Source organism: Rhodococcus sp. IEGM 27 (assembly GCF_033142305.1).
Classification (GTDB): Bacteria; Actinomycetota; Actinomycetes; order Mycobacteriales; family Mycobacteriaceae; genus Rhodococcus_F; species Rhodococcus_F oxybenzonivorans.
In genome coordinates, this window is sequence record NZ_JAWLSG010000002.1 from 603583 (window position 1) to 660929 (window position 57347).

The window sequence follows — 57347 nt, forward strand, 5'->3', positions numbered from 1 at the left end:
ATCGGCACCGAATACGCGAAGAACCGGGTGGTGTTCGATCGCCCGATCGGCCAGAACCAGGCCGTCGCCCATCCGCTCGCGGACTCGTGGATTCGTCTCGAGGCGGCCGAGCGGATGGCGATGCACGCCGCGAAACTCTTCGACGACAAACAGGAGTGCGGGCACGAGGCCGCGGCAGCGAAGTACCTCGGCGCCGAGGCCGGCTTCGAAGCGTGCGACCGGGTGTTCTCGACGTTGGGCGGTTACGCGTACGCGAAGGAGTACCACATCGAGCGGCTGTGGCGGGAGGTGCGTCTCCTGCGCAACGCGCCGTTCTCGCAGGAGATGGTGCGCAACTACGTCTCGCAGCAGGTGCTAGGCCTGCCGCGGTCGTACTGAGCCCCACCGACGAAGGAGTGTGACGATGACCGGTCCGCTGGCTGGAGTCCGGGCGCTGGTGCTCGCGGGAATGGGCCCGGTGCCGTACGTCTCGATGCTGCTCGCCGATATGGGAGCCGACGTGGTGCGGGTGGTGCGGCCACCGAACCGGTCGGCCCGCGTGCTCAGCCAGACGGACGGTCTGACCGAGGAAGTCGACGTGGTCAACCGGGGCGTCGACGCGGTGGCCGTCGACCTGAAGGATCCGGCCGGACGCGAGCGTGTGCTGCGACTGGCCGAGGCTGCAGACATTTTCATCGAGGGATACCGGCCCGGCGTGACCGAACGGCTCGGGCTCGGACCGGACGAGGTGATGGCACGGAACGAGCGCCTCGTCTACGTGCGGCTGACCGGATACGGACAGACGGGGCCGCGTTCGCGGGATGCCGGACACGACATCAACTACGTGGCGCAGTCCGGCGTACTGCACGCCATGGCGAGGTCCGACAGTGCGCCGCGCCCGCCGATCAACCTGCTCGGTGACTACGCGGCCGGCGGCGCCATGGGGGCGTACGGCATCGCGTGCGCCCTGGTCTCCGCCGCGCGCACGGGGCGGGGGCAGGTGATCGACGCGGCGATGGTCGACGGTGTCGCGGCCCTGACCGCCAAGTTGCAGGGCCTGCGCGCCGCGGGCCTCTACTCGGACGATCCGGGGACGAACTTCCTCGACTCCGGAGCACCGTTCTACGACACCTACCGGTGCGCCGACGGCGGGTACATCGCCGTTGGTGCGCTCGAACCCGACTTCTATCGGGAGTTCGTGTCGCGCCTCGGCCCCGAGACCGCCGACTGGCCCGACCAGAACGATCGCGCGTCGTGGCCGCACCTGCGCAAGCTCATCGGCGACGCGGTCGAGCGCCGCACCCGTGACGAATGGGAGAAGGTGTTCGCCGGTACCGATGCCTGCGTCACCCCGGTGCTCACGTTCGACGAGGCTGCGGTCGATCCCCACAACACCCAGCGCGGCGTCTACCGGACCGTCGGCGGTGTCCTGCATCCGATGCCCGCGCCGCGTTTCAGCGGCACACCCGCTCGTGAACCCGAGATCCCGCGGGTGGGCACGGTCGCGACCGAGGACGTCGCGTCGCGGTGGGGCGTCGGCGCCTGATAGAACCGCCGCCGCACCGATCGACCCGAGAATTTCCCAGGAAGGAAGACAAGTGACCAGCTACGAGGACTTCACGTCCGTGAAGGTAGACCGCCCGGAAGAAGGCATTCTCCGCATCATGCTGGACGGGCCGAACCTCAATGCGGTGGGCCCGGACGCGCACCGCGAGCTGGCCGACATCTGGCCCGTGATCGGGCTGGACCAGTCGGTGCGCGCGGTGATCATTCGCGGCGCCGGAGAGCGGGCGTTCTCGGCGGGAGGCAGCTTCGATCTCGTCGAGGCCATGATCGGCGACTACTCGTCGCGGACCCGGGTGATGCGTGAGGCACGCGACCTGGTGCGCAACATCATCGAAGTTCCGCAGCCGATCATCTCCGCGATCAACGGACCGGCTGCCGGTGCCGGTCTGGTGGCCGCGCTGCTCGCGGACATCTCCGTCGCGGGCCGCCGCACCAAGATCGTCGACGGACATGTCCGGTTGGGTGTCGCGGCCGGGGATCACGCGGCCATCTGCTGGCCGCTGCTGACGAGCATGGCGAAGGCCAAGTACTACCTGCTCACCAACGAGGTGCTCACCGGCGAGGAGGCGGAGCGGATCGGCATGGTGTCGCTGTGCGTCGACGACGACCAGGTGCAGGACCGGGCGATGGAGATCGCGCGGAGGCTGGCCGCCGGCTCCCGGGCCGGTATCCAAGGCACCAAGATGGCCCTCAACGGCTGGTACCGGCAGGCCATGCCGATCTTCGACGCGTCGCTGGGACTGGAGTTCTACGGATTCGGCGGTCCCGACGTGGTCGAGGGCGTGTCCTCGCATCGTGAGAAGCGGGAGCCGAAGTTCTCGTGACCGGAACCGAACAGGAAACGCAGGGACCCCTCGCCGGCATCACCGTGGTCGGACTGGAGCAGGCCATCTCGGCGCCGCTCTGCACGCGCCATCTCGCGGACCTCGGGGCCCGCGTGATCAAGGTGGAGGCCCCCGGCTACGGCGACTCGACGCGCGCGTACGACTCCGTGGTCGGGGGGATGTCCGCACACTTCACCTGGTTGAACCACGGCAAGGAGTCGGCGGCGCTGGACCTCAAGTCCGCAGCCGACATGGGGATCTTCCGGAACATTCTCGCCACCGCCGACGTCGTGGTCAGCAACCTCGCGCCCGGCGCGCTCGACCGGCTGGGGATCGGCACCCGGGACCTCTCGCGAAACTTCCCGCGCCTGATCGTCGTGGACATCTCCGGCTACGGAAAGGGTGGTCCCCTCGACCACAAGCGGGCGTACGACCTGCTCATCCAGGCGGAGGGCGGGTCCTGCAGCATCACCGGTGCACCGGGACACCCGGCCAAGCCGGGCATCCCGGTGGCCGACGTCGGCACGGCGCTGTACGCGTACTCCGCGGTGCTGGCCGCCCTCTATGACCGGGAACGGACCGGGCGGGGAGCGGTCATCCCGATCGCCATGCTGGACACCGTCGCGGAGATGATGGGGTTCGCCCTCAACCAGGTCATCCACGCCGGCACCGAGCCGGTGCCGGTCGGTATGGGCTCACCGATGATCGCGCCCTACGGCGCGTACCCCACTTCTGACGGCCAGACCGCGGTGCTCGGGACCACCAACGACCGCGAGTGGCGGCGCCTCGCCGAGATGATCGGCCGACCGGAACTCGCCGACGAATCCCGATACGCGCACAACGACAATCGCGTCGAGGCGCGTGACGAACTGGACGCGGTCGTGGGGGCGTGGTGCGCCGAGCACACGCTGGCGGAGATCCAGAAGACCGCGGACGCCGCCGGGATTGGCAACGCCCGCCTCAACAGCGTGCGCGACCTGGCCGAGCACCCGCAGCTGGTCGAGCGCGGACGGTGGCGCGAGGTGGGTACCCCGTCCGGCCCGGTTCCGGCGCTGTTGCCGCCCGCGGTGGCCGACGGGTGGCCGGTGCGTAGCGGCGCGGTGCCCGCACTCGGTGCGCACACCGACGCCATCCGGGTCGAATTCGAGTAAAGGAAAGGGATCGCACCATGGCTGTTCCCCATTCGGCGCGGCATTGGAGCGCGGTCGAGTCGATCGCGCCCGGCGACGCTGCGGATCTGCAGAATCGTCGGCTGCGCGAGCAACTCGAGTATCTGGCCGCCCACAGCGACTTCTACAAGGCGAAGTTCGCCGAGCATTCTGTCGACGTCACGCGTGTGCGGACGGTGGAGGACCTCGCGGGCCTGCCGTTCACAGAAAAGCAGGAACTGCGGGACAGCCTGGCGGCCACGCCGCCGCTGGGCAGCCACGTTGCGGCCGAGGCCGCCGACATTGTGCAGATCCAGGCGTCCTCGGGTACTACCGGTAGCCCGTCCTACGTCGGCTTGACGCGGCGTGACATCGACGTCTGGTGCGAGCTCGGAGCGCGAGCCCTGTACGCCAACGGTTTTCGCCCCGGCGACCGGTTGCTGCACGGGTTCGGTATGAGCAAGGGCTTCGTCGGCGGGATCCCCGTCGTGCAGATGGCGCAGTACATGGGCATCGTCGACATCCCGATCGGCGCGGAGGCGGGCGCGGAGCGACTCTTGCGTGTGCAGGCAGACCAGCGTCCCGACGCGCTGATAGGCACGCCGAACTTCCTGGCATATCTGGCCGAGCAGGCGCCGGTGATTCTCGGCATGCAGGCCAGGGATTTGGGTGTGCGCGCGATCAGCGTGGGCGGCGAGCCCGGCGGCGGCCTGCCCGCCGTTCGCGGCAAGCTCGAGTCGTTGTGGGGCGCCACGTCGCGGGAGATGTTGGGTGGCACTGATATCGCCTGCATCTACTGGGGCGAGTGCGACGCGGGCGACGGAATGCACTTCCTCTCCCCGGATCTGATGGTGGCCGAGCTGATCGACCCGGAGACGGACGAGATCGTCGCGCCCGTGGCCGGCGCGCAGGGGGAGTTGGTGTACACGGCGCTCCGCAGGCAGGCGTCGCCGCTGTTGCGGTTCCGCACCCGCGATCACGTGGTGGTAACCGGCACCGACTGCGCGTGTGGCCGCACCGGGTACAAGGTGCGGTGCGTCGGCCGGACCGACGACATGCTGATTGTGCGCGGCATCAACCTCTTTCCTTCCGCGGTCAAGCAATTGGTGTCGGAGCTGGCGCCGGCCACCACCGGCGAGATGCGTATCCGCGTCGACTTCGAGGGGCATTCGACCCAGAAGCCGCTCATGCTGGTCGTGGAGTATTCCGACGGACTCGGTGCCGAGCAGCAGGACAACCTGCGCTCGTCGATCGAGCAGCGGGTCCGGTCGGCGCTGGGCGTCAAGGCGGTGGTCGAACTCGTGCCCGACCGCACCCTCGCGCGACCGGACCACGTCAAGGTAAATCTCATCGAACGGGTTTCCTGACGAAGGTGACTCTGCGTCAGAGTCTTTCGCGCAGTGTCCAGATATCTGGACACTCGATCGGCTCACGCGCGGGCAGCATGGGTGATGCAGATCACCTGCAGTGAACCCGACGGAAAGGTCCGATCACAGATGAGCAGCACCCCAGACCAGGCGACCATCGAACTCTCGGAGAACTGGGTCAAGGCCCTGGCGAACATAGACCTGTTCCTCGAAATCTGCGTCGAGGACTGCCCCGTATGGCACAGTGCCGACGACAAGTGGGTCTCGGTGTCCGAGGCCGTCGCCGCGGTCTACGAACGCGCCGGAGACGGTCCGATTCCGGACTTCCGCCCCGAGGGCATCACATTCACCGAGAAGGGTTTCTTCAACGAGGCGTCCGTCGAACTGGAGATGGGCGGCCAGCCGGTCAAGTTGCACCTCGTCCAGATCGTCGAAGCGCGTGACGGTAAGGCAGTTCGCGTGCGGGAGTACATCGGCCCGGAGATGGGCATTCAGCCCTGATATCGCCGTCCCCCAGGGCTGCACCGTCAGTGCTATGTGACCGTGCCCCAGTCGGGGCCGGGGCACGGTCACACTCGACCGGTGACAGTCGCGACTGCTATCCGGCCAGGTTCTTGGTGAAGAACTCGGTGAGCTTGTCCGCTGCCTGAGAGACGTACTGGTCGACGTCGTACAGGTCGACGTGGGTGGCGCCTTCGATCTCGAACAGCTCGGCGGTCTCGCCGCCGGCCGCAACCGCGCCCTCACTGAATCCCTTGGTCTCGGCCTCGGTTCCCGCGATCATCAGCAGCGGCCTGGGCGCAATCTTCGCGACCCCGGCGTAGGCGTCGAACTGGTCGAGCTGGTCGACGCTGCGCAGCGCGAACTTCCCGATCGACCGCGGGTGCTGTGCGCGCGGAGTCTTGTAGTAGTCGAAGAACTCTGCGACGGCCTTCGGCGTCGACGCGTCCACCGAGTCCGGCAGCACCGGAACCATGGGGACCTCCTCGCCCTTCGCCTCCGCAGTCCGCGCCGCCCCTGCCTGATCGACCAGCTTCGCGAAGGCCTCAGGATCCGGCACCCGGAAGAAGCAGGTGGCGTCCGCGCCGCTGACGGTGGCGACGGCCTTCATGCGGTGGTCGGTCTGCGCGGCGAACGGCACGTATCCGCCCGAGGCGCAAATGCCGAGGACGCCGATCCGCTCCGGATCCACGTCGTCGCGGGCACTCAGGTAGGTCACCGCGTTACGGAAGTCCTCCGCGCGCTGGAACGGATCCTCCAGTCCGCGCGGCTCGCCCTCGCTCTCACCCTGGTACGCGGCGTCGAATGCCAGGGTGATGAATCCCTGATCGGCGAGGCGCTGTGCGTACAGTGCCGCGGTCTGCTCCTTGACACCGGTCATGGGATGTCCGACGACGATCGCGGGCAGCCGCCCGTCGACCTCGGTCGGGTTGTAGAGGTGGCCGGCGAGCTGAAAGCCGCTGCTGGTGAACCGAACATCGAATTTGGTGGTCATGGTGCCTCCGTGGTGTTTCGAGAATTCCGATCCGCATTTCCGGATCGCTCGACACCTAGTCTCGGAGTTCCCGGGAAACTGGGGAAGGGAGGCATTTATCCTGGGAACAATCCTTCCCAGGATAAATCCGCGCCCCGGACCTACCCTGGTTTCATGCCCAGTCCGGTACACCAGGCACCACATCTACGTGAGCTCGGCGCGTTCCTCAAAACCCGCCGCAGCGAGCTGTCGCCGTCCGACGTCGGCCTACCCGACCTCGACCAGCGCCGCCGGGTGAGCGGGCTGCGGCGCGAGGAGGTGGCGCAGCTCGCCGCGATCAGCACCGACTACTACACCCGGATCGAGCAGGGGCGGCTCGCCCCGTCCGAGCAGGTGCTCGCCGCCTTGGTGCGAGCGCTGCAACTCGACTCGGATCAATCCGAGTACCTCGACAGCCTGGCCGATCACGCCACCCACCGGTCCACGCCCCGTCCGGCGGCGCAGTCGCGCACCGGCGGCAGCCGGGTACGCCCGCAGGTGCGACGGCTACTGGACCAGCTCACCGACACCCCCGCCATCGTCCTGGGGCCACGGACCGACATTCTGGCGTGGAATCCGCTGGCCACCAAGGTATATGCCGACTTCGATGCGATGGCGCCGCACGAGCTGAACTATGTGCGGCTCATCTTCACCGACCCTCGGATGCGGGAGCTGTTTGCCGACTGGACGGCGGTCGCACGGTCCTGTGTGGCGATCCTGCGCCGCGAGGCGGCCATCAATCCGGCCGATCCGGCCCTGTCCGCGCTCGTCGGCGAACTCACGATTGCCGATCGTCAGTTCGGACAATGGTGGGCGGCGAGAAATGTTGCGCGCCAGGACTTCGGCGTCAAGGTGCTCAATCACCCGGTCGTCGGTGAACTGACCCTCGACTGGGAGATCTTCCGCTACTCGGGCGCGCCCGAGCAGCAGTTGGTGCTCAACTCCGCCGAGGACGGTTCGCCGACCCAGGAGCGACTGGCGCGACTGGGCCGGATGTAGGACAGGAGCGGTCAGGCGATCTTGAGAACCCGGAGCCGGTTGTAGAGAGTCGACCGGCTCACCCCGAGTGACTGAGCGGCCTTGAGCTTGTTGCCGCCTGCCGCTTCGATCGCCGCGACGATCACTTCCCGTTCGGCATGTCGAATGGGTGACAGGGGTGTGCCGACTTCCCGGTACGGTGCGGGAAGGTCGGTCGGAATGATGTCTCCGGCCGAGCGGGTCCGGGCCAGGGCGTGAATCACCCGCCGGAGTTCCGCGAGGTTGCCCGGCCATGGATGTGCTGCCAGGACCTGCAGTGTCGCCGAGGTGAGGCGCAGGTCGGACGTCACGGCTTCCTTCGCCAGCATCCGCCGCGCCAGCCCGGGGATCTCGTGGCGGCGCCGACGGAGCGGAGCGAGTTCACGTCGTGCGGCGCAGAGCCCAACCAGGGAGGGGTGGATCCCCGCGTCGTTATTCGCACTCGTCGAGGTCAGGACGACGTGTCGCCGCGTGCCCCGGATGAGGCGGGCAACCAGTGTGGCCATCGAGTCGGTGAGGAAGTGGACGTTCTCGATGATCACGACGGCACCATCGTGCTCGAGCTGTCGACCGAGTCCGACGGCCCAGGCCTGCTCACCCGTATGCACGACGTCCGCGGCGTCGACGATCGCCCCGCCCGGTCCGGCCGCACGCACCGCTTCGGTTGTCCGGCCGGTGCCGGTTTCTCCGACGAGGAGGAGCGGCCATTCCTCGACCGAGGGTCGTGGTTGCGGCTTCGGGCCCGTCCTCGCCGTTGCGAAATCGACCAGGACGCCGTTCCCGCCGTCGACCGGAGTGCAGGTGAACTCCACTTCGCGCCCGGATTCGAGCGTGAGGCGATTGGTGACGGCCGTTGTGCGAGCGGTGTCGGCGCTGGCTCGGACGGCCGCATGGTCGGCGGGATCGAGGAGGTCGAGGGCCGCCGGGGTCGCGAGGACCATCCCCTCCCCGAGCACCATCACCGGCCGTTCCTTCCGCCGTGCCGCAGAATGAAAGGCCGCCAGCAGATTTCGTTGAGTGACAGGGGTGCTCAGCGCCAGCCGGTCCTCGATCTCCCTGACCAACCGCTGGGCGATCGGCGCGAAGTACCGGTGATCCTCGCCGGCGCCGCCCCCGACGTCGAGAACGCCTTCGAGTCGTCGCGTGATCGGATGAATGATCGGCTGGCCGAAGCAGCTGAACTCGTGGAACGCGGACATGAAGTGTTCGGGGCCGTGGACGAGTAGCGGTTGCCGGGCTTCCAGGACGGTGCCCACCGCGTTGGTTCCCACCTCTTCCTCGGCCAGCCGGATGCCGGGCTCGATGCCGATCCAGTCGACCGCGTCGCGGACGCCCGGACTGGCGTGCCTGATATCCAGGATCCGGGCGTCGTGGTCGGCGAGAACGAACACCAGTGGCGCACCGTCGAACTCGCGGCAGACACGCTCCAGAACAGGCGTCGCGGCGCGTCGGAGACACCCGTCCGGGGCGACGTCGATCCTGTCCAGCTTCAACGTCGTAGCGCAGTCGAGACCCGACAATTGCGAACGCATCCACGACGACGCGATCTCCGGACGAGCGTCGACCGTGGAATGCGCTGAGCTACTGAGCACTCCGACACCACCTTCTGACCAGGTGCAATGAGAACGGACTTACACCACATTGAGCGAGAACACAATATAATATATTCGAACTTTGGGCAAGCGTCGGCCGGGGACGCATAGACACCGGTCCCGACCGCGTGCAGCGGTCGGGGCCGGTGTCGGTCAGGCCGTCACAGATCGTCGGGCGACTGGGCCGGTGAACGGTAGCGATCGGCTTCCGGGCCCTCGGTCTGCGGTGCGAAGTTCACGCCGGGCAGCAGGAGGTGCCCCGCGTCGACCGGCAGGGCGACACCGGTGATGTGCTCGGCGTAGTCGGACAGCAGCCAGCATGCGGCATTGCTGGTGGCGTTCGGCGGAAGCGCGGGCCGGCCGGCCAGTGGCGCATATCCGTACGTGGCGGCTATTGCGACATCACGGTTGGCAGTCTCGCCGGGGGCGACGAACAGTTGGTGGCCCATCGGGTTGTCCCAGATCTTCGCGTCCACCGCGCCGGGGCAGACAGCGTTGCACCGCACGTTGTACTCCGCGATCTCCAGAGCGGTGTTCTTCATCAGGCCGAGGACGCCGTGCTTGGCTGTGATGTAGTGGGTGTATCCGGCCGTGGCCTCCAGCCCACCTACCGACGCAATACAGACGATCGCACCGCCACGCTGCTCGACAAGATGCGGCGCGGTGGCCTTGATCGTCCGGAAGGTGCCGCCGAGCACCACGTCGGTGACCGTCGTCCACATCTGCTCGGTGATCTCCCAGGACTTGGGCCCCAGATCCCACAGTCCGGCATTGGCGATGACCGCGTCGAGGCGGCCGAATGCGTCGAGCCCGAGAGCGACTGCCGCGTCGAGCGCACCCTGATCACGGACGTCGGCGAGGGCACTGACCGCCCGTCGGCCTTGTTTCTCGACGAGGGCCTGTGTCTTGTCCAGATCTTCCTTGCTGGCCAGCGCGTATCGAATCCCGTCGACGGGTGAGCAGATGTCGGTGATGATGACATCGGCTCCTTCCTTCGCTGCAGTCACCGCGTGCGCTCGCCCCTGCCCTCGTGCGGCGCCGGTGATGAAGACGACCTTGCCGTCCAGTAGTCCCATGTCGATGTCCTTTCCAGAATTCATTCAGTAGTGCGGGGTAGATGGGTCGTTCACGCAGGGCCGACGGATGCGAACACTCCGGTTGCGCCGTCGGAGAACGTCACACCCGTATCGACGGGCGGTTCTCCCGTGGCCTCGAGTGCCCCGTCCGGCTTCACCCGGTAGGTGAACACCTTCTCGGTGCCGGTCGTGGTCAGCGTGTCGATGACGTAGAGCCGCTGGGCATCCGGACTCAGCACGACGCGGCCGGGGAAGTGTCCCGGTGCGCTGGGTGCGTCGGCGCCGGGCACGGGAACCAGGGCGCCGTCGTCTCGAATCTCGAATCCGTTCACAGCCTGACCGCCGGTCTGGGGAAGGTAGAGATACCTGCCGTCCGGTGTGATGGCCATACCGTGCGGAATCGCCTTCGTCGGGAAGCGCCCGATCGGGGCCAGTACACCGTCGGGCGCGATGCGGTAGCCGGAGACGTCATTGGTTCCCTCGTTGGTGATGTACAGGAACTTGCCGTTGGGCGTCACCGACGGCAGCGCCGGACGATCACCGGTCGGCACCTGCGAGCCGGTCCGCGTCAACCTGCCGTCGAATCCGATCGCGTAGGAGTCCATCGTCGCTCCGATGAAGCTCGGCGCGAACAGGAATCGGCCGTCCGGTGACACCACCGGAATGGACAGGCCGCTCGTCGCACCGGGGATCGTTACCGAATCGACCTGTGTCAGAACGCCGGACGGCGCGATGGCATACGTCTGCACGTCGTTGGTCACCGAACCGACGGTGGCGAAGAGCCACTTCCCGTCCGGGCTCACGACCGCACCCACGATCGGCCGGCCGGGGGCAAGGCGGGCGCCCTCGAGGCGCTCGAGTGTGCCGTCGTCGCCAACGCGAAATCCCTGCAGATTTCCCGAGACGGTATGCGCGACATAGGCGAATCGGCCATTCGGCGTGACCGCGATCGACAGCGTGCCGGTATCGGTGGGCACGGGCTGCCCGACGGGAGTCAGTCGACCGCTCGATTCGCGCAACACTCCTATGTTCGACGAGCCTGTGCCACCGATCAGAAGGTAGCTCGGTCCCGTCGCATCATCCGTCGGGGCCGCGCCTGCTGGGGGAGTGGCAACAGTGCCGATGGACATGGTCGCAGCAAGGCTGATTGCCATCAAGGTTGTACGTAATCGCACTCGCAGCATCTTTCGGGTCGACCACTTTCGTTCAGCCGCCGATGGATTCCGAGTCATCAATGCAACCTCCGTGGTTCCTCGATTCGGCGAGTTCGCCACGCTGAACGTAAACCCGGGAGCCGGGGTGGCAGTGTCCAACTATCTGGACACTCCGGCGCAGGCGAGCCCGAGGCCGGGCGACCTGCTCCGCGTCGAATACGTTTCGGCACAGTATAATTACTTGAATTCCCATTGACTTCGAACTGATGTTCGAAGTAGTCTTCATGCATGGGTGACGGGGAGGGAACTCAGGGGGCGGTGCCGGACGATGATCCGGCGGTGGGGGAGACGTGGCGGTTGTCCGAGGATCAGTTGCTCGAGACGGTGCTGACGGTGTCCTCGGAAATCGCTCGCCTCGAGGCGGTACGGGTGAAGCTGATGGACGCGGTGGATGCGCGCTGCCGGGTCGACATCCTGGGCCATCCCAACGCGAAGGCGTGGCTCGTGGCGCACACGATGCTCGAACCGGGGGCAGCTGGCCGGATCGTGAACCTGGCGCGTGGGCTGCGGTCGCAGCCAGCGATTGCCGCGAAGTTCTACGGCTGCGAGATCTCGGCGGATCACGCAGGGCTGATTCTGCGGTTCTGTGAACGACCCCCGAAGGGAATGCCGCTGGGCGCAATGGGTCCGGTGCTGGACGCGTTGCTCGCCGCAGCGGACGGACCACAAGCCCGCACCGACCTCATCCGGGAAGGCATCGCCAAGGCGGAGCGGATCTTCGAAACCGACGAGCACCCCGCAAGCGAGGACGTCGACCGCAACGAACTGCACGCGTCGAAGATGTTAAACGGACGGGTCTCGGTCAAAGGTGATCTGGATGCGGTAACCGGAGAGATGCTGTTGACCGCGTTGTCGAAGCTGGCCGCACCACGACCGGCCGCGGACGGGACCCGGGACGCCCGCACCCCCGGACGGCGGCGTGCCGACGCGTTCACCGAATTATTGCGCCGGTACCTCGCGGCCGGACTGAACGGCACCGAGGCCGGTGAACGACCGCACATCAGCGTGCAGGTGCGTGCACGGGACCTGATCGACACCCGCGGCGTCGACCGCACAGGCGCCGCAGGCGGCACCGACATGCACGCTTCGGGCGCCGGCCCCGCCGACCCAACTAGTGTCGACCGGCCCGCTTCTCCGGAGGATTGGGCGGCGGTGCTGGCGGAAACGGGGGTCGCCTGGGCGGCGTGGATGGGGCCGCTGACGATCACCGCAGCCCGGCATCTGTCGGAGTCCAGATCGGCCCCGACCGGCACCCCTGGTTCATTCCACCGCCGAGTGTCGACCCCTTCCGCGGGCCGCTGCCCTCGCACAACCGGCGGGCCGGTCCGGCCGCGGCCTGACCGGGCTAGCGCCGCAACATAACTCCATCCCCCATAGACGCCCCGCATCCGAGCCCCCCACTCGGATGCGGGGCACCCGAAGTGCAAAACACCGGCGGCAGGGTTCAGCGCGGTGGAAGAGCCCGTTCGAGGAAGCCTTCGAGGTGCAGGGCGAACGCCTCGTTGTCGTCGCCGGCGATCATGTGCCCCGCGTCCACCTCGACGGCCTCGGAGTTCGGCACCAGGGCGAGCATCTCGTCGACCGCCTCCCGCGAGACGATCTCCGACCTGGTTCCGTGAATTATCAAGGTGGGGACCGTGATCCGGGCGGCCAGATCGGCGAGTCGCCGCTCGTCGGAATTGACGCGATTGTCCGCATAGCCGACGAACGCCGGATCCCAGTGCCAGTACCAGCGTCCGTCCCCGCGCAGACGCAGGTTCTTTCGTAACCCGTCGCTGCGGCGACGGCGGGGCGCTGTGCCGCGGAAGGCGTCGATGGCCGCCGATGCGTCGTCGAGCGAGGCGAACCCGTTGGGCGCCGCGCCCAGGAAGTCGCGGACCCTCCGCTGGCCGGTGCGGTCGATCCGATGCGTAATGTCGACCAGCACCAATCCGGCGAGGGAACCGGGGCGTCCGCCCGCGACGACGATGCCCGTCCGGCCGCCCAGCGAGGCGCCTACGACGACGATACGGCCGCCGAGGTCCGCGAGAACAGCCTCGAGGTCGGCCGCGAAAAGCTCGGCCGAATACTCGGGTGCCCATTCGCTGTCACCGTGCCCCCGAGCGTCGAGAGTGACCGCGCGCCAGCCGTGCTCGGCCATTCGCGCCGCCGTGCGATCCCACGAGTGCCTGGTCTGGCCGCCGCCGTGGAGGAGAAGAACGGTCCCCCCTGTCGAATCGGTCAGCCGATCGTCGGTCTCCCACCGATCACCGACAAGGCGGACCCCACCGGATCCTGTGAACTCGACAGGGATCGGCCGGGCTGTGGTCTGGGCGCCCATCAGCTCTCCTTCTCGTCATCGGCCGCCGGCCCGGGGGGGTCGGGGCGGGAGGAAATCAGACCTTCAGCAGGGCTGCGAAGTCGGAGGCAGGCTGGTCGGGGTCGCCGCTCTGGATGGCGCGGAGCAGGGTGTCGCCGCGTTCGGTGCCGAGTGAGCCCGAGATGACGTCGCGGAACTTCACGTCGAGGCCGTCTTGGGACATCGGGTTTTCGGCGGTGCCGGTGGGGTTGTCGATGAACAGGTGTTCGGTGGTGCCGTCGGTGTAGGTGACGGTGATGTCGCCGACCCACCGGCCCGGGTAGGCATTGTCCAGTTCGGGCGTGACCTCGATCTTGACCTTCTGCGCGAGGGCGGCGACATCGCTGCCGGGTCCGATGTCGAGCTGGCCGTCCAGGTAGGCGTGGTGGGTGGCGAAGCCGTTGCCCTTGCCGAGTGTGGAGAGGGCGAATTGGAACGGCAGGCTGTATTGCAGGTGTTCGATGATCTTGGGTGCGTAGGCGTTGGCGTTCTTGTTGCCGATGATCACGTCGCCGCCGGTCTGGATGCCCAGGAGTACCGAGTCGATGTCGGCGGCGCGGGCGGCGAGTTGACGGGCGCCGTCGATGTAAGCGTGGTTGATGCCGCAGCAGCAGTACGGCTTGATCCAGATGCGGGTGATCTCGAAGGTGTTGTCGAGGCCGAAGGTGGCGGCGGCGTCGTCGGCGACGGGGCGGCCGACGAAGGTGCGGTAGAAGCCCTTGCCGCCAGTGAGGAAGGTCGTCGGACCGGTGATGCCCGCGGCGGCCATCTCCGCCGCGCGGATGCCGTTGCGGGTGCCGATGCCGGAGTGGACGCGTTTGATCGAGCCGCCGGAGGAGGTGTATTCGGTGGTGCCGGAGGCGTGGCTGAGCGCGATTGCCAGGGCGTGGACCGTGGTCTCTGCGTCGAAGCCGCGCATCTTGGCGACGACGGCGGCCGCGCCGAAGTTCGACAGCAGCCCGTGGGGGTGGAAGCCGCGTTCGAGGAGTTCGGGAGCGGCGAGGTTGCCGATGCGGGTGTACACCTCGTAGCCGGCGACGATGCCGGTGATGACCTCGCGCATGGTGGCGCCGAGTTCCTCGCCGACGGCGAGTGCGGCGGACACGACGGCGCTGCCCGGGTGCGACGAGCTGGCCCGGTGGGCGTCGTCGTATTCGAACCCGTGGCCGTAGGTGGCGTTGACGAAGGCGGCGTCGGCGGCGCTCATCTGGTCGCCGCTGGCGGCGACATGGGCCTTGCCGGGGACGTGCGCAGCGCGCGTCAACTCCAGCACCGCCCGGCTCCAGGGCAGAGAGGCGCTGGCGACCTGAAGGGCGAGTTGGTCCTGCATGAGGCGGCGTGCGCCGGCGAGTGCGTCGGCGGGGATCGTGTCGAAGGTCAGGTCCGTGACGAGCCGGGCGACGGCTTCTTCGACGGGAGGGAGGGTGCCCATGTGTGTGTCCTTTGCAGAGTTGGGGTCAGGAAAGCGAACCGAGCAGCCCGGCCGAGATGCCGTATGACTTGAGTTCGACGTAGGCGTCGAAGCCCTCGAGGCCGGCCTCGCGGCCGATGCCGCTGTTCTTGAAACCACCGATCGGGGCGGTGAAGCCCACCGGGCTGCCGTTGACTTCGACTGTGCCGGTGCGGATGTGGCGGGCCACCGTCAGTGCGTGCTCGGGATCGGCGGCGAACACTGATCCGCTGAGGCCGTACTCCGAGTTGTTGGCAATCTCGATGGCCTCGGCCTCGGTGTCGAACGTGTGCACGGTAAGAACCGGGCCGAAAACCTCCTCTTGCGCGATCTTCACGAAGGGATCGACATCGGCAAAGATCGTGGGCTCGACGTACCAGCCATGGTCGAGGCCGTCGGGGCGTCCGCCGCCCACCAGCAGGGAGGCTCCGGACGTCTTCGCGTCGGCGATATAGCCCTCGACCCGGCTTCGGTGACGGTCGCTGACCATCGGTCCGATTTCGGTCGCCGGGTCGAACGGGTCACCGACTGGCATCTTCCCGATCAGGTCCAGCAGACGGTCGTGGAGCTCGTCACGTCGCGAGCGCGCCACGACGATGCGGGTCTTGTTGCTGCACACCTGGCCGCTGTTGCGGAGGGACACGGCGCGGATCGCGGCGACGGCGGCGTCGAGGTCGGCGTCGTCGAGCAGGATGGCGGCGGACTTGCCGCCCAGCTCGAGGGTCACGCGGCGCAGGTCCTGGCCGCAGAGCGAGGCGATGCGACGGCCCGCAGCCGTGGACCCGGTGAACGACACCTTGTCGATGCCGGGGTGGCGCACCAGGTACTCGCTGACCTCGCGCTGGGCAGGGACGATGTTCACGACACCCTCGGGCAGACCGATCTTGTCGAGCATGTCACCGAGTAGATACGCGTCGAGGGGTGTCTCGGGGGAGGGCTTGACGACCATGGTGCAGCCGGCGAGCAGCGCCGGGGCGAGCTTGATCATGGTGATGAGCAGGGGAGCGTTCCACGGTACGACGGCGGCGACGACGCCGACCGGCTCGCGGGTCACCAGCGCGTTGCCGGATGCGGACGTGCGGGTGTCGCTCCACGGGTAGGTGGGCGCGATGTCCAGGAAGGCGTCCAGAAGCATGCGGGGGCCGATGGACTGCATCTTCGTGGACAGGGTGATCGGGCACCCCATCTCTGCGCTGACGAGCGCGGCTGCCTCGCCCTCACGCGCGGCGAGTTCCGCGCTGAGCTTCCGCAGGACCGTGATGCGCTCGTCGAGCGACATCCGAGGCCAGGGCCCCTTGTCGAACGCCTGACGCGCCGCGGTGACGGCCGCGTCGATGTCGGCCTCGACGCCCTCCGGTACCCGCGCGACGAGCTGTTCGGTGGCCGGGGAAATCACCTCGAAGGTGCGTTCGGATGCCGGCTGCACCCACTGTCCGCCGATGAACAGTGTGTCGTACTGCCCTTGCCACAGTTCAGTCTGCGCACTCATTGTGCCGCTCCTTCGCATTCGCTTCGTCATAGACGTGCCCGGGTCTCGGGTGGGAGTCATCTGTCCAGCCTGGACGACGGCCTTCGGCTCGATATGTGAGCTGCACCATGTAAAGTATATTATGTTCCGGCAAGGGATGAAACCCCGATGCCGTCTCGCGTGGCGTAGGTCCGCAACAGCCCGGCGCCGGGCCGGACAAAGGCTTGACCTCCGGTGTGACTATATATAATATTTGAGCTGACACGAAGGTGAGGCAACATGCAGCACAAGCCACTCGAGGGTATTCGGATACTCGAGATCGGGGGATACATCGCGCTCCCGTTCGGGACGTCGATGCTGTGCGCGCTCGGCGCCGAGGTGGTCAAGGTCGAGCGCCCGGTGGTGGGCGAGGACTTCCGGCGGCACCAGAATGACGGTAGCCCGTACTTTCGGCAATACAACACCGGAAAGCGCAGTCTGTCGGTCGACCTGAAGTCGGAAGAGGGCGTCGCGTTGGTCAAGGCGCTGATACCGCACTTCGACGTGGTACTCGAGAACTTGCGCCCGGGCAAGGTGGCGGCCATGGGGCTGGGTCCCGAGGACTGCCGCGCGCTCCGTCCCGACATCATCTACGGCTCGGTCACCGGGTTCGGTGCCGGCGGCCCGCTGGCCAACCGTCCCGCCTACGACACGATCGGCCACGCGTTCGGCGGTCTGTACTCGCTGTTCAGCGACGGTGACCACCCGCAACTGGCCGGTGGCTTGAGCGCGGACCTCGTCACGGGCCTGAGCACCGCCACCGGCGTCCTCGCGGCCCTGGTCGGGCGGCTGAAGACCGGGAAGCCGCAGCGGATGGAGACGTCGATCATGGAGGCGGTCAGCGCGCTCACCGTCGACGGCATCACCCAGTCTTTCGAACTCGGCAACAACCCTGCCCGCACGAGCCGGCACCCCCAGGCGCAGAACTTCTGCGTCCCCACGTCGACCGGCGAGTACCTGGCCGTGCACCTGTCGTCATCGCAGAAGTTCTGGCACGCGCTGTGCCGCGCCATGGACCGGATGGACCTGACCGAGGACCCGCGGTTCGCCGAGTACCGCCCGCGGGAATCGAACTACTTCGAGCTTGTGCCGATCGTCGAGGCGGAGTTCGCCAAGCAGTCGAAGGACTACTGGGAGAAGGTCCTCACCGAGGCCGACGTGCCGTTCGCGCCCGTCCTGTCGATGACCGGCTACTTGGAGCACGAGCAGGTCGAGCACCTGAAGCTGGTCGAGTGGCAGCCAGACGGTTTGCCACTGATCCGCCCGCCATGGACCTTCGACGGTGAGCGGCCGGACCGCGGGGCCCGCGCCCCCAGGGTCGGCTCCGACACCCGAGCCGTGGCGAGCGAGGTGCTTCCCGCCGAGAAGATCGACGCACTAATCGAGTCCGGCGTCTTGTTCGCCGACGAGTCCTGATTCGCTGAATTCGCATATCCCTGAGGAGTGTTCATGAAACCGTACCGTTCCATGCTGTTTGTGCCCGGACACAAACCGAGCTGGGCCGACAAGGGTCTCGCCTCTGGTGCCGACGCCCTGATCCTGGACCTGGAGGACTCGGTGCCCGCCGCAGACAAGGACGAGGCGCGTCTGGTTGTCGCCGACACCATCGGCCGTCTGCATGCCGACGGTGTTCGCGCCGACCTGTGGGTGCGGCCCAACGCGTCCGTGTCCGGAATACAGGGCAAGGACCTCGAGGCTGTGATCCGGCCGGGTCTGGCCGGCCTGTTCCTGCCCAAGGTTTTCGACGCCGAGGAACTGGTGCGTATCGATGCGGTGGTGTCACACATCGAAGCACGGGAAGGCCTCGAAGCCGGCAGCGTGGGGCTGATCGTGAGCTACGAGACGGCGGGCTCGATGGCGCACTGCGAGGAGATGGCCGCCGCCACCCCGCGCATCAGCAGCCTGCTGGGCGCCACGGGACCCAGCGCGGACGTAGGCCGCGAGCTGGGCTTCGAATTCACCCCGGCCGGCCTGGAGACGCTGTACCTCCGGAGCCGAATCGTTCTCGCAGCCCGCGCGGCCGGCCTGCACCACCCCGTTGCCGGCGTGTGGCAGGACATCAAGGACCTCGACGGTGCCCGGCAGTTCTGCCTGGACAACAAGCAGCTCGGATATCGCGGCATGGTGTGCATTCACCCCTCACACATCGCCATTGCCAACGAGGTGTTCACGCCGTCCGCCGAGCAGGTGGACTTCTACCGCCGCATGATCGAGGCGTTCAAGGTGGCCGAGGCGGCAGGCAGTGCGGCCGTCGACTTCGAAGGGCAGCACATCGATATCGCACACGTGAAGACCGCCGAGGGCATCATCGAGCAGGCGGAAGCCATCGCGGCATACGCCTGACGGGGCCCGGCGGCAGCCGACTGGTGAAGCCCCGCATCCTTTCGGATGCGGGGCTTCGACGCACGTCCCTCCGAATCACGAATCAGTCAGGGGAGCAGAGGTTTCGATATGGGCTCATGGTTCGTGTCTTTGTTCAAGTGAATGGCCAGCACGAGCAGGATGACGACCAGCATGATGACGACGATATAAGCCGGTAGCACATACGCTGCGATCGCCGCCATACCGAGAAGAGCGGCACCCACTGCGCGCGCGACCCACCCGGTTCCGGTGGTGATGCGGAAGTAGATTGCGTGTGAGAGTAGGTAGATCGCCGGACCCGCGAGCATCAGCACACCGCCCACACCGGCTTGGGCGTCACCAATGTGGGCGAGCACCAACTCGCTACCTGCCGCGAACATGACGAGGCCGGTGACGACGCCGTAGATGACGTTGATCCCGATGTGCACGGATCGAATCGGATTCTCGGTGACGGCGATGTGGTTTTCCACCAACCGTTCGGCACGACCGAAGTATGCCGCCCACAGGCAGACGAGGGCGACGAAGCAACCCGCGGCAAGTACGAGTGTGAGTGCATCGGAGTGATGAGCTGCGATCACACGTCCCAGAGTCAGTACGGTCTCGCCGAGCAGGATGATGAGGAACAGTCGCATGCGCTCGAGCATGTGCTCGGCGTCGAATGGAAGTTGCTGCGTTCGCGTCGTGCCGCTCGGCACGGGGTGTGCAAACCAGGTGCCGGTGAGATCGATGAGCGCGGCCACCGCCCAGCACCAGAGACGCCATTTCGGGTCGAGTGCGGCACCGGCCACCCAGAACGGCGCCGAGACGGCGAACCAGATCAGCACATGCACGAAGTGCCTGCGCAAGCGGGACGTCGGGGCGGTGGCAGCCGCGTAGGCGGCGGGGCCGACCAGGGCCAGCAGCATGGGCATCACGAAGAGCCACGGACTGTCGTCGAATGCGTGTCCGATGCCGGCGTTCATGAACAAGCCGAGGCCCATCACCGTGATCGTGACGGCCCTCGTGGCGGTGTGCTCGATGTCGAGCAGGGTGACCTCGAAGGTGGTAAATGCCCAGACGCCGCACACCGCGACAAGCGCCACCAGAGTCTCGGCTGCGCCACGCCACGTCAGATGCTCGACGAGATGGTGCGTGAGCTGACCGATCGCCAGTACGAAGACCAGATCGAAAAAGAGCTCGAGCGGGGAGACGTCACGGTGTGTCCTGCGCGCTTCGCCGACCATGATGATCTCCTCCTCGGCGCCAAATCGTATCCGGTGGAGTCGAGCCGGACGGTTGTTTCGGCGGCGCCGGAGTTGCACGCGGTGGGGTTCTTCCATCACGGCCGGTTCGCTCAGCAAGATCGAGCGATTCGGATCCCTATCCTCCGAAACGGTGCAGCGCTCACGGCGCTGAGAGGAACGGGCGCGACAGGCCTCGAATCAGCCTACGTTCGCCGCGTCGTCGGCATCCCACAGCCCGCGCTGCTCCAGTTCGTCGATCAGGTGATCTGCGCCGTCCAGGATGTGCGATTCCATGAGAGTCTTCGCTCTCTTGGCCGCGTGCTTGCGCAGCGCCTCGAGGAGGACGGGGTGCTCCTCCTGCGTGGTGGTGATGTGGCCTTCGATGGTGGCGTAGAAGCGGTTGGGAAGATTCGTGACGACGGAGCCCAGGAGGCGCGCAAGGCGCGGAGAGTCCGCGGTCAGGTTGATCTTGCGGTGGAACGCGTGGCCGAGGGAGGCGATACGTTCCGTGTCGCCCTGGGCAATGGCCTCCTGGTGCTGCTGAAGGATGCCTTCGAGCTCGACGATCTGCTGGGGTGTGATGTTCTTCGCGGCCCGGGCGGCCAGTTCGCCGGCCAGTTGCGCCTGTGCCCAGAAGAGGTCGCGCACGTCTTGCTTCGTGAACGGGGCTACGACGAAGCCGCGCCGGGGAACCATCTCGACGAATCCTTCGCTCCGGAGCGCAAGGAGTCCCTCTCGCACGGGCGTCGTGCTGACTCCCACGGCTTCGGCGATCCGCTCGATGCGGAGGAAATCGCCTGCACGCACCTCGCCGGAAATGATCATCTCGCGTACGTATGTGGCAACTTCCTCTGGAAGTTGCTGTCGCCTTGATCTGTCATTCAGGGCCATCGTCGGTCGCACCTTCCCGGATCCAGAGACTCGACATAATGTACCATTCGCGCCCGCCCGGTGACCGCGGCGCCCGGCAAGGCCGATCTGCGGGCCGCTGTCGTGCGGGGCCGCCCGGCTGAACCTTCCCGCGAGCCGGCGATCCGGGGAGCTCGGATACGTGCGCTCCCGACGACCACGTCACGGCATTCTTCCGTCAGGAGGACCTCGACGCGGCCGATCGGATCGACTGGATGGAGGTGCCCGCCGGTTACGACCACGACGTGTTCGGGGACGGCAGTGTCATAGTGCTGTCGATGCCCGGACACACCCCGGATTCACTCGGGCTACAGCTCCGCCTGCCGGTCGGAACACGCTGATACTGTCCGGCGCCGTCGCGCGCACCCAGGACAACATCAGCTGTTGCGTCGGCATGCCGGCTGAGTCCGAAACCACCGACGCGACCGGATCACTGAAAATGATGAAGTTGCTGCGCTTCCAACCGAGTACGACAGTGTGTGTCAATCACGATATCGACGACTGGAGCCGGATCCGCGTGAACGGGCGGCAGATCGACTAGGTCGCGACACTCCACGACCGGCCGTGGCCTCGGCGAACTGGGGGCCTCGGCGAACTGCGTGGCCGCTAGACTCGACTGGTGGATATCCGGGACGCCGAGTACGTCGTCGCCGTGGCCGATCACGGCAGTATCACCGAGGCCGCGCGGGCGCTGTTCATCGCGCAGCCTTCACTGTCGCAGGCGATCCGCACTCTCGAACGCGATCTGGGTGTCGAGTTGTTCGATCGTGGAGGACGGAAGCTGCGGATCACTCCGGCGGGTAGGGCGTTCGCGGATGCGGCGCGGCAGGTCCTTGCCGATGTCGAGCGGGCGCGGGCGGTCGTGCAGGACGTGGCCGACGTGCAGTCTGGCACGCTGACTATTGCTGTTCTCAATTCCCTTGCCGCCGATCCACTCCCACGTCTCGTCGGTCGGTTTCATCGACTGTTCCCACGGATTCTCCTGTCGACGGTGTCGGCGGACATTCCCGACGGCGTGGGCCGCGCGGTCCGGTCGGGTGAGTGCGATCTCGGGCTCACCGAACTGCTCGTCGATGACCAGGGGCTCGGGTTCCGAGTGGTGGGGGAGCAGGAGATCGTGCTCGCGCTCCACGCGGATCTGGCGATCGAACTACCCGATCCGGTGCCGGTCGACCTGCTTGCCGATATTCCGATGATCGTGGAGATCGGGTCGCGTCCACGACTGCCGGTGCACAACGTCGCAGTCGAGTGTGCGCATCGTCAGTCGATGTGGGAGTTGGTTGTCCAGGGTGCGGGGGCGACCCTGATGCCGCGACGCGTCGCCGAGCAGGAACTGCCGGGTGTAGTGGTTCGCTCGCTCGCACCGCCGGAGGTGCGCACCATCGGTCTCGTCCATCGACCGGATCCGCTTCCTCCCGCTGCGGCGGCGTTCATCGCCGCCCTCGACGAGGTTCAGGGCGCGAGCGTGTCTAGAAAAGCGCGTCCTGCAGGAGACAGCCGGGCCTCGTCATAGATCACCCCGTAGGGCGCGGTGATCGGCGGGTCGAGGGGGCAGATCCGGGCGCCGCCGACTGCGGCCCGTTCCGCATTGGTACGTTCGATGAACGACATTCCTATTCTTTGGACGACGAATGCGCCGACGGCTTCTCGCTGCTCGACCACGGCCGACATGATCGTCCGGCTCCCCGCGGCCTGTAGCGCCTTCTCGATGACGGTGCGCGAAGACGATTCCTTGGGCAGCCCCACCACGGGGAGATTGGGGAGATCGTCGAGGGGGAATGGTTCGCGCCAGTGAATTTCGGCGTTCGGGGGGACCACCAACCAGTATTCGTGGAATCCGAGTGCCCGTGTTGTCAACCCTGCTGCGGCAAAAGGAAGATGACTGAACGCTATTTCGCAATGTCCGTCCCGGATCAGCGACCCGATGACCTCGGAAGGCCTGAGGTCGGCGAGCCGGACGACCACGCCGGGATACTGCTTGCGGAAGGACCCGATCAGTTCCGTGACAGGGCCTTCGGCAACGTGTGCCGACGCGCAGATGTCGAGCCGCCCGCGCGGCAGTCCCGAGACGTCGACGAACGAGCTCTCGGCGGCCACCAGGTCTCGCACAATCTGCCGGGCCGGACCGACGAACGCCTTTCCCGCCGCGCTGAGCACGAGACCGCGGCCCACGCGGTGGAACAATTCGGCACCGAGGTCACGTTCGAGATTGCGCAACCCCTTCGACAACGACGGTTTGGTGACGCCCAGGGCCTCGGCCGCGAGTGCAAAGCCGTCGTTGTCGACGGTGGCGAGGAAGTATTCGACGTGTCGCGACTCCACCCGTGCAGAGTACTGCCTACGCCGCGACCGATCCGCTGCTTGTCAGATGTGGCGCCCGCCGGTGACTTCGAGAACGGTGCCGGTCATGTAGCTGGACAGATCGGAGGCCAGGAACAATGCGACGTTGGCGATCTCTTCAGGTTCGGCGCCGCGTCCCATCGGAACCTCCCTGAGCTTCGCTTCGAGGATGTCGGCGCGCAAGGCGCGGATCATGTCGGTATTCACCACTCCGGGCTGAATCGCGTTGACCCGGACTCCGAGGTGGGCGAGTTCCTTCGCGGCTGCCTTGGTCAGACCCACCATGCCGGCCTTCGCGGCGCTGTAGTTGGTCTGTCCGACCAGGCCGACCTTGCCCGAGATCGACGAGATGTTCACGATCGACCCCTTGCCGGCCTCCCGCATTGCGATCGACGCGATCTGGGTGCCCAGCCACGCGCCCTGCAGGTGCACGTCGATGACGGAGCGGAAATCGGCGAGCGTCATCTTGCGCAGCGTCGCGTCGCGGGTGATGCCGGCATTGTTGACCCACACGTCCATTCCGCCGAACGCGTCGAGCGCCGTCTTTCCCAGGTTCTGCATCTGATCCGGCTCCGTCACGTCACAGGCGACGGCGACGGCCTGGAAGCCGTCGGCCTCCAGCTTTCCGGCGGCGGCCTTGACGTTCTCGGCGTGCATGTCGCCGAGAACAACCGAGGCGCCCTCGCTCGCGAACTTGCGGGCCATCTCGAAACCGATGCCCTGAGCCGCGCCGGTGACGACCGCGACCCGCCCCTCGAGGAGTGTCATGTGTTTCCCTAAGTTTGTAGGTGTACGGGGTTGGTGCCCTCACCGATGAGAAGGAACGGTGCCTCTCGCATGAGGCGACCCAACTCGGAGTAGCCGCCACCGCCGTGGATCCGGAAGCTGTCCGGGAATGTCGAGTCTCGTCTCACTAGATAAAAATTGTCGTTCGCGAATCGTCTGAGACGAGTAATTCGCCCGGAGGCTGCTACATATTCAAGCGCTTTTATCCGCTGTGGTCAAAGACGGTCCGGGAAACCGAGAGTTAACCCCTTCCTATGGATCGAAGGGCCTCTGTGCAGCACGTTTTCGCGCGCGGCCCGTACTTGACACCAGGGTCGGGATTGCTGGATATTCACCTTCATGGCTGAACGCGAAGTGAGTGATGAAGACTTCAAGGACATTCTCGCGCAGACGAGAACATTCATTCAGAAGGAAGTAATTCCGAGAGAAAGTGAAATCGCGGACAAAGATGTGATCCCGGATGACGTTCGCCGTAAAGCGGCGGAGATGGGTCTGTTCGGGTACGCCATTCCGCAGCAGTGGGGCGGGCTCGGACTCGACCTCACACAGGACGTGGAACTGGCCATGGAGTTCGGGTACACGAGCCTGGCATTGCGGTCGATGTTCGGCACCAACAACGGGATCGCCGGTCAGGTGCTGGTGAACTTCGGTACGGACGAGCAGAAGTCGGAATGGCTCGAGCGGATCGCGTCGGGTGACGTGGTCGCGTCGTTCGCACTGACCGAAGCGGAGGCAGGGTCGAACCCGGCGGGCCTGACCACCCGCGCCGTCCTGAAAGACGGCAAGTGGGTGATCAACGGCACCAAGCGGTTCATCACCAATGCACCGTTGGCCGATCTGTTCGTCGTGTTTGCCCGCACCCGTCCCGCCGATGAGACCGGCACCGGGATCGCGGTGTTCCTCGTTCCGGCCGACACCGCCGGTGTCGTGGTCGGTCCGAAGGACAAGAAGATGGGCCAGGAGGGTGCCTGGACCGCAGAGGTGGCGTTCGACGACGTCACAGTCCCTGAATCCGCCCTGGTCGGCGGCAGTGAAGAGGCTGGCTACCGGGCCGCTATGACCTCCCTTGCCCGGGGCCGGGTGCACATCGCGGCCCTCGCCGTCGGCAGTGCACAGCGCGCGCTCGACGAGTCCGTGTCGTTCGCGGCGGTCACGAAGCAGGGAGGCACTCCGATCGGCGACTTCCAGCTGGTGCAGGCCATGCTCGCCGACCAGCAGGTGGGTGTGTCCGCGGGCCGCGCGCTGGTGCGGGAGGCGGCGCAGAAGTACGTCAGCGGTGAGGACCGTCGTATCGCCCCGTCCGTGGCGAAGTTGTACTGCACGGAAATGGCCGGCAAAGTCGCCGACCTCGCGGTGCAGGTCCATGGTGGTAGCGGATACATGAGAGGTGTTGCGGTCGAACGCATCTATCGGGACATCCGCTTGCTTCGCCTCTACGAGGGCACCAGCGAGATCCAGCGTCTGATCATCGGCGGCGGCCTCGTCCGCGAAGCCAAGAAAGCACTCTGAACCCGTACACAAGTGATCTGTGGGGCCCTGGTTCCCCGAGACAAGGAAAAGTCACATGCGAAGAGCAGCACTGGTCGCCCCGGTCCGCACCGCGGTCGGCCGTTTCGGCGGCGCACTGCGCGACGTCCCGGCAGAGACGTTGGCCGCCACCGTGATCAAGGAGACCGTGGCGCGGTCCGGGATCGACCCGATCCTCATCGAAGACGTGGTGATGGGCCAGTCGTACGCCAACTCCGAGGCCCCGTGCATCGGCCGGTGGGCCGCCCTCGAAGCAGGACTGCCGATTTCCGTCGCCGGACTGCAGACCGACCGCCGGTGCGGCACGGGCCTGCAGGCCCTCGTGACCGCGTCGATGATGGTGCAGACCGGCGCAGCCGACGTCGTGCTAGCGGGCGGTGTCGAGTCGATGAGCAATATCGAGCACTACACCACCGGGGCCCGCTGGGGGACCCGCGCCGGATCGCTGAACCTGTACGACCGCCTCGACCGCGGGCGGGAACGCTCCCAGCCGGAATGGCGGTTCGGGAAGATCAGCGGCATGATCGAGACCGCCGAGAACGTCGCAACACAGTGTGGAATCGGCCGTGAGGAGTCGGACGCGTTCGCCGCCGAAAGCCACGCCAAGGCCCACGCCGCCTGGGAGGCAGGCAAGTTCGACGATGAGGTGATCGAGGTCAAGATCACCGACCGCAAGGGCAATGTCTCTGTCGTGGCCCGCGACGAGGGTATCCGCCCGGAAACTACGCCCGAGACGCTGGCACGGCTGCGCAGCGCGCTCCCGGACGGTGTCGTCACCGCGGGCAACGCGAGCCAGCAGAACGACGCGGCGTCGTCGATGCTCGTCGTGGCCGAGGATCAACTCGACGAACTCGGGCTCGAGCCGATGGGTTTCCTCACCGGGTGGGCCGCCGCCGGGTGCGAACCTGCGCTGATGGGCCTCGGACCGGTCGCGGCCACGTCCAAGCTGTTTCGCAGGACCGGCGCGAGCTTCGACGACTTCACGCTGATCGAGCTGAACGAGGCATTCGCGTGCCAGGTGCTCGGCGTGCTGAAGGAATGGGGATTCGAGGACCGGGACCGACTGAACGTCAACGGGTCCGGGATCTCGCTCGGACACCCGATCGGCGCGACGGGAGCGCGAATGACGACCACCGCGCTGCATGAACTGCGGCGGCGCGGCGGCGGCAAGGCGCTCGTCACGATGTGCATCGGTGGCGGGCAGGGAATGGCTGCCATCGTCGAAGGGGTCTAAAGGCGACTGGAATGGCGCTCCGCCGGCTCCGATGTCGGAGTCGGCGGACGCGACATCACGTGATTGACGAGGAGTGCGGCGAAGACGACCGCGCACCCGATCGCACCTACGGCAAGGGCGAGTTTGATCCCGCCTTCGGTGGGAAGTAGGTCCGGTGCCAGGTTCGCGGCGAGCACCGCGCCCGCGAGGGCGCTGCCGAACGAGCCGCCGACGGTGCGCAGCACCTGGTTGAAGCTCACGGCGCTGCCGAGTTCGGTGTCGGCCACGCTGCGGGCGATCAGGGCCGGCATCGCCCCGTAGGTCATGCCCATCCCCAGTCCGAACCCGAACATACCGATCAGGATTTCCCACAACGCGTCGTGGGCGACCCAGAGAAGCGCGCTCGAGGCCGTCACGAGCCCGGCGCCGACGAGCAGGAGAGTCCTCATGCGTATCCGGTGCGAGAGGGCGCGCACGAGCCGGTTCGCGCCGAAACTTGCGACCGACAGGGGAAGCATCACGAATCCGGCCCAGAACAGGGGCAGCGCAATGCCGTATCCGGTGGAGGCGGGCGCCTGGGCGATGAGGCTGCCGATCGAGAGTCCGATGTACATCGCGGCGCCGAGGCCGATCGCGGTGCTGTTCGCGACCAGAACGTCACCGTTGCGGAGGACTCGGAGGTTGATCAGCGGGTGCGGGGTGCGCAGTTCGACGAGGGACCACGCTGTCAGCAGTGTGGCCGCACCGGCGAAGAATCCGATGGTCCATGGTGAGCCCCAGCCCCACCGGGAGCCTTCGCTGACGGCGACGAGTAGGGACGCGAGTCCGGTGCCGACCAGCAGAGCGCCCGGGACGTCGAGTGTGTTGCGTGGTGCCCGCTCGTCGGGGCCTGCTGGAACGACACGCCAGACGACGAGGATGGTGGTGATCAGGAATAGCGCCGCGAACCAGAAGGCGAAACGGAACCCGAGAAGGTCGGCGAGGATGCCGGTCAGGGGGTACCCGAGTCCCAGGCCAGTTGTGACCGTTACCGACAGGCTGGAGATGCCGAGCCGGGCCTGATTTTCGGGAAGATAGCGGCGGGCCAGAGCGATCGTCACCGGAACGATCCCGTAGGTGAGTCCCTGCAAGGCGCGCCCGACCAGGAAGACAGTGAAGTTGGGAGCCGCGGCCGCGACGATCGAACCGACGAGGATCGTGGTCAGGGAGAACAGGAGCAGGCGCTTCTTGTGGGGGCCGTCGCTCAGCCGTCCCATGATCGGTGTTGCGACCGCCCCGACCAGGAGGTTGACGGTGAGCATCCATTGGCCGGTGCTCACCTCGACGTGCATGTCGTGGGAGATGGTGGGCACCAGCAGCATGCCGAGTGAACTGACGACCGCGGTCGTCAGGGCGGCATACGCCAGGGCCGGCAGTAACCGGGCACGCGTTGTGGACTCAGTCGACGGGGGCATCGTCCACCAACTTGCGCAGAATCGGAACCATGGCGTCGAGGGTCTTTCTCTCCTCGACGGTCAGCCTTTCCGCGATGGCGTGTTCGAGCCACTCCAGGCCTTGTGACCGCTCTTGCGCCAGCCTCTCGTGACCGGCATCGGTGAGCTCGATCCAGATTCGGCGTCGATCCTGCTCGTCGGGGGTGCGCACGATCAGGCCGAGATTTTCGAGTTCGCGCACTGTCGTTGCGATTGCTTGGGGGCTGATCTTTTCGGCCGTGGCGAGTGTCGAGGCGGACGTTCGTCCGTACTTCGACAGATAGCTGAGCACACCTATCTTGCCGACGGAGATCGTTCTGCCGGTTGCGAGCTGCCGCCAAATTGGGCGCAGCGCTTCCCGCAGGACTTGCGCCGTGGCCTGTTCGGTGATCATGAGCAAAGCGTACAACCACATTGATCAATCTAGTTGACTAAATGGGGAGTCTCACATAGTTGGCTGCTCGCATCCAACTTCTCACGACTCAGCGGTGTATCGACGCCAAGCATTCGGACGAATTCGTGATGGATCTGTTCCACCTCGACGGGGTGCTGGTCCATCAGGCGGTAGCGCGACCGCCGCCGCCCCGGCGCAATCCACTCGGCACCCCGGCTGATGTCTGCGACTGTCTCGTGGCGGTGGGACTCCCCATTTCCGCGGCCGCGCTCGGCCGTTGAGCGGGCGAACGACCAGGCTAGCGGTGACGTGGGCGATCTGGTTCCGGCCCTCGAGGATTCGGGGTTGCGGTGCGGGTCCGTGTTCAGCGATGTCGCTGGTGAACGCGACCTCGATGTCGATCTCCTCGACCCGACGAAAGGGCCGATGTCACGCGAAACTACTGGTCCGCGGGCTGGCCGGGGAGGTGCGGTGGAACGGCTCCGAGCTATCGGAGATCCCGGGCTCGTCGACGAAGATGTCGATGGTCAGCGGAGCGTTTCCGCCATACTTCGTGAAGTCGGTGACACCGGCTTCGGTGAGCACTTCGACGTCGAGGACTGTGCGACCGTTGTCGGTGCCCGCGGGACGGCCGAGTAGTTCGATTGCAGCGTCGGCCATGATTTCGGGGGAGCGTGAGTGTCGCAGGCTGTCGGATCCGCCGAGTAGGTTCCCGACCGCTGCTGTCGCGATCATTGTCTGCGGCCACAGGCAGTTGCTGGAGAAGGACATATCCGCGTGTTCAGCCGCGATACCCAACGCGGCCAGCGTCATCCCATACTTGGCCAGCATGTAGCCCGGGTGGGCGCCCAGCCAGTATTTCGACATGTTGAGCGGCGGTGAGAGCGTCAGTACGTGTGGGTTCGAAGATTTCCGCAGGTACGGAAGACACGCCTGGGTCAGCGCGAAAGTGCCGCGCACGTTGACTTGTTGCATCAAATCGAACCGCTTCAGGGGCAGCGCCTCGGTCTTCGAGATGTCCAGCACGCTCGCATTGTTGACGACGATGTCGATGCCGCCGAAGTTGTCGCGGGCAGAATCGACGACTCGGGCGATATCGTCGGCGTTGCGGACGTCGCCCACCACCGGGACAGCGTGTCCACCCAACTCGGCCAGTTCCGCGACGGCGGTGTGAACCGTTCCGGGTAGTCGGGGGTCAGGGGTATCGGTCTTGGCGAGCAGGACGATGTTTCCGCCGCGGCTCGCGATCGCCCTTGCGATAGCAAGTCCGATGCCGCGACTTCCTCCGGACATGACGGCGGTTCTCCCGCGGAAGCGCTTGTCGTTCATCGTGATCCCTTCATGGTTGGGGCTGCGGCCGAGCGCCCTTCACGGTAGGGAAGTCCTGTGATGATGACCACGTCCGCGAAGAATCAAGAATGTGGCGCGGTTTGTTCTCATCGGACAAACTCGTGTCGAACGGGTGAGGGCCGTGACTCCCGGCTGGATAGAAAGGTGCAGGTGGGGACGTTGGTAATGGCTTTCGCGGCGAATCGTCATGCGTGGGAGGCAACTGCTCTATTGTCTTCGCATGGCTTCACACGACGAGCGCACCGCGCTGTTGGTCGCAAGAATAGCAAGCTCGCTCAACCGGCGGTTGGTGTCGCTGACGGCAGACATCACCGACGTGTTGTACACCGAAATTCCCGACTTGCGTGCCGATCGACAGTTGCTCGAACTGCTCGGGGCGAGTGTCGAAGGAAACCTCGACACCATCTTTCACACGCTGCAGCACAACATCGCGCCGGAAAATCTGGAGGCGCCGGCCGCGGCGATGGAGTACGCGAGACGTCTCGCTCAACAGGGGGTTCCGGTCAACGCGCTCGTACGCGCATATCGACTCGGACAGACCAATCTCCTCAAGCTGGTCTTCGACGAGTTGGGTGGGGAAACGGTTGAGCCGGAACTGGGCGTTCCGGTGCTCGAGCGCATCATCACCGTGATGTCCGTGTACATCGACAGGGTGTCGCAGCAGGTGGTCGCAGTCTACGAGCGTGAACGGGAACGGTGGTTGGCCCACCAGAGTAGCGTGCGTGCCGTCCGAGTTCAGGAAATATTGGCGGGCAACGAACAACCGGATGCAGGGGCCAGCGCTGCCCTCAACTACGTCCTGATTCAAAATCACCTGGCGGCGATCATTTGGGCCCCCGATGCCGGTGCAGGAGACATGCTGGCCAAGATCGAATCGGCTGCACACGACTTCTCCGGGTTCATGGGGGCAGTGACCGATCCACTGTTCGTGGCGGCGGACCGCGTCACTGGATGGGTATGGGTCCCCCTCGGTACCCGATCGGCTCCCCGGCGAGATTACATTGAGCTGCGCGAATTCCTTCACGACCGTCATTCGGAGCTAGTTGTGGCCGTCGGTGGAATAACCTCCGGACCAGAAGGATTCAGGCAGTCCCACGCGCGCGCCCAACGCGCACGAGCGCTTGCCATCGCTGCGGGAAAAAATGCCCCCGTCGCGATCGCATACGACGAACCAGGAGTGTCGACCGTCGCGATGCTCACCGAGGACCCCGCGGCTACCCGGACGTGGGTACAGAGCGTCTTGCGCGGCCTGGCGGCGGACAACGAGAACGCGGCCCGCCTGCGCGAGACCGTGCAGGTCTACCTCGCGAACAATCTCAGCAATGTTGCGGCCGCGAAAGTTCTCGACTTGCACTACAACTCAGTGAAGTATCGGGTGAAGCGCGCCGCGGAGGAGCGGGGGGAGGATTTCACTCGGGACCGCCTATCCGTCGAACTCGCCTTGCTCGTGTGCCAATGGTTGGGACCTGCTGTCCTGACACCGGATCAGGCGAAGGGTGGCCACGTGGGTGGGCTGTGATGCCAGGGGCAGGTGGTCCCGCTTCACTTCGAGGGCGTATCGACCTCCGGTTGCGTCCCGGTCGGCGGGTCTGTGCCTGTCCGCGGTGGGCGGTCGGAACTGCGCACGGCCTCGTCGAGAGTGATGTAGCCGTCGCAGGACAGTCCGGCTGCCGTGAGGAGCGCTGCGTAGAGACGTTTCAGCATGGTGTGTCGGTTCCTCTTCGTGAGTATCGTGGGCCGTGCGCATCGGCACCGCACGATCGCTGCAACCCGGGATCATCCTTGCCGGATCGGCGACGCAGAACTGCGGCGCCGATCCCGTCCGGGGTCTGACGTGTCGTTGCCAGTGCACGCGCCAATCGCATGGCCTCCGGCAATACTTCGTGTGGATGGACGATCCGGTCGATAATTCCGCAGCGCAGGGCGGTCTCCGGGTGGAGCGTGTCTCTGAAGGAAACCGACTCGAACCGAAGTCTGCCGCCAAGTGCACCGGAGCGGAAATTGCAGTCCTCGTATCTCCGCACTGCTCGGGGCCCGAGGGTGGCGTGGGAACTGACGATGGCGGCGTTACACGCCAGTACGAGATCGAGGCCTCCGCCCGAGGCCGAACCGTTCACGGCTGCAATCAGAGGTTTGTCGATCTCGTGGTGGACGAAGCCGGCAAAGCCCCATTCCGGGTGTCCGGGTGCGTCGATACTGTGCCCGGCGGTCAGTGCCACAACATCCGCGCCAGCACAGAAGGTGCCTCCCGCGCCTGTGATGATGCCGACTAGAAGGTCGGGAGAACGAGCCAGGGTTTCCATCGCCGCGCCGACCCCGGCGGAGACCTCCGCGTCGACGACGTTACGCAACTCGGGTCGATTGAGAGTGATGATTGCGACCGGACCACGTCGCTCCAGGAACGCCGCACCAGGGTGATCACTTCTCCCGAACTGCTCCAACCGTCTTATCCTTCCTGTTCAAGCGGCGTACCTGCGGCTACAGCACATCGTCACCGTGTCTGCGCAGATAACGCAGTGCGGATTGGGCGGCGTTGTATCCGCTCATTCCGTGGGCGCCGGCGCCCGGCGGCGTCGACGCGGAGCACAGATAGGTGCCCGGCACTCCGGTGCTGTAGGGGTCGAGGGCGATCCGTGGTCGCAGTACCACCTGAGTCTCGGTGTTGGCGCCGCCGATGATGTCGCCGCCGACGTAGTTCGGGTTCGACGCGGCCAACCGCACCGGCCCGCTGCTCACGGTGGCCACGACACGGTCGCGGAACCCGGGGGCGAACCGTTCGATCTGCGCGACCACTGCCTCGGTGGCGTCGCCCGAATAGCCGTGCGGAACATGCGCGTACGCGTACAGGGGATGCAGGTCGCCCTTCGACCGGCCGGGATCGGCGAGGTACTGCTGGCCGACGAGGACGAACGGGCGCGTCGGCATCCGGCCCGTCGCGACGTCACGTTCGGCGTCGGCGATCTCCGCGAACGTGCCACCCAGGTGGACGGTTCCGGCCAGTGCGCAGTCGGGGTTCGTCCAGGGAACGCCGCCTTCGATGGCGAAGTCGACCTTGAACGCTGCCGGGCCGTGGCGGTAGCGGCGGTAGGCCTTGGCGACCCGGGACGGCAGCCGGTCGCCGAGGATGTCGACTGCGGCGGACGGGGCAACGTCGAGCAGGACGACGTCCGCGGGCGGGAAATCGCGGACGCTGCGGACTCGGGTGCCCGTGGTGATCTTGCCTCCCCAATCGGTGAGCATCGCGGCGAGCGCGGTCGTGATGGACCGGGATCCGCCCTCGGCGACCGGCCAGCCGTAACGGTGGCCGGCGGCCACGATCATCAACCCGACCGCGGACGTGGCGGGGCGGTCGAGCCGGTAGTACGCGTGCGCGGCCACGCCCCCGAACAGTGCCCGGCCCTTCTCGGTGCGCCACCAGCGGGCGGTGGCGGTCGCGGGCAGCAATGCCCGGGGCCCGAAGCTCGCGAGCTTCAGGGGGTGTCGCGGGACGTTCGCGATCGGCCGCATCAGGTCGGTGGCGAGATCGTCGAATCCATCGGCGAGGCCCCCGAACATCCGCTGCCAGCGACGCCCGTCGGCCCCGAGGCCGGCGGCTGTCGCGTCGACGGAACGGTGCAGAAGCCCTGCTTGTCCGCTGTCGAGGGGATGCGCGCAGTCGACGTCGGCCCACTTCCAGCGCAGGCCGTAGCGTTCGAGGTCGAGCGTCTGCAGGTACGGCGACCCCGCTCCCATGGGGTGGAACGCGGAGCACTCGTCGTGCAGAAGCCCCGGAAGGGTGAGTTCGCTCGAACGGGTACCGCCGCCGATGGTGTCGGCCGACTCGAGGACCTGGACCTCGACCCCATGCCGGGCGAGGTGGACCGCGGCAGCGAGCCCGTTGGGCCCGCTGCCGACCACGACCGCTGTGCTCACTGCCGCACTCCGGTGCCTTCGTCACTCTGACGGGACGAATTAGCGTGCTTGCTGCGCATTCTCGGTTCCGACAAGGTTTCGGGATCCGTAAATTCCCGGTCGGCGTCGATATCCAACGTCCACTTCACGTCGAACGGGATAGGACCGTTCGGCAGCCAAGGCTGCTCGGCGATGGCGTCGGACACCTTGTAGGTTCCGCGTTCGATGACGCCGAGGGCGGCGTCGATCACCTTGTACTCTTGGACGCCCTTGTGGATGGGCTGCGATTCGATCCATGCGATCAGGAACTCGCCGGGCGCGAAGTTGCAGCGCCGCTGAATGGCCGCGATGAGGTGCTCGTTGTGGAGGTGTCCGTCACCGAAGTTGAAGGCCACCAGCGAGTTACAACTGAACTCGGCCTCGCGCAGCGAGTAGGTGTCGATGTCGTCGCCGAGATGGCGACTCATCAGTGACAGCAGGGCGCGGCCCTGGCTGTGCATCGACCGCCAGCCCAGCAGTTGGTGCATCACGACGTCGGCGACCTCGGGCGGGTACGTTTCGAGTAGCTGGGTCCGGGTGTTCTGGCTGGGGCGCTTGATGAACTGGTCGAGCTTGTCTTCCGCGCCCGGCGCGAACGCCCAGGTGGCCGAGGCCCAGTTGCCGGCGTACTGCCGCATCGAGGGCAGGAACGAGACGAGGTCGGGGCGCAGATTGCCGAGGATCGGGAAGAACACCAGCGCGGCGATGATCGCGGCGAGCAGTAGCGGTGAGGAGAAGTCACCCAGCCCGTAACCTGCGGCGTTGGGGAATCCGAGGAACAGGAAGACTGCCGCGTAGGCGAACAACAGGTTCCATTCGAGGGGCACTGCGAGCGGGAACGTCGACAGGATGAACAGGTGGAACGCGACCATCAGTGCAACAGCGAGCAGGGTAACGGTTCCATTTGTATTGAACAGCAACACCAGTGGCGTCACCACCTCGACGACGGTGCCCAGGACGTGGGCGACACCACCGGCGACGATGGACGGCCGCAGGTCGTTCGGGAAGCTGCGGTAATGGGCGCGCTTGATCGCCTTCGACGGCAACCAGGGAGTGTTGGACAGCATCGGGGGCACCACCATCGAGAAGTGGTGGCCCAGCTTCGACATGCCGGCGCCGACCCACACCGACACGATGAGCAGCTTGAGCGCGACGATCATGTCGACGAACGGAAGAACACCGAAGAAGACGACGGCCGGGAAATACTGCTCGCCGCGGGCGGCGATGAAGATGACCTTGTCGCGCAACCCGATCACGACGAGTAGTGCGATCAGAGGCAACAAGAGCGTGGGGTTCACCAGGCCGTGATTACCGGGCAGTGCCGCGTCGATGGACGGTGTGTGGACACCGGTGAGCACGAGCGCGAGGACGATATTGACCAAGATCGCGGCGTAGACGAGAACGTCGAAGACGGTGCGAGAGTCGCCGGCAGTCAGTGGCACCTTCCCCGGCCAGGGTGGGAGGCGGATGGTGCCCGGCCGGAGCCAGAACAGAGCGCCACCCATCATCGGCTTGAAGTGGCCGGCGAGTGGCCCCCAGGAACCGCCCAGGCCGATGGTCTCGATCAGCAGCGTCCACAGGATGAGCTTCTGGTACACGATCGGTGCGTTCCACCACGCGCCGATGTCGAGCACGTTGTAGCCGGAGGTGAATGTGGCGATGGACAGTCCGGCGCCGATGTAGAGGACCAGCAGTTTCAGAATGTAGATGGTGTGCACCATCTTCGGGGTGCCGAAGCCGTAGTCGACCCAGTGCGTCGACATGGCGCGGATGCGGTCGAAGAAGGGACGGTCGAGGAATGTTGCGGGGTCTACTTCGGGAAAGTTCCCGGTTGTGAATCCCATCGGAAGTCTCCTGGATAGGGCGGGCGGGGGTAGGGGTCATTGCCTCGGGTGTGGGCCGAGTTGCGACGGGTGCTGTGGTGGCGGTGAGAGCGGTTGCTCAGCCGCGAGCAGTGGTGGGCAGCCGGTGCCGGCTGCGCAGTCCGGGTTTGTCGATTTTGCCGACGGGGTTGCGGGGCAAGGCGTCGACGACGTGTATAGCGACGGGCAGTTTGACTTTCGTGAGCCGCTCACGGAGGTGGTCGGTGAGCTGTCCGTCGGTCACGGGGCTGTCGGGATAGGGGACCACGTAGGCGACGGGTACTTCGCCATATACCTCGTGAGGTGCGCCGACCACGGCTGCCTCGAGGACGCTGTCGTGGGTGGCGAGTGCGTTCTCGATCTCCTTGGGGTAGATGTTCTCGCCGCCCCGGATGATCATGTCCTTGATCCGGTCGACGAGGGTGAGGTAGCCGTCCTCGTCGAGTCGCCCGACGTCGCCCGTGTGGAGCCAGCCGTCGACAACGGTCCGGTGTGTCTCCTCGGGACGCCTCAGGTAGCCGTGCATCACGTTGGCGCCGCGGATGACGATCTCGCCGACGGCTCCCGGTGGGAGCAGAACGCCGGACTCGTCCATGATCGCGAGGGTCTGCCCGGGCAGTGCGGGCCCGACTGTGCCGAGTTTGCGGACGCCGCCGGGTGGGTTGCACGCCGACGCGCAGGTGCCCTCGGTGAGCCCGTATCCTTCGACGATCACCAGGCCGAAGCGCTGCTCGGCGCGGTCGAGCAATTCCTTGGAGATCGGCGCGGCTCCGCAGACCCCGAACCGTAACGACGACGTGTCGGTGACAACTTCATCGGGTTGGGAGACGAGTAGTGCGTAGATCGTCGGGACCGCGGAGAAATAGGTCGGCCGCAACCGGGCCACGTCGTCGAAGAACCGGGCCGGGGAAAAACGTCCGGTGACACTGAGTTGCCCTCCGGTCAGCATCGGTGCGAGGAAGCTGACGCAGATCGCGTTGACGTGGAACAACGGCAGGATGAGCAGGCAGTGGTCATCGCGGGTGAGCGAAAGATGCTCGGCCAGCGATGAACTCATGAACTGAAGGTTGTCGTGAGTGAGCATGACGCCCTTGGGTCGTCCCGTCGACCCCGACGTGTAGATCAGTAGCGCGACGTCGCTCCCCGTCGGGCGGAAGTCCGGGGCCGGCCCCGCAGGCAGGGATGCGTGCATCTCGTCGACCGCAATAGACGGACGACCGGCGCTCGGAGCGTCCGGTCCCTCGTTCACGACCAGCGCAGCGTCGGCGTCGGTGATCTGGTACTCCGCTTCGGCGGCGGTGAAGGTGGGGTTGACCGGTGTCGCGGCCGCACCCAGCCGCCACGCCGCCATGAGGACGACGAGCAGCTCCACCCGGTTCGGCAGCATCACTGCGACGACGTCACCCTCGCGGACCCCTCGTTCGCTCAGTTGCGCCGCGAACGCATCCACCCGATCGGCGAACTGCCGGTACGTGAGGTCGCTGTGGTCGTCGCGCAGGCACGGTGCGTCGCCGTGTGCGGTCGCGAGGTCCCAGGTGAAATAGCCGATGTCGGACACTGTTTCGATCCCCTTCGTTGCCGTGTGATTCACGACACGATGCGCGGGGGCGGTGCTCCGAAATATTCCGCGAGGCTCGAGTTCTCGCCAGGTTTTGTCCGCGGCGGACAAGACCACATCTGGGGCGAGGCACGATGCGTGTGCAACGCGGATCATCGGCAATGACGCGTGAAGGCACCCGTGAGATGCATACCCTGGTGAGGGGACACGCGTCCTGTTAGACCGCCCTGCGGACGAGGATGACCTGCCTATCAGGAGCCGGATACATGGCCGAACAGATCGATGACTACTTCACCACCACCATCGCCGAGATGGTAGGCGGAGTACGGGCGGGGGTACGTGATCGCGACGGAGCCGTGGAGGCGCAGTCGAGCCTTTCTGTGCAGGAGATTCTGGACTTGTTCGATTCGCAATTGGGCAGCCGTCATCTCGATCTCGCGGCGCGCTGGTTACGCTCGAAAGGTAAGGGCTTCTACACGATCGGCTCATCCGGGCACGAGGGAAACGCCGTCGTGGCCCGCGCCCTCCGTCTCACCGATCCGGCTTTGCTGCACTACCGCTCCGGTGCGTTCTTCCTCGAGCGCGCCCGGCAAGTGCAGGGCAGCGACCCGCTGCGCGATGTGCTTCTCGGCGTCGTCGCCGCCGCCGAGGAACCGATGTCGGGTGGCCGGCACAAGGTGTTCGGTCGCCACGACCTCAATATCATCCCCCAGACCTCGACGATCGCATCTCATCTGCCGCGTGCGGTCGGCGTTGCCTTCTCCCTCGCGCGCGCCGCCAAGCTACACGCCCCCTCACCCTGGCCTGACGATGCGATCGCAGTGTGCAGTTTCGGAGATGCCTCGGTCAACCACTCGACCGCGATCGGCGCCATCAACACCGCCGTCTACTCGGCGTTTCAGGGCCTTCCCATTCCGCTGCTGTTCGTCTGCGAGGACAACGGCATCGGGATCAGCACCAAGACCCCGGCAGGGTGGATCGGTGCCAACTTCGGAAACCGTGAAGGGCTCGAGTACTTCACCGTCGACGGATCGGATCTGCCGATGGCCTACGCCACCGCGCAGCATGCCGCCGACTGGGTCCGCAGGAACAGGCGCCCGGCGTTCCTGCATCTGCGCACGGTGAGACTGATGGGCCACGCCGGATCCGACGTCGAAGCCGCCTACCGCACCACCGGCGAGATCAGCGCAGACTTCGACCGAGATCCGGTGCTGTGCACTGCACAACTGCTGATCGAGCGCGGGCATCTCAGCCCGAACGAGGTGCTTGCGCTTTACGAGAAGAAGCGCGCAGAAGTCATCGGACTCGCACGGCACGTGAGCGAGCTACCCCAACTCGATAGTCCCGCCGCGGTGATGCGACCACTGAGGGAGGGCCTCGACGAAGCGATGGCGGCCGAACCGCAACGGACCCAAGGCGCTCGCCGCGCACACATCTTCGGCGGCCCGCTACCCGAAGAAGAGGGTCCACTGACCCTGGCCTCGTCGATCAACCGTGCCCTGCTCGACGTGCTCATCGAGTACCCGGAGTCGCTGATCTTCGGCGAGGACGTCGCCCGGAAGGGTGGCGTCTACGGGGTCACGCGCGGGCTGATGAAGAAAGTCGGGGCTGCCCGCGTCTTCGACACCCTCCTCGACGAACAGGCGATTCTCGGGCTCGCACTCGGCGCGGGAGTCTCCGGGCTGCTGCCGATCCCGGAGATCCAGTACCTCGCGTACCTGCACAACGCCGCCGACCAGATCCGCGGTGAAGGCGCGACCCTGCAATTCTTCTCCGATCGTCAATACCGCAACCCCATGGTGGTGCGTATCGCCGGTTACGGGTACCAGAAGGGATTCGGGGGGCACTTCCACAACGACAATGCCGTCGCAGCGTTGCGTGACATCCCCGGCATCGTCATCGCCTCCCCGGCCAGGCCCGACGACGCCGCGGCCATGATGCACACCTGTGTTGCAGCCGCCCACACCGCCGGTGCGGTGTGCGTGTACTTGGAACCGATTGCGCTGTACCACACCAGGGATTTGCACGAGGACGGCGACGAGCAGTGGCTCGCCCCCTACCCGGATCCACTGAAGGGCGCCGGGAATTCCGTACAGATCGGGCGGGCGCGCACCTATGGCAAGGGAACGGACCTGACCATCGTCACTTTCGGGAACGGGGTCCACATGAGCCTCCGAGTGGCGCGTCGCCTCGAACGAGCCGATATCTCGACCCGGGTGGTGGACATGCGGTGGCTCGCGCCGCTGCCGGTGCCGGACATCGTCCGCGAGGCAAACGCCACCGGCCGAGTCCTCGTCGTCGACGAAACCCGGGCAGCTGGTGGTGTGGGGGAGGGCGTCGTCATGGCATTGGTGGACCAAGGCTTCACCGGCCGCCTCGCCCGGGCTGCGAGCGAGAACAGCTTCATCCCCCTCGGCGACGCCGCACTCGAGGTCCTGCTGTCCGAAGACACGATCGAGGCCGCGGCGCTCGAAGTGGTGCGGGGGCGCTGACTCCCCGCACGGACGCGTCGGAGGGATCATCTTCTTTCACAGGCCCGCCATCGGTGGTGATGTGCCGCTGCGGCGGGTCCTGCCCTCGAAAGCGTGTCGACTCAGTCGGTTTCCCAGGAGAAACCGTCCGGATCGGTGAAGGCGCCGGCGTTGCTGCGGATGACGATTCGATGGGCGCCGGTGCCGTCGGGGGAGACGCCCGCGTCCTTGGCGAGGGCGCGGCGCCCGTAGAGCGCGAGCTTGACCTTCGGACCGGTGGCGAACTCGACGTACTTGCGTCCGAAGCTTCTCGTCACTTCCAGACCGTGGTCGAGGTAGAACTGCTTGCCGGCTTTGACATCTCCGACTCCGAGGAGCAGCACGAGGTCCTCGAAGTGCCGGGTGGCCGGTCCCTTGTTCTTCTTCGACGACGTCGCGACTTTCCACAGGGCGCCGTCGGGGCCCTGTACGACGCCGCCATACCCCCAGAGGCTCTTCTTGGCCGGTGAGATCGTGGCGCCGCCGTTGTCGAGGGCGGCCTGGATGTAGGCGTCGACGATGTTCGGCTGGGACACGACGAGTGAGAGAGTGAAACCGCGGAAGCCGGTGGTCGGTGCGTCCGCGTCCCGGGCAGTGATGTGGGCATCGACGCCGAGTGCGGTGTGGAAGGCCTTCGCGGCGGTGGGCTCGGGAGTGTCGAGGGTGAGACTATTGATGGTGATCATGTCAGCGCTCCTCCTTGATCTCGTCGATGCGGATGAGGTTTCCTGCGGGATCGCGGACGGCGCAGTCACGGATGCCGTACGGCTGGTCGATCGGCTCCTGGACGATTTCGGTGTCGCTCGCCGCGAGCTGGGCGAAGGTTGCGTCCAGGTCGGGGGTGGCCAATGTGAGGATGGCGTAGGTCCCCTTGGCCATCATCTCGGTGATGGTGCGGCGCTCCTCGTCGGTGATCCCGGGATCGGCCGCCGGTGGGTGCAGAACGAGGGAGGTACCGGGCTGGTCCGGGTGTCCCACGGTGATCCAGTGCATCCCGTTGTAACCCACGTCTTTGCGGACTTCGAACCCGAGGATGTCGCGGTAGAAGGCCAGCGAGGCCTCGTGGTCGGTGTGCGGAAGGAAGGCCGAGTGAATGGTGATGTTCATGTGAGTGACGTTAATGCGGCCCGCGATGAGACGCTTCTCGATTCCTGACCGGTCTGCGAACGCTCAGATTTCTGACGGAACCGCGCTCCTTGCTTCGCCCCGTGAGTCGAGCGTCGAGGTGGCCTGGCGGTTCGGCCACCACACCGCGTCCCCGACGAGCGTGAACAGCGCCGGGATGACGAGTGTTCGCACCACGAACGTGTCGAGGAGGATGCCGAGCCCGACGACGATGCCCAGCTGGGTCAGTGTGATCAGCGGCAGCACACCGAGGACGGCGAACACGGCGGCGAGTACTATTCCGGCACTGGTGATGACGCCGCCGGTCGCGGCAACAGCCCGCACGATCGCGGCCCGCGTGCCGCGCCCCGGGGTTTCCTCCCGGGCCCGGGTGACGAGGAAGATGCTGTAGTCGACACCGAGTGCCACGAGGAACAGGAACGCGAACAGCGGAACGGTGTCGTCGAGCGCAGGGAACCCGAAGATGCGCGTGCTCACCCAGCTGCCCAGCCCGAGCGCCGCGACCGCGCTGAGTACCGTCGTCCCGACGAGGACCAGCGGTGCGACCACGGCCCGCAGGAGCACTACGAGCACGGCCAGGACCACGAGAAGGATCGCCGGAATGACGATCACCTGGTCCCGGAGGGCGGCGTCCCGCTTGTCCAGCGCCTGGGCGTCGCTGCCACCGACGAGCGCATCCGCACCGTCGATGTCGGCCAAGGCTGCCCTGATGGTGTCGATGGTCGCGAAGGACTCCTCCGTTGCAGGTGGTGCGTCGAGTACGACGGCCCATCGCGTCAAACCGGTGCTCGACCGGCCGGCCTCGCTCACCGACACGACCCCTTCGGCGTCGGCGAGAACCCGCTGTACGGCGTCGGTCGCTTCCGTGCGGGCGACCACGGTGGTGGGGTCGGAGAGCCCCGACGGAAAATGAGCAGCGAGAGTGTCCAAGCCGTCGACAGATTCCGCTGCGACCCGGAACTGTTCGGTTTGGGACAGCCCGACGTGGGTGCCGATCAACCCCGCCGCACAGACCCCGAGCGCCATAATCGACACAATTGCGGTGCGTCGCGGGTGTCGTGCTACCGCGGAGGCGACCCGGAACCAGGCGCCGTGCGTGGTGTTGTCCGGGTCGCCCACACGGGGCACGAACGGCCAGAACAATCGCTTTCCGCTGAGTGCGAGAGCGGGCGGGAGGACCAGCAGCACGAAGATGAGCGCTACCAGCAGGCCGGCGGCCGCGAGCACACCCAGGCTGCGGGTACTGGGAATGGTCGCCAACAGCAGGGTCAGTAGGGCAAGTACCACAGTGACATTGGACGCGACGATCGCCGGTCCGGCCCGGCGCACGGCGTGGCGCAAGGCGACCCGGTGGTCCGGCTCCGCGCGGAGTTCCTCCCGGTAGCGGGAGATGAGGAGTAGCGCGTAGTTAGTTCCGGCACCGAAAACCAGCACGCTCGTGATGCCGGACGTCGACCCGTCGAAGGTCAGCCCGGTCAGTTCGGCCACGGCAGTACCGACGGTCGACGCAACCCGATCGGCGAAGCCGACCACGGCGAGTGGCACGAGCCAGAGGATCGGTGAGCGGTAGGTGACGATCAGCAGGACCGCGACGACAAGCGCAGTGACCGCGAGCAACGTGACATTCGCGCCCGAGAACGAGTCGGCGATGTCAGCGCCGAATGCCGGACCTCCCGTCACCTGCGCCAAAAGCCCCGGCGGTAGCGAGTCGGTGGCCGCCGCCCGCAGTTCGGCGACGCGATCGTTCAACGCGAAACCTGAGAGTTCCGAATCGGCGGGAACCTGTCCGATCACCGCTCTGCCGTCCGGTGACGGGATGAGTGCCGGTCCTGGGCTCGGTTCGAGGGTGCGGTCGACACCGAGCATCCGGTTCCGAGCCGCGTCGAACGCGGCAAGGTCTGCGTCGGTCAACACGCCGCCGTCGGCACGACTGCCGACGAGAATCGCCGGTGTCACCCCCGATTCGGGAAAGTCGGTGAGGAGGCCGTCCACCTCGGCCGATTCCGCAGACGCGGGCAGGGAGGCCGGTGACTGTCCCGCGGCGTCGTTGCCACCGACGAGCGCCATGAAGGCGCCGGCCAAGACAAGGACGGTGAGGGCCACTGCCCACGACCGCTGTCCGGTCACGGCGGAGGCGAGTCGATCCCGGATAGCGAGAGAACGGTGTTCTGTCGGTGCATGCCCATCGGTGTTCACCGTTCGAATATTTCAGAAACTGAATAGTTAAGCAACTGAGAGAAGTGGAGAGGATAGGCTGTCGGCCGACCGCTGAGAGGGCCTAGAGATGACAGACGACATGCCGGACAGTGCTCGTCCCGACGCGAGAGCGAGACTGGAAGCAGACATTTCGGCAGATGTCCGCGCGATGACCGTGGCGTCGGAGCAGATCGGACGCACTTTCGGTGCGCTGCACGATCTCAGCCCCAACGACTTCCAGGCGCTGATGCACGTCATGGTCGCCGACACCAATGGCACGCCGCTGACCGCCGGGGAACTGGGGAGCCTGCTCGGGCTGTCGTCGGCGGCGGTGACCTATCTGGTGGAGCGCATGCTGTCGTCAGGGCATATTCGGCGGGAGGCAGACCCGTCGGACCGCCGGAAAGTCATCCTGCGTTACGACGACCACGGGCTGGAAGTAGCCCGCGAGTTCTTCGCCCCACTCGGACAGCGCACGGCGCGTGCCCTGCGGGACGTCCCCGATGCCGACCTGGCTGCTGCCCACCGCGTGTTCGCAGTGCTGATCGACTCGATGCAGAGCCACTATGAGGATCTCGGTGGAAAGAACATCCGACACCTGACCGCGCGCCGGACCACCTGAGAAGTCCGTGACGTGGATAGTCTCATGCAATGAAGACCCCGCCGCTGCTGCGTTCGCCAGTGTTGCGTGTGTCGGTGTGGTCATCGATGGGGGTGGCTGTGGTCTTCGGCGCCACGGCATGTATCGGAGCTGTCGACCGTGCTGAATTCGACGCGGATATGCGAGCCCGGGGCGGGGGTATGACCTCGGCCCTCGTCGGCGACGGTTTAGCAGCGCTCGCCGTTCGCTACGGCGTCGCAGAAGTGCAGGTGACAAATCTGGACATCGCGCCGGTCGAGCAGTTGGCTGTCACCGTCCGCGATCCGGCGAACCCCGATCAGCTCGACCAGTACACCTTCGATGGTGAGAATGTGAGTGAGCCCGGTCCAGTGGTGGTCTCTGCGCTGGAAGACCTGGATGCGCGCGCATTCACCCTCGACGACGTTCCGGCATTGGGTCGAGTCGAGCATCTGGTAGACGAAGCCCTCTCCCGCAGCGGTCTCGAGGGCGGTCAGGTAGTCGGCATCTCGGTGACCAGGGCTGGCGGAATTTCGCCGACAGCGATGGTCGAGTCGCCGCGGTCGCGGTCGGTGGTCGTGTTCGATGCCGACGGAGCGGTGGTCGGGGTGCATCCGCTATGACCGAGCCGGTGGAACTGGGTGTAGATCCACAACCTCGGAAGCGCCGTGCGGCCAAGCCGCTCCTGTTGTGGGGAATCGGCATTACGGTGAGCGTCGGCTTCCTCACCCTGATCTCTTCGCTGATCTGGCCGGGACAAGCCGTCTACCTTGCGCCTGTGTTCTGCGAACAGCCCGGACACGACGCGGTCGTCGTGTCGGATACCTATTCCACCGGGGACGGTCGGTCCACCAATGTCACCCTGTACTGCGTGGGAGAACGGGGGCAGACGACCGACAACGGATGGCTGCAACCCTTCCTCCTGATGTGGGCCGCCTACCTGGTGGTGGTCACGGTAGTCGTCGCGGTGGTGTTCATCGCAGCGAAGGGGCGATCGGTGTCAGAGAAATTGTGACGCCGGCCGGTCCGGAAAGGTCGAATTCAGCTTCGAATAAGACTGTCGGACAGGGACTTCTCGTACGACGCCCGCTTTGCCGGTTCGCACCGGTACTGCCCCGTCGCGGTATGTCGGAAGCGGTTGCCGTCTGCGCTGACGGTTTGGCCGCAGTAACGGCATTCGTGACCGCGTACGCCCAATCGGATCGTCTCGGCGGTGGGGTAGGTGTTGACGGTCATGGTTCTCGTTCTTCGCTGTGGTCTGTTCAGTGGGCGATGTGGACTGTTCGGGGGGCAGGACGTCGATCACGCATATTCGGCGGCGACCCCGGAAGTGCCGAACTGGGCGGTCCGGGTCAGGGCTTGCCAGACGACGTCGTAACGCTTGACGGTCATCTCGTCCGCGTCGGCCAGGAGGCTGTCGAGAAGGGATCGCGGATCGTCCTGCCACGCCTGCCGGGCGTGCGCGACCACGCGGTTGGTGAACAGCCCCGATTGGGCGAGTGCGAACGTCCATTCGTCGAGGTCGCCGGAATGGATTCGCTCGACGGTGTCATAGTCGAATCCCTCCGCGACGAAGTCGCGAGCGAACGTCGCGGTGACATAGTCACCGCAGGTAAGCGGTTCTGCCTTCATGGTGCGGGACCTCTCCTGCAATCGACGCGGTTCCGGAAGCCGCCGGGTGACGCGTGTGTGACAAGTCACAGACTGCCACCGGGTGCGGCTACGCCACATCGGCCGGATGGCCCGTGGGTATACCTATTTTTCGTCTCCCGGTACCTTCCCCGGGGGCCGCAGGCAGCGGAGTCCGTGTCGCCCCCACCGCCCCGTCTACCCCTTCGACCTGCGGAAAGCCGGTTCTAGGGCTGTGCAACCACGATGTTCCCGCCGGAATCCGTGCACGTGATGCTGTATCCAGTCGCCGCGGAGTGTGGGTCTCCCCTTGTTCGGCATTTCCATCCGTCGACGTCGTACACCGCGTCCGTCGCGTCGGGGGCGGTGAAGTACCTGTTGAGCATGGCATGAGCAGCGTCGCAGCGGATCGTTCCCTTCACGATGACGACCGTTGCGGGTTCGCCTGTCGACGGGTAGACGACGCGGCCACACTGATTCGATCCGCCTTCCAACTGGGGAAGAGGAGGTGCGGTCGGCTCGGTAGGCGTGATCTGCGGTGGGCCGGCGTCGGGGGCGCCCGGTATCGGGGTGAACTCGAACTTGTAGCCGCCGGTCGAGATGGTGAATCCCTGATTCGTTGCGTCCTCTCTGCACGAGACGCCCGAGAACTGCACATTGCAGGTGAAGCCGTCGGCAGACAAGGTCGACCCGTAGGGGAGGACGTTGGGGTTTCCGGGAAAGAGAGGCTGGTTCGCGGTCTGGAAGCTCGGTCCCTTCGCGGCTTCGATGGCGACGATGTTTGCCTCGGCGGAGGGCCCGGGGGCCTGGACGGGGATTTGTAACGGGCCGGGAACTCCTGGAGGCGTCGCCGGCGTGTGAGACGCGCAGGCGACCATCCCGTTCGCCGGGGTGATCGCGCAGAGCCATTTTCCTGACGGGGTGACGAAGCCGTAGGCGACACTCGGGTCCCCGCCGGCATACTGCTCCAGGTCGACACCGCTCGTGTCGCGCTCCTCGGCTGCCGGCGGTTCGCCCGAGGTGCCGACCTCTGGGGCCGCCCCGCTCGCCACCACCGTCGACGCGCTCGGTGACGACGAGTCCGCGTCTCGACTCCCTGATCCCGCGAGCAGCAGCGCGGAGGCGACGGCAATCGTTACCAGTGCCACCGTGCGTCCGGGCGGAATCAACTCCATACGACGCACCCCTCCTCTGATCGCCCTCGGTCTCGTCTCAACCAGTTGAGATGTTCCCACGGATGCACCTGTGCCGAGTGATATCGAGAGAAGGCAGCAGGGGTAACCCGCCGATGACCGTGGGCGCCGAACCGGGTGTTTCCGCGAAACGTCACCTGAAGGGCAATGCGGCATCGGGCGGAGGAGGTCACTTTCGACTTGGTCGCTCGTCCAGACCTTCGGTACCAGAGTCGCTTTCGTATCAGGCGTCAGTTCACGCCTTCGGCTTCTCATCGTCCGGGATCTCGCACAGATTCGGAATCTCTTGAAGGAGAGGCAAAGCTGACCCGCGATCGGTTCACGTATGGCAGTACGGCCAGGCGATGGTTCGAGGTGCTTGTCGCCGTGTATCTCGGATGAGTAACGGGATGTTCCGGGAGTGCGTATCGGTGTTCCGGGAGCGCGGATGAGAGTTAAATTGACTCTCACAGGCATATGGGAGTTCGACAGCGAGTAAGCCCAGCTCAAGGTCCGCCGCCGCCCGCCCGGTTCTGTTCCAACCCGTGCGGGAGGCATAGCGTTTCGGGGTGCGCGATGATCGAAGTGGTGTCAGGGCTCCTCGCGGGGAGAGGCGAGCCCGTCGTGGTCGGGTCCGTACCTCCTGAACGACAAGATGAGGACGCACGTGGTACCGGCGTCTCACTCCGAAGGCTGCTCGGGATTGCGGCGTTGACCCCGGCGCAGGCGTCGTGGCTCATCACCGATGCGCTCGACCAGCTCGAGCTGGCGCGCAGCAGGGGCCGCCTACCGATCCTGTTCCGAGAAGATGCCGTCACAGTGTTCGAAGAAGGAAAGCTCACGATCGAGTTCACCGGGCGTGCGGCGTCCTGGCGCGAGATCAGCGATGCGATTGCCGACCTGTTGAGAAGCATCGCGGCGAACTGCCGCGGGTCCGCACTGGTTGAGCGGATACACGAATCAATCACAGAAGCAACAGATCTCGACGATGTGATGCAACGAGTTCGTCGGGCAATCGCACCTGACATCGACCCGGCCGACGAAGAAAGGACGCGGCGACAACTCGGCGCGCTGGTCTCCTCCACGCTGGGGCGCCAACTATCGGACGGCCGTGAGACAGGGGAGGAACGGACCCCACGGGGCCGCCGGCCGGGGGCTGCCGGGGCATCACTTGCCACCGGCGACTGGTTTCCACCGGTTCGAAGTCCGTGGCACCGCAGAAAGAGACGGCTCTCGCGTCGCCGTGGTGCGCTGGGTCTCATCGCGATCGTGGTGCTCGCCGGAGCGCTGTGGACGGCGCCGCGGGTGTGGTCGGAATTGCGTCGCGGCTGGGATGCCGTTCTGAATCCGGTGAATCCGTCGGACCAGAATCAGATCGCCCCGGTATCGCCACCGCCACCCGAACCCACCGGCGATCCGGGTTCACCGGCACCGGGGGGACAGCGTGCGGAACCGATATCGGTGGAGGTCGGGGCCCCCGCCAGTGCGGGGATCATCACCTTGGTTACCGCCACACTCGCCAACGGAGAATGCACGTCGGGACGTGCGTGCGACATCAGGGTCGACATTCATCTCGCCTCGGCCCCGAATGAAGGCACCGTGGTCTGGAAGCTGAATGTGTACGACCGATGCTCGGGCGAGGTGCGGACGGGCAAGGAGGTGTCGCTCCACGTCCCACCCGGCGCACAACAGGTATACGGCATCGGCCGGACAGATCTGCCCCCCAGCACCGCCCTCGCCGTCGCTGCGGTCACGAGTTTCCCCGCGACGGCCGCCTCGGAGCCGGTGCTGATGCCTGCCGAGAACGCATCCTGCTGAGCATCGGGGAGCGGTGAGACATGCATGAAGACAAGCGGGAATCGGATCCCTGGATCGTCACGGCAGCGGTCGTCCTCGTGGTGCTCGGACTGCTCAATCTGACGTCGACGGGGATGACCTCGCACGCCGTTCGCCATGCCCTCTTCGCTGCAGCCGGACTCGGATTGATGCGCGTCGCTTCTCGCCTGCGGATGGGTGACCTGCGAGCATTCGGCTGGGCGATATTCACTGTCACCACCGCGATGCTGGCTGCCGTCCCACTCGCCGGGGTCGCGACCAAAGGCGCCCAGCGCTGGCTCGACTTCGGCATATTCACCATTCAACCGTCCGAACTGGCCAAGCTGGCTGTAATTCTGGTGGCGGCGGGGTTGCTTGCTGCGGGGTTCACACTCGGCCGCTTCGTTGCGACGCTGGCGGTCGTGGGAATCCCCGTGGCGCTGGTCGCACTGCAGCCCGACCTGTCGACTGCCGTCGTCCTCGTGGTGACCGCGGGATTCATGCTCGTCCTGGCGCGGGTTCCGCTGTTGCCGTTGTTGCCGTTGTTCATGCTGGGAATCGCCTCGTTGCCACTCGCCGTGCTCTTTCTCCGGCCGTACCAGCTCGAACGGGTCCATGTGTTCCTGTCGAGCAATGCCGACCCGAGCGGGGCGGGGTGGGCCGAAATGCAGGCGAACATCGCGATCGGTAGCGGCGGGTTGTGGGGCCTTTCGCGTGACCCGCTCTTCGAGGTGCGTGCCGAATACCTTCCCGAATCGGAACACGACCTGGCGTTCGCGAGCCTGGTGTATGGATGGGGCTTGATCGCCGGAATCGCTGTCGTGGTGGCGAGTTCGGTCATCGTGTGGCGGGCTGCACTTGCAGCCAGAACGGCACGGACGAGGGAAGCGGCACTCGTCGCAGCGGGCGTCGGTGGACTGTTCGGGATTCACGCACTCGTGTCGATCGGTGCGAGTCTCTCCTTGCTGCCGCACAACGGCATGCCGATTCCGCTGTTCAGCTACGGAGGCACTGCGGCGATCGTCGGCTTCGTGGCCGTCGGACTGGTGCTCGCCGTGCGTAGGGACGGCGTAGCACGACCGCTCTGGGCGCCGGAGCCCCGACGGCGCCGCCGGCCGAGAGGGCTGTCCGTCGGCGCCGTGACCGTCACTGCGCTGCTCGTCGCGATGTCCTTGTTCACCTGGCAGCTGCAGCACGACCGGGGCGCGGACCTACGTGCGATGAGCGACCAGCAGATGATGCGCTGTATCCGCCTGCCGGCCGAGCGCGGTCTCGTCGTCGATCGCAATGGTGTTCCCCTCGCAGTGAACGTTGCGGAGTATGCCGTAGCGGTGGTCGCCCGGATGTTCGACGAGAACGACGCCGGTTCCCGCCGCCGTCTCGCCTCAGTGCTCGGTATCTCGCCGGAGGAGGTGACGAGCGTCGTGCGGGAACGTGGCGAGGGCGAACAGGACGTCGTCGTGGGGACAGTCGCCCCCGAAGTCGCTCGGCGCGTTGTGGATGCTCGTCTGCCCGGGGTTCTCGTGGTGCCTTCCGGTCGCCGGCACTATCCGTACGGCGCGGTGCTCGCCTCCGTCCTCGGACACGTCGGGGTGGCCGACGAGCAGGACATGGAACGCTGGCCGCACCTTGCCCTCGGATCGCGGGTCGGCAAGGCGGGACTCGAGAAGCAGTACGATGCCCTGCTGCGCGGCAGCGACGGCAAACAGTGCGTCTACGTGGATCCCTCCGGGCATCCCGTCGCCACCGGGGAGCGAGTAGACCCTGTACGAGGGCATGACCTGCGGTTGCACCTCGACGTCGGCGTGCAGAACCTTGCTACGGATGCGCTCACCGAGGCGATGCGTAAGAGCAGGGGCGACCTCGGCGCTGCCATCGTGATGGATGCGCGCAACGGGGCAGTGCTGGCGATGGCCAGCGTTCCCGGATTCGACAACAACGTCTACGGCCCCCCGGCCGACCTCGTTGCCCTGACGGCTCAGGCCCAGACCCCGGGCCCGAGCCCGTTACTGAACAACGTGACCCAGACCGCAGTGCCGCCCGGTTCGACATTCAAGATCGTCGTCGCCGCGGCGAATACGCAGTACCCGGTCCTGGCGCCGGAGACCGTGATCGAAACCGGTGCCGCCTATACATACGGCGGGCACACCTTTCGGAACTGGCAACCGATGGGCCCCCACAATCTGCTCCAGGCCATCCAGTGGTCGGACAACGTCTACTTCTACAAGCTCGGCGAACTCCTCGGTCCCGAGAACATCGCCGCAGTGGCCGACCAACTCGGTGTCGGCCGACGATCCGGGATCGACCTTCCCGGCGAGGCCGAGGGCTTCCTCGGAACCCCGGCCAATGTCGGAAGTATCGGCGCCACTTGGTATCCCGGATCTACGCTTCTGATGGGAATCGGCCAAGGCACCGTCACTGCCACCCCGATACAGGTGGCGCGCTGGACGTCGGGGATTGCGACGGGTGCGATGGTCACCCCCCAGCTCGCAGCAGGGTACGGGCCGGACGTCGTCCCCATCCCGACAGCGGAACCTGTGCGATTGCCCTTCGCAGACAGACTCGACCCGGTGCGGGCCGGGATGCGGGCTTCCGCGGCGGCCGGCACGGCCGGACAGCTTGCGGAACTGCCGGTGCCGGCGGGTGCAAAGACGGGTACGGCCGAGGATCCGTCGGCGCCCGGCGAAGGACTCAACGCCTGGTTTTCCGCGGTCGCACCCTTCGACGCTCCCCAGATCGTGGTGTCGGTGCTGGTTCGTGGCGGTGGTTTCGGGTCCGCGACCTCCGGGCCCGTCGTCAAGAAAATCCTCGAGCACTACTTCCCACGGCCGCCCGGCGTGCTGCCGATTCGGTGATCAATTGCTGTACGCGGCCACGACCTCGGGGTGCTCCAAGCATGCCGTAGCGCCTTCGGCGACGCAGGTGAGCGGCCGCTCGGCCGTCTTCACCGGGAATCCGAAGGCCTGTTCCAGCATCTCCGACACACCACGCAGCATCGACCCACCGCCGATGGCGAGCACACCTTCCGCCATCACGTCGCCGATCGCCTGGGCGGGAAGGTCCTCCAGGCATTCGGTCAGCGTCTGGACGATCCCCGACATAGTCGGGCGTAAGGCATCGGCTACTTCCTCGGTTTCGAGCGTGACCAGACGTGCGCGGCCGGTCACGGCGTCGCGGCCTTCCACGACGAGTGACTGTCCGTCCTCGGTGTCGGGCGCGCCCACCTTCGCTCGTTCGGCCGTGAGTTCACCGACGATGATGTTGTGCTCGGCCCGTAGGTATTGGTAGAGCGCGTGCGTGAGTTCGTCCCCGGCGAGCCGGCAACTGCGATGCGAGAGAATGCCACCGAAACAAATCGCCGTGACTTCCGAAGTGCCACCGCCGATATCCACAACGAGGTGGGCGCGCGGCTCGAGCGGGTTGATACCGCAGCCGAGTGCTCCCGCGACAGGTTCCGGTATCAAACCGACCTTCCGCAGACCCGCCTCGTGCCCGACCTCCAGCAGAGCGCGGCGTTCGAGGGGTGTGGCGCCCGCGGGGACCGCGATGACACCCTTCGGTCGCACGCCGTACGGCCTGTGTGGGGAAGCCCGTTTGATGACGGCGCTGACGAACGTGCGGGCGGTTTCCAGGTCGACGATCGCCCCGTTGTGCATCGGACGCACCTGCGTGATGCCGATGGGAGTGCGGCCGACGAGGCTGCGAGCATCGTGGCCGATGGCGAGAGCACGGTGTGGTTCCTTGGTGCGAACGAGCATGAATGACGGCTCGTTCAAGACGACACCCTCTTCCGGTGTGCCGACGACAGTATTGGCAGTTCCGAGATCGATACCCAGTCCACGCACGTCGGCCTCCGAAAGGGATTCGAGCGAGATGATCTAGATGCTACTCAGGGCCATCGACTCGCGGGCGGATATCGCGGTGACTCACGGTCGATTCCGGCTTCTGCACTCGAGCGACACTCACACGACACCGAGGGGTCTGTTGGACGAGCGGCCAAGTGCTCGGGAGTCCACGATCGACGGCTGACCGACGTGCCGTCCGGAAAGTGTTGGTAGAGCGGTCGAGACGGTATCAGGCACTGATCCGCTCGTCCCCTCCCTCATCGCCCTCGGCGTGGTGAGGATGTGGCGGCACCACTGCGTCGGTGTCGATGCTGGTCGGCCCTCTTCCGGGACGCCTCCGGCTCGTGCGCGTGGCCGACCGCTCGGAGGAGGTCATGTTGGAGCCGGAGATAGGTGGCAAGCCACCGGTCGTCGACCGGTTCGTCGCGCAGATATGCCGTGAGGGCCGCGCTGTTGTGGTCAGCGTCCAACCACCTCCGCAGCTCGATGGTGCGATCCTGGACGGATTGCAGCAATTTGTGCTGTGGAACGGGCATTGGGTCTGCTCCTCTGGCTCAGAAGCTATTCCATAGTGGGAAAAGGCTGTTCGCGGTTGCGGTAACGACCTCCGGCAACCCATCGCGCTTCGTCCGGTAGCCATTGTGCTCGATGCGGTTGCCCGTTCGTGAGCGTTTCCCATTTCCGAAACTTCGGCAACCGCGAACCGCACAACCCTTGGCAGAAATACGTGTCTGTTGAAGTCGGTTGTCCAGCTCCCGCCGACGAAAGAAAGGAGGAGGTTATTCGCTCCTTCCAGGGCCGAGCGTCAATCGCGTCGTGTCTGGCGAGTGGGCGGCGCCGACCACACGCCGCGGGGATCCCCATCGTCTTCGTAGCGGTCGATCCGGACGATGCTTGCCACGGATTCGGTCGGCCTATGGGTCTCGTTGATCGCCTGGAAGTCTGATTCGAAGGTTCTGTCGCTCGAGCTTCCGTCGCGAAGAGTCACCTTGTACTTCGGCATGGTCAGGAATATGCCACCGCCGGCGTAGTGGCGCACCATGAACAGGAGAATTCGAGAAGGCCACCCGCGGTGACGACCCGAGTCCTCACCGAACACCGGCAGAACGCGAGAGGAACTCGGCGTCCGGGCCCGAGGAGTAATTCAGGCAGATGCGGGTATCCGATGTCTGTGCTGCCGCGCGACCTCGGACGGCGAACCCGCGACAGCCAGTCCCTCCGGCCGCCTGACCCCTTCGGCCGGAGGGATGCCATCTCGACCCGATTCTCGTCGAGGGAAGCGGCGTGCGCGGCGTCAGTGCGCTCGCGTACTCGGGGACTCGGGGTATTCGGAGGTTGCGGCGTATTCGGAGGTTGCGGCGACAACTGTCGCCAGACGCACTGGCGAGGCATACCCCAGACAGGGGTTCGGCCGGGAATGCTCTCACATTCTCGGCCGGATCTCTGCTTCACGAGTCTTTCACCGTTGCCGATTACTATCTCGATCCGCAGTTCTCAATATACGCGCGTGTACCCATGCACCGCAATGCCCAATGTGCTCGAAAGAGGCTGGCGCTCGAACAGGCCGGCGATCACGAGAGAGGCGGACCAGCGGGTCGGGCCGACCATGGCAGCGGCTCGGCTACCACTGGTGTGGTGAGTCGAGCTGCTGTCGTTCTTCGTATATGCCCGGCGTTGTCAGCCGATGCCGATGCCGCCGCCGAATGTGACGCTCAACCACTTCAAGAAAGCGTCGAAGGCGACACTGAAGTCGATACCTGCAGAACCCATCTGAAGTCACTCCTCACCTTTGTTGTATTTCCACGGGATCGGTTGATCCACGCTTAACTCGAATATCGACCAGACTTTCCGCAACGTTTCACCGGGCGGAAAGAATTTTTTGTTTCGAATTGAACAAATGCCCAGATACTCTTGGACAAATGCCCATTTATTTACTGGACGCTCGATCGAATGCGTCGGCGTATGGTCTATTCGGTCGGATAGAAAAAAAGGATTATTCATCGGCCCGCGGCAACCGATATGCGTACTTGCCCGTGGCCGGCGCCCGAGGATCGCTGGTGCCATCCGGTGGACCGGTCGCAGTGCTTCGTCTCTGCGGGAAACGCAGTCTTCGCGAGCGGAGTGTGCTGTGCTGGGACCACAGAGCCGGGAGGTGCGGTGTGCGAACTGCGTTCGGCGGACTGGCGCCGATGGGGATGACCGAGGCGATGTTCGTGTTGTTCGAGTCCCCTTCACACCCGATGCACGTGGCCACCCTGACGCTCTTCGAACCACCCAGCGGCACCGTGCCCGGCGCGCACGCCGCCGATATGGTCGGGAGTCTCCGCGCTCACGCCGAGATCTCGGAACTGTTCCGCAAACGCCCGGTCCGCTTGGTGCACGGGTATCCGTGGTGGCGCGTCGACGAGGGGGTCGATCTCGACTATCACGTGCGGCACACCGCAGTTCCTGGCGGAGGAACCATGACCGACCTACTCTCGCTGGTGTCCCAGATGCACTCGATGCCGCTCGATCCGCAGCACCCGATGTGGGAGATGCACGTCATCGAAGGACTGACCGACGGGCGCACCGCGGTGTACACGAAGTTCCATCTGTCTTTGACCGACGGCGCCTCCGGGCTACGGCTACTGCACCGCACGCTCTCGATCGACCCGGGCATCCGAGACTGCCCGGCACCGTGGAGTCCGTCGGTCGCGGCCCCAGCGCGGCATCTCTCCCTCGACCCGCGAGTGACACTGCGGTCCGGTGTGGAACTGACATGGCAGTGCGCGGCCATTCTCCCCACCTTGATGCGGACGGGCTACCGCGGGCTGACCGAAGAACATCTGACGTTGCCGCTGCAGTCACCGCCGACGATCTTCAACGCACCGACTGGTCGCGCCCGCAAGGTAGCGACCCGGTCCTGGCCACTGAAGCCGCTGCGGCGGCTCGCCACCTGCACCGGCGCACCGCTGGAGGTGGTGGTGTTGGCGATGTGCGCGGGCGCCCTCCGCGAGTATCTGCTCGAGCAGTACGCCCTCCCCGAGGCGCCGTTGACCGCAATGCTGCCGGTCCCACTCGACTTCGGTGAGGGCCCTACCATCGGGGCCGCGGGCCGTGGAGTCGGGGCAATGGTGGTGTCGCTGGCCACCGACGAAGCCGATCCCCTCGCGCGATTGGCGCGGATTGCCGACTCCGTCGCCCATACCAGCAGGGTCGTCGCCGCCCTCGGTCGCTCACAGTTTCAGTTGGTGAGCGCGCTGACGTTGAGTCCGATCATGCTGGAACCGGTACGGCGGGTGCTCGAGGAGATCCCGCCGCCCTTCAACGTGACCATCTCCTACACCCCGGGTCCGACCCGCCCACGATTCTGGAACGGCGCTCGCCTCGACGCCGTCTACCCGGTACCGGCCCTCGCTCGCGGCCAGGCGTTGAGCATCACCCTCACCAGCCGATCCGGGGAGTTACACGTCGGTGTCGTGGGCGATCGCACCGCGGTTCCCCACCTGCACCGGATCATCGGCCACCTCGACACCTCCCTGACCGAACTCGAAACCGCGCGTCGGTGATCGAGAACTTCGCAAAGGCGTGCGACCGCCGTCGAGGCGGCTACAGGCCGACGGCCTGCTCGAGGGCGTCGAGTTCGGTGTCGAGATGATCGAGCATCGGGCGCAGATTCGGGACGGCGGATCGGCATCCGGTCAATCCGAACACGAGATGGTCGTCGCTACTGGTGACAGTGATGTTCAGTGCCTGTCCGGTCACCGGGATCGACAGAGGGTACAGGGAATCGAGGCGGGCGCCGTTCCAATACAGGGGGCTGGCGGGGCCGGCGACGTTGGAAATGACGAGGTTGAACGGAGGGCGCAGTGGTCCCCGCCGGCCGGCCAGCATCTCGAGGCCGAGGGGGGCGGCTCCGAGGGCGCTCATCGCCAACGCCTGGGCCGGGCTCATCGCGCGCAGGGCCTGCTTACCTTCGCTCATGCAGGTTCGAATCGTGGCGAGTCTCGCTCCGTGCTCGGGAAGGTGGGTGGCGAGGTTGCACATCAGGACTCCCACTCGATTGCCACCCTGGGATTCGCCGTCATCGGCGCGTAGGGAAACCGGGACCATCGCGATGAGCGGTTCGTCCGGTAGGGCGCCCAGGTCGTCGAGGTAGCTGCGCAGAGCTCCGGCGGACATCGCCAGGACGATGTCGTTGACGGTGGCGTCGGCGTGCTTGGCCAGCAACCTGATCCGTTCGAGCGGCCACGATCGGGCGCCGAACTGGCGCGCCCCGCCGATCGGAACGTTGAACACGGTGTGCGGTGCGCGCATCGAGAGCGGCCCGCCCCGGGCGTGCAGGGCCCGGTCCATGGTGCCTGCCAGCGCCGGTGCCAGACCTGCGACTTCTCGGGCGCCGTGCAACGCCAGTCTCGGCAGGCCCAGCACGTCTGCAACTCCGGGCAGGTGTGGCGCCGCCGTTCCCGGTGGTGGTGTGACACGACCGCTCGCGGTGGGCATCGGCTGCCAGGGGGCTGGCATTCCTCGTCGGTCGGGATCTTCACTCATACTGCGGCGCAGGAGGTTCATGGCGGAGGCGCCGTCGGCAAGCGCGTGGTGGATTTTCGTGTAGACCGCGTAGCTCCCGTCGGCGAGGCCCTCGATCAGGTGCATCTCCCACAGTGGGCGGTTGCGGTCGAGCAGACCTGCATGCAACCGAGACGACAACGCCAGCAGTTCGGGCATGCCGCCCGGGCGGGGGAGGGCGTGGCGGTGCACGTGATGGTTCAGGTCCAACTCCGTGTCGGTGACCCACCCCCACTGTCCCAGGGTGGTCATCGAGCGTCGGGCGCGTTTGCGGAACAGCGGAGCGACTTCGGTGGAGGTCGTGGCCGTGTCGAACATCGCCCGCATGTCTGCGGCGTCGGCGCCGTCCGGGGGTGTGAACACCGCCAGGCC

The 57347-nt window shown here is 66.1% G+C and carries 51 protein-coding genes (2 of these 51 only partly in view); 23 read left to right on the forward strand and 28 right to left on the reverse strand.

Annotated elements, in window-relative coordinates; genetic code table 11:
* The 6 genes from R4P95_RS09250 to R4P95_RS09275 form a co-directional block, all read left to right on the forward strand.
* Positions 1-378 carry the 3' end of an acyl-CoA dehydrogenase family protein gene (locus tag R4P95_RS09250; RefSeq protein ID WP_072944485.1) on the forward strand. It extends 789 nt beyond the left edge of the window, so 378 of the gene's 1167 nt are visible here — the last part of the coding sequence; its start codon lies beyond the left edge, outside the window; its stop codon occupies positions 376-378.
* Between the two features lie 25 nt (positions 379-403).
* Positions 404-1525: a CaiB/BaiF CoA transferase family protein gene (locus tag R4P95_RS09255; protein WP_213571909.1), complete on the forward strand. Its 1122-nt coding sequence runs from the start codon at positions 404-406 to the stop codon at positions 1523-1525.
* A 52-nt stretch (positions 1526-1577) separates the two neighbouring features.
* Entirely contained in the window at positions 1578-2369 is a 792-nt protein-coding gene (locus R4P95_RS09260; RefSeq protein WP_213571910.1) for an enoyl-CoA hydratase/isomerase family protein, read from the forward strand.
* Entirely contained in the window at positions 2366-3520 is a 1155-nt protein-coding gene (locus R4P95_RS09265) for a CaiB/BaiF CoA-transferase family protein (protein ID WP_317745030.1), read from the forward strand. The genes R4P95_RS09260 and R4P95_RS09265 overlap by 4 nt, the downstream gene beginning before the upstream one ends.
* Before the next feature lie 17 nt (positions 3521-3537).
* Positions 3538-4884: a phenylacetate--CoA ligase family protein gene (locus R4P95_RS09270; RefSeq protein ID WP_213571912.1), complete on the forward strand. Its 1347-nt coding sequence runs from the start codon at positions 3538-3540 to the stop codon at positions 4882-4884.
* A 129-nt stretch (positions 4885-5013) separates the two neighbouring features.
* Positions 5014-5385 carry a nuclear transport factor 2 family protein gene (locus R4P95_RS09275; RefSeq protein WP_249353712.1) on the forward strand — a complete coding sequence of 124 codons (372 nt, stop codon included), beginning with the start codon at positions 5014-5016 and terminating at the stop codon, positions 5383-5385.
* A 97-nt stretch (positions 5386-5482) separates the two neighbouring features.
* Here the strand turns inward: R4P95_RS09275 and R4P95_RS09280 are convergent, their stop codons facing one another.
* Positions 5483-6379 (reverse strand): alpha/beta hydrolase, encoded by an 897-nt coding sequence (locus R4P95_RS09280; protein WP_317745028.1) that lies wholly within the window; start codon positions 6377-6379, stop codon positions 5483-5485.
* Positions 6380-6532: 153 nt separating this feature from the next.
* On the opposite strand from R4P95_RS09280, the gene R4P95_RS09285 reads away from it, so the two are divergent.
* Positions 6533-7396 (forward strand): helix-turn-helix domain-containing protein, encoded by an 864-nt coding sequence (locus tag R4P95_RS09285; RefSeq protein WP_213571915.1) that lies wholly within the window; start codon positions 6533-6535, stop codon positions 7394-7396.
* Between the two features lie 11 nt (positions 7397-7407).
* On the opposite strand, the gene R4P95_RS09290 is transcribed toward R4P95_RS09285, so the two are convergent.
* From R4P95_RS09290 to R4P95_RS09300, 3 genes are all read right to left on the reverse strand, one after another.
* Positions 7408-9006, reverse strand: a complete 1599-nt coding sequence (locus R4P95_RS09290) for a sigma-54-dependent Fis family transcriptional regulator (RefSeq protein ID WP_213571916.1) — start codon at positions 9004-9006, stop codon at positions 7408-7410.
* A gap of 161 nt (positions 9007-9167) precedes the next feature.
* A complete protein-coding gene (locus tag R4P95_RS09295) occupies positions 9168-10082 on the reverse strand; it encodes a mycofactocin-coupled SDR family oxidoreductase (protein ID WP_213571917.1) in 915 nt (304 codons plus the stop codon).
* Positions 10083-10132: 50 nt separating this feature from the next.
* On the reverse strand, positions 10133-11212 hold the full coding sequence (locus R4P95_RS09300; protein WP_317745027.1) for a lactonase family protein: 1080 nt from the start codon (positions 11210-11212) through the stop codon (positions 10133-10135).
* A 312-nt stretch (positions 11213-11524) separates the two neighbouring features.
* Between R4P95_RS09300 and R4P95_RS09305 the strand changes: the two genes are divergently transcribed.
* Complete coding sequence (locus R4P95_RS09305) at positions 11525-12658, forward strand: DUF222 domain-containing protein (RefSeq protein WP_397517638.1); 1134 nt, start codon at positions 11525-11527, stop codon at positions 12656-12658.
* An 82-nt stretch (positions 12659-12740) separates the two neighbouring features.
* Here R4P95_RS09305 and R4P95_RS09310 read toward each other — a convergent pair whose 3' ends face one another.
* The 3 genes from R4P95_RS09310 to R4P95_RS09320 are packed head-to-tail and all read right to left on the reverse strand — an operon-like array spanning position 12741 to position 16573.
* Positions 12741-13616, reverse strand: a complete 876-nt coding sequence (locus R4P95_RS09310; RefSeq protein WP_317745026.1) for an alpha/beta hydrolase — start codon at positions 13614-13616, stop codon at positions 12741-12743.
* A gap of 55 nt (positions 13617-13671) precedes the next feature.
* The gene (locus R4P95_RS09315) at positions 13672-15066 is read right to left on the reverse strand and encodes an MmgE/PrpD family protein (RefSeq protein WP_317745025.1); all 1395 of its coding nucleotides are present in this window, start codon (positions 15064-15066) and stop codon (positions 13672-13674) included.
* Between the two features lie 25 nt (positions 15067-15091).
* Positions 15092-16573 carry an aldehyde dehydrogenase gene (locus R4P95_RS09320; protein ID WP_317745024.1) on the reverse strand — a complete coding sequence of 494 codons (1482 nt, stop codon included), beginning with the start codon at positions 16571-16573 and terminating at the stop codon, positions 15092-15094.
* Positions 16574-16831: 258 nt separating this feature from the next.
* Here R4P95_RS09320 and R4P95_RS09325 point away from each other — a divergent pair, with 258 nt between their 5' ends.
* Together R4P95_RS09325 and R4P95_RS09330 are read left to right on the forward strand one after the other, a co-directional pair.
* Entirely contained in the window at positions 16832-18007 is a 1176-nt protein-coding gene (locus R4P95_RS09325) for a CaiB/BaiF CoA-transferase family protein (protein ID WP_317745023.1), read from the forward strand.
* Positions 18008-18040: 33 nt separating this feature from the next.
* Complete coding sequence (locus R4P95_RS09330) at positions 18041-18934, forward strand: CoA ester lyase (RefSeq protein ID WP_317745022.1); 894 nt, start codon at positions 18041-18043, stop codon at positions 18932-18934.
* An 86-nt stretch (positions 18935-19020) separates the two neighbouring features.
* Here R4P95_RS09330 and R4P95_RS09335 read toward each other — a convergent pair whose 3' ends face one another.
* Entirely contained in the window at positions 19021-20175 is a 1155-nt protein-coding gene (locus tag R4P95_RS09335; RefSeq protein ID WP_317745021.1) for a low temperature requirement protein A, read from the reverse strand.
* 198 nt (positions 20176-20373) lie between these two features.
* A complete protein-coding gene (locus R4P95_RS09340) occupies positions 20374-21066 on the reverse strand; it encodes a GntR family transcriptional regulator (RefSeq protein ID WP_317745020.1) in 693 nt (230 codons plus the stop codon).
* 233 nt (positions 21067-21299) lie between these two features.
* Here R4P95_RS09340 and R4P95_RS09345 point away from each other — a divergent pair, with 233 nt between their 5' ends.
* A complete protein-coding gene (locus tag R4P95_RS09345) occupies positions 21300-21425 on the forward strand; it encodes a hypothetical protein (RefSeq protein WP_283254003.1) in 126 nt (41 codons plus the stop codon).
* 278 nt (positions 21426-21703) lie between these two features.
* Positions 21704-22597, forward strand: coding sequence for a LysR family transcriptional regulator (locus R4P95_RS09350; RefSeq protein ID WP_317745019.1), 894 nt, complete (start codon positions 21704-21706; stop codon positions 22595-22597).
* Here the strand turns inward: R4P95_RS09350 and R4P95_RS09355 are convergent.
* Together R4P95_RS09355 and fabG are read right to left on the reverse strand one after the other, a co-directional pair.
* Positions 22537-23406 carry a LysR family transcriptional regulator gene (locus R4P95_RS09355; RefSeq protein ID WP_317745018.1) on the reverse strand — a complete coding sequence of 290 codons (870 nt, stop codon included), beginning with the start codon at positions 23404-23406 and terminating at the stop codon, positions 22537-22539. The two genes, R4P95_RS09350 and R4P95_RS09355, sit on opposite strands and share 61 nt — an antisense overlap.
* Positions 23407-23448: 42 nt before the next feature.
* Positions 23449-24192, reverse strand: a complete 744-nt coding sequence (gene fabG / locus R4P95_RS09360; protein ID WP_213571927.1) for a 3-oxoacyl-ACP reductase FabG — start codon at positions 24190-24192, stop codon at positions 23449-23451.
* Positions 24193-24549: 357 nt separating this feature from the next.
* Between fabG and R4P95_RS09365 the strand changes: the two genes are divergently transcribed.
* Positions 24550-25719 carry an acyl-CoA dehydrogenase family protein gene (locus tag R4P95_RS09365; RefSeq protein ID WP_317745017.1) on the forward strand — a complete coding sequence of 390 codons (1170 nt, stop codon included), beginning with the start codon at positions 24550-24552 and terminating at the stop codon, positions 25717-25719.
* Between the two features lie 55 nt (positions 25720-25774).
* Positions 25775-26971, forward strand: a complete 1197-nt coding sequence (locus tag R4P95_RS09370) for an acetyl-CoA C-acetyltransferase (RefSeq protein WP_213571929.1) — start codon at positions 25775-25777, stop codon at positions 26969-26971.
* On the opposite strand, the gene R4P95_RS09375 is transcribed toward R4P95_RS09370, so the two are convergent.
* Positions 26968-28404: an MFS transporter gene (locus R4P95_RS09375; RefSeq protein WP_213571930.1), complete on the reverse strand. Its 1437-nt coding sequence runs from the start codon at positions 28402-28404 to the stop codon at positions 26968-26970. The two genes, R4P95_RS09370 and R4P95_RS09375, sit on opposite strands and share 4 nt — an antisense overlap.
* Positions 28388-28816 (reverse strand): MarR family winged helix-turn-helix transcriptional regulator, encoded by a 429-nt coding sequence (locus tag R4P95_RS09380; RefSeq protein ID WP_213571931.1) that lies wholly within the window; start codon positions 28814-28816, stop codon positions 28388-28390. The genes R4P95_RS09375 and R4P95_RS09380 overlap by 17 nt, the downstream gene beginning before the upstream one ends.
* Before the next feature lie 59 nt (positions 28817-28875).
* Between R4P95_RS09380 and R4P95_RS09385 the strand changes: the two genes are divergently transcribed.
* Entirely contained in the window at positions 28876-29097 is a 222-nt protein-coding gene (locus R4P95_RS09385) for a hypothetical protein (RefSeq protein ID WP_213571932.1), read from the forward strand.
* Between the two features lie 148 nt (positions 29098-29245).
* Here R4P95_RS09385 and R4P95_RS09390 read toward each other — a convergent pair whose 3' ends face one another.
* Complete coding sequence (locus tag R4P95_RS09390; RefSeq protein ID WP_249353715.1) at positions 29246-30145, reverse strand: SDR family oxidoreductase; 900 nt, start codon at positions 30143-30145, stop codon at positions 29246-29248.
* Between the two features lie 241 nt (positions 30146-30386).
* Between R4P95_RS09390 and R4P95_RS09395 the strand changes: the two genes are divergently transcribed.
* Positions 30387-31685, forward strand: a complete 1299-nt coding sequence (locus tag R4P95_RS09395; RefSeq protein WP_213571933.1) for a PucR family transcriptional regulator — start codon at positions 30387-30389, stop codon at positions 31683-31685.
* A gap of 23 nt (positions 31686-31708) precedes the next feature.
* Here R4P95_RS09395 and R4P95_RS09400 read toward each other — a convergent pair whose 3' ends face one another.
* The 5 genes from R4P95_RS09400 to R4P95_RS09420 all read right to left on the reverse strand — a co-directional run bounded on the left by R4P95_RS09400 (position 31709) and on the right by R4P95_RS09420 (position 37516).
* Positions 31709-31870, reverse strand: a complete 162-nt coding sequence (locus R4P95_RS09400) for a hypothetical protein (protein ID WP_213571934.1) — start codon at positions 31868-31870, stop codon at positions 31709-31711.
* Positions 31864-32607 (reverse strand): enoyl-CoA hydratase-related protein, encoded by a 744-nt coding sequence (locus R4P95_RS09405; protein ID WP_317745015.1) that lies wholly within the window; start codon positions 32605-32607, stop codon positions 31864-31866. Before R4P95_RS09405 ends, R4P95_RS09400 begins: the two co-directional genes overlap by 7 nt.
* Before the next feature lie 37 nt (positions 32608-32644).
* Entirely contained in the window at positions 32645-34078 is a 1434-nt protein-coding gene (locus tag R4P95_RS09410; RefSeq protein ID WP_317745014.1) for an NAD(P)/FAD-dependent oxidoreductase, read from the reverse strand.
* Positions 34075-35940 (reverse strand): DUF3556 domain-containing protein, encoded by a 1866-nt coding sequence (locus R4P95_RS09415; protein WP_213571937.1) that lies wholly within the window; start codon positions 35938-35940, stop codon positions 34075-34077. The genes R4P95_RS09410 and R4P95_RS09415 overlap by 4 nt, the downstream gene beginning before the upstream one ends.
* A 97-nt stretch (positions 35941-36037) precedes the next feature.
* A complete protein-coding gene (locus tag R4P95_RS09420) occupies positions 36038-37516 on the reverse strand; it encodes a class I adenylate-forming enzyme family protein (protein WP_317745135.1) in 1479 nt (492 codons plus the stop codon).
* Between the two features lie 266 nt (positions 37517-37782).
* Here R4P95_RS09420 and R4P95_RS09425 point away from each other — a divergent pair, with 266 nt between their 5' ends.
* The gene (locus R4P95_RS09425) at positions 37783-40008 is read left to right on the forward strand and encodes a thiamine pyrophosphate-dependent enzyme (RefSeq protein WP_317745013.1); all 2226 of its coding nucleotides are present in this window, start codon (positions 37783-37785) and stop codon (positions 40006-40008) included.
* A gap of 101 nt (positions 40009-40109) precedes the next feature.
* On the opposite strand, the gene R4P95_RS09430 is transcribed toward R4P95_RS09425, so the two are convergent.
* The 3 genes from R4P95_RS09430 to R4P95_RS09440 all read right to left on the reverse strand — a co-directional run bounded on the left by R4P95_RS09430 (position 40110) and on the right by R4P95_RS09440 (position 43218).
* Entirely contained in the window at positions 40110-40712 is a 603-nt protein-coding gene (locus tag R4P95_RS09430) for a glyoxalase (protein ID WP_213571939.1), read from the reverse strand.
* 1 nt (position 40713) lies between these two features.
* Positions 40714-41133: a VOC family protein gene (locus tag R4P95_RS09435; protein WP_317745012.1), complete on the reverse strand. Its 420-nt coding sequence runs from the start codon at positions 41131-41133 to the stop codon at positions 40714-40716.
* Between the two features lie 63 nt (positions 41134-41196).
* Positions 41197-43218, reverse strand: coding sequence for an MMPL family transporter (locus R4P95_RS09440; protein WP_317745134.1), 2022 nt, complete (start codon positions 43216-43218; stop codon positions 41197-41199).
* Between the two features lie 217 nt (positions 43219-43435).
* Here R4P95_RS09440 and R4P95_RS09445 point away from each other — a divergent pair, with 217 nt between their 5' ends.
* From R4P95_RS09445 to R4P95_RS09455, 3 genes are read left to right on the forward strand one after another with little or no spacing between them, the layout of a single operon-like run.
* Complete coding sequence (locus R4P95_RS09445; protein WP_244373330.1) at positions 43436-43969, forward strand: MarR family winged helix-turn-helix transcriptional regulator; 534 nt, start codon at positions 43436-43438, stop codon at positions 43967-43969.
* 29 nt (positions 43970-43998) lie between these two features.
* A complete protein-coding gene (locus tag R4P95_RS09450) occupies positions 43999-44589 on the forward strand; it encodes a hypothetical protein (protein WP_213571940.1) in 591 nt (196 codons plus the stop codon).
* Complete coding sequence (locus R4P95_RS09455; protein WP_317745011.1) at positions 44586-44981, forward strand: hypothetical protein; 396 nt, start codon at positions 44586-44588, stop codon at positions 44979-44981. Before R4P95_RS09450 ends, R4P95_RS09455 begins: the two co-directional genes overlap by 4 nt.
* 287 nt (positions 44982-45268) lie before the next feature.
* Here R4P95_RS09455 and R4P95_RS09460 read toward each other — a convergent pair whose 3' ends face one another.
* Together R4P95_RS09460 and R4P95_RS09465 are read right to left on the reverse strand one after the other, a co-directional pair.
* Positions 45269-45598 (reverse strand): hypothetical protein, encoded by a 330-nt coding sequence (locus R4P95_RS09460; RefSeq protein ID WP_109330336.1) that lies wholly within the window; start codon positions 45596-45598, stop codon positions 45269-45271.
* A 224-nt stretch (positions 45599-45822) separates the two neighbouring features.
* The gene (locus R4P95_RS09465; RefSeq protein WP_317745010.1) at positions 45823-46770 is read right to left on the reverse strand and encodes a hypothetical protein; all 948 of its coding nucleotides are present in this window, start codon (positions 46768-46770) and stop codon (positions 45823-45825) included.
* A 708-nt stretch (positions 46771-47478) separates the two neighbouring features.
* Between R4P95_RS09465 and R4P95_RS09470 the strand changes: the two genes are divergently transcribed.
* A complete protein-coding gene (locus R4P95_RS09470; RefSeq protein ID WP_397517637.1) occupies positions 47479-48585 on the forward strand; it encodes a hypothetical protein in 1107 nt (368 codons plus the stop codon).
* Between the two features lie 20 nt (positions 48586-48605).
* Entirely contained in the window at positions 48606-51437 is a 2832-nt protein-coding gene (locus tag R4P95_RS09475; protein ID WP_317745008.1) for an FtsW/RodA/SpoVE family cell cycle protein, read from the forward strand.
* Here the strand turns inward: R4P95_RS09475 and R4P95_RS09480 are convergent, their stop codons facing one another.
* The 3 genes from R4P95_RS09480 to R4P95_RS09490 form a co-directional block, all read right to left on the reverse strand.
* Complete coding sequence (locus R4P95_RS09480) at positions 51438-52427, reverse strand: rod shape-determining protein (RefSeq protein WP_213577954.1); 990 nt, start codon at positions 52425-52427, stop codon at positions 51438-51440.
* Positions 52428-52684: 257 nt separating this feature from the next.
* Positions 52685-52963: a hypothetical protein gene (locus R4P95_RS09485; protein WP_236603156.1), complete on the reverse strand. Its 279-nt coding sequence runs from the start codon at positions 52961-52963 to the stop codon at positions 52685-52687.
* A gap of 269 nt (positions 52964-53232) precedes the next feature.
* A complete protein-coding gene (locus R4P95_RS09490; RefSeq protein WP_249353719.1) occupies positions 53233-53469 on the reverse strand; it encodes a hypothetical protein in 237 nt (78 codons plus the stop codon).
* Positions 53470-54616: 1147 nt separating this feature from the next.
* Between R4P95_RS09490 and R4P95_RS09495 the strand changes: the two genes are divergently transcribed.
* Positions 54617-55975: a wax ester/triacylglycerol synthase family O-acyltransferase gene (locus R4P95_RS09495; RefSeq protein ID WP_317745133.1), complete on the forward strand. Its 1359-nt coding sequence runs from the start codon at positions 54617-54619 to the stop codon at positions 55973-55975.
* A 40-nt stretch (positions 55976-56015) separates the two neighbouring features.
* Here R4P95_RS09495 and R4P95_RS09500 read toward each other — a convergent pair whose 3' ends face one another.
* Positions 56016-57347, reverse strand: the 3' portion of a protein-coding gene (locus tag R4P95_RS09500) for a WS/DGAT/MGAT family O-acyltransferase (protein ID WP_213571945.1). The gene runs 75 nt beyond the window's last position; 1332 of the gene's 1407 nt are visible here — the last part of the coding sequence; the start codon falls outside the window, past its right edge; the stop codon is at positions 56016-56018.

Bases quoted from the DNA above. Each gene is read 5' to 3' on its own strand.
- R4P95_RS09390 (WP_249353715.1), bottom strand. From the start codon at position 30,145: ATGAACGACAAGCGCTTCCGCGGGAGAACCGCCGTCATGTCCGGAGGA.
- R4P95_RS09255 (WP_213571909.1), top strand. From the start codon at position 404: ATGACCGGTCCGCTGGCTGGAGTCCGGGCGCTGGTGCTCGCGGGAATG.
- R4P95_RS09375 (WP_213571930.1), bottom strand. From the start codon at position 28,404: ATGCCCCCGTCGACTGAGTCCACAACGCGTGCCCGGTTACTGCCGGCC.
- R4P95_RS09365 (WP_317745017.1), top strand. From the start codon at position 24,550: ATGGCTGAACGCGAAGTGAGTGATGAAGACTTCAAGGACATTCTCGCG.
- R4P95_RS09395 (WP_213571933.1), top strand. From the start codon at position 30,387: ATGGCTTCACACGACGAGCGCACCGCGCTGTTGGTCGCAAGAATAGCA.
- R4P95_RS09445 (WP_244373330.1), top strand. From the start codon at position 43,436: ATGACAGACGACATGCCGGACAGTGCTCGTCCCGACGCGAGAGCGAGA.
- R4P95_RS09460 (WP_109330336.1), bottom strand. From the start codon at position 45,598: ATGAAGGCAGAACCGCTTACCTGCGGTGACTATGTCACCGCGACGTTC.
- R4P95_RS09335 (WP_317745021.1), bottom strand. From the start codon at position 20,175: ATGGTCGGCGAAGCGCGCAGGACACACCGTGACGTCTCCCCGCTCGAG.
- R4P95_RS09310 (WP_317745026.1), bottom strand. From the start codon at position 13,616: ATGGGCGCCCAGACCACAGCCCGGCCGATCCCTGTCGAGTTCACAGGA.
- R4P95_RS09490 (WP_249353719.1), bottom strand. From the start codon at position 53,469: ATGGTGCGCCACTACGCCGGCGGTGGCATATTCCTGACCATGCCGAAG.
- R4P95_RS09370 (WP_213571929.1), top strand. From the start codon at position 25,775: ATGCGAAGAGCAGCACTGGTCGCCCCGGTCCGCACCGCGGTCGGCCGT.
- R4P95_RS09450 (WP_213571940.1), top strand. From the start codon at position 43,999: ATGAAGACCCCGCCGCTGCTGCGTTCGCCAGTGTTGCGTGTGTCGGTG.
- R4P95_RS09340 (WP_317745020.1), bottom strand. From the start codon at position 21,066: ATGGCCCTGAATGACAGATCAAGGCGACAGCAACTTCCAGAGGAAGTT.
- R4P95_RS09305 (WP_397517638.1), top strand. From the start codon at position 11,525: ATGGGTGACGGGGAGGGAACTCAGGGGGCGGTGCCGGACGATGATCCG.
- R4P95_RS09280 (WP_317745028.1), bottom strand. From the start codon at position 6,379: ATGACCACCAAATTCGATGTTCGGTTCACCAGCAGCGGCTTTCAGCTC.
- fabG (WP_213571927.1), bottom strand. From the start codon at position 24,192: ATGACACTCCTCGAGGGGCGGGTCGCGGTCGTCACCGGCGCGGCTCAG.
- R4P95_RS09485 (WP_236603156.1), bottom strand. From the start codon at position 52,963: ATGCCCGTTCCACAGCACAAATTGCTGCAATCCGTCCAGGATCGCACC.
- R4P95_RS09320 (WP_317745024.1), bottom strand. From the start codon at position 16,573: ATGAGTGCGCAGACTGAACTGTGGCAAGGGCAGTACGACACACTGTTC.
- R4P95_RS09465 (WP_317745010.1), bottom strand. From the start codon at position 46,770: ATGGAGTTGATTCCGCCCGGACGCACGGTGGCACTGGTAACGATTGCC.
- R4P95_RS09380 (WP_213571931.1), bottom strand. From the start codon at position 28,816: ATGATCACCGAACAGGCCACGGCGCAAGTCCTGCGGGAAGCGCTGCGC.
- R4P95_RS09325 (WP_317745023.1), top strand. From the start codon at position 16,832: ATGCAGCACAAGCCACTCGAGGGTATTCGGATACTCGAGATCGGGGGA.
- R4P95_RS09345 (WP_283254003.1), top strand. From the start codon at position 21,300: ATGGAGGTGCCCGCCGGTTACGACCACGACGTGTTCGGGGACGGCAGT.
- R4P95_RS09495 (WP_317745133.1), top strand. From the start codon at position 54,617: ATGGGGATGACCGAGGCGATGTTCGTGTTGTTCGAGTCCCCTTCACAC.
- R4P95_RS09330 (WP_317745022.1), top strand. From the start codon at position 18,041: ATGAAACCGTACCGTTCCATGCTGTTTGTGCCCGGACACAAACCGAGC.
- R4P95_RS09315 (WP_317745025.1), bottom strand. From the start codon at position 15,066: ATGGGCACCCTCCCTCCCGTCGAAGAAGCCGTCGCCCGGCTCGTCACG.
- R4P95_RS09400 (WP_213571934.1), bottom strand. From the start codon at position 31,870: ATGCTGAAACGTCTCTACGCAGCGCTCCTCACGGCAGCCGGACTGTCC.
- R4P95_RS09270 (WP_213571912.1), top strand. From the start codon at position 3,538: ATGGCTGTTCCCCATTCGGCGCGGCATTGGAGCGCGGTCGAGTCGATC.
- R4P95_RS09475 (WP_317745008.1), top strand. From the start codon at position 48,606: ATGCATGAAGACAAGCGGGAATCGGATCCCTGGATCGTCACGGCAGCG.
- R4P95_RS09440 (WP_317745134.1), bottom strand. From the start codon at position 43,218: ATGGCGCTCGTCGGTGGCAACGACGCCGCGGGACAGTCACCGGCCTCC.
- R4P95_RS09415 (WP_213571937.1), bottom strand. From the start codon at position 35,940: ATGGGATTCACAACCGGGAACTTTCCCGAAGTAGACCCCGCAACATTC.
- R4P95_RS09425 (WP_317745013.1), top strand. From the start codon at position 37,783: ATGGCCGAACAGATCGATGACTACTTCACCACCACCATCGCCGAGATG.
- R4P95_RS09295 (WP_213571917.1), bottom strand. From the start codon at position 10,082: ATGGGACTACTGGACGGCAAGGTCGTCTTCATCACCGGCGCCGCACGA.
- R4P95_RS09275 (WP_249353712.1), top strand. From the start codon at position 5,014: ATGAGCAGCACCCCAGACCAGGCGACCATCGAACTCTCGGAGAACTGG.
- R4P95_RS09435 (WP_317745012.1), bottom strand. From the start codon at position 41,133: ATGAACATCACCATTCACTCGGCCTTCCTTCCGCACACCGACCACGAG.
- R4P95_RS09300 (WP_317745027.1), bottom strand. From the start codon at position 11,212: ATGTCCATCGGCACTGTTGCCACTCCCCCAGCAGGCGCGGCCCCGACG.
- R4P95_RS09455 (WP_317745011.1), top strand. From the start codon at position 44,586: ATGACCGAGCCGGTGGAACTGGGTGTAGATCCACAACCTCGGAAGCGC.
- R4P95_RS09430 (WP_213571939.1), bottom strand. From the start codon at position 40,712: ATGATCACCATCAATAGTCTCACCCTCGACACTCCCGAGCCCACCGCC.
- R4P95_RS09285 (WP_213571915.1), top strand. From the start codon at position 6,533: ATGCCCAGTCCGGTACACCAGGCACCACATCTACGTGAGCTCGGCGCG.